This window comes from Psychrobacter sp. PSP, assembly GCF_024085615.1.
Classification (GTDB): Bacteria; Pseudomonadota; Gammaproteobacteria; order Pseudomonadales; family Moraxellaceae; genus Psychrobacter; species Psychrobacter pacificensis.
This window is the reverse complement of record NZ_JABLTF010000021.1, coordinates 230,686-288,356: the sequence shown is the minus strand read 5'-3', so window position 1 is coordinate 288,356 and position 57,671 is coordinate 230,686. Positions and strand designations below refer to the sequence as shown.

The 57,671-nt window shown below is 43.9% G+C and carries 51 protein-coding genes, 1 other RNA gene and 1 pseudogene (1 of these 53 running past the window's edge); 37 read left to right on the top strand and 16 right to left on the bottom strand.

What is annotated here, in order from left to right; all coding sequences use genetic code 11:
• The 11 genes from HL061_RS13000 to HL061_RS12955 form a co-directional block, all read left to right on the top strand.
• A protein-coding gene (locus HL061_RS13000) for a hypothetical protein (protein WP_252962925.1) crosses the window boundary here: on the top strand, window positions 1-100 show its 3' end. 326 nt of this gene lie to the left of the window's left edge; 100 of the gene's 426 nt are visible here — the last part of the coding sequence; the start codon falls outside the window, past its left edge; its stop codon occupies window positions 98-100.
• Complete coding sequence (locus HL061_RS12995; protein WP_252962924.1) at window positions 97-765, top strand: hypothetical protein; 669 nt, start codon at window positions 97-99, stop codon at window positions 763-765. Before HL061_RS13000 ends, HL061_RS12995 begins: the two co-directional genes overlap by 4 nt.
• Window positions 765-986 (top strand): TraR/DksA C4-type zinc finger protein, encoded by a 222-nt coding sequence (locus tag HL061_RS12990; protein ID WP_252962923.1) that lies wholly within the window; start codon window positions 765-767, stop codon window positions 984-986. The genes HL061_RS12995 and HL061_RS12990 overlap by 1 nt, the downstream gene beginning before the upstream one ends.
• Before the next feature lie 15 nt (window positions 987-1,001).
• Window positions 1,002-1,520, top strand: coding sequence for a hypothetical protein (locus HL061_RS12985; protein ID WP_252962922.1), 519 nt, complete (start codon window positions 1,002-1,004; stop codon window positions 1,518-1,520).
• A gap of 9 nt (window positions 1,521-1,529) precedes the next feature.
• Entirely contained in the window at window positions 1,530-1,880 is a 351-nt protein-coding gene (locus HL061_RS12980) for a hypothetical protein (protein ID WP_252962921.1), read from the top strand.
• Window positions 1,873-2,076, top strand: a complete 204-nt coding sequence (locus HL061_RS12975) for a hypothetical protein (protein WP_252962920.1) — start codon at window positions 1,873-1,875, stop codon at window positions 2,074-2,076. The genes HL061_RS12980 and HL061_RS12975 overlap by 8 nt, the downstream gene beginning before the upstream one ends.
• A complete protein-coding gene (locus HL061_RS14045; protein WP_252962919.1) occupies window positions 2,066-2,434 on the top strand; it encodes a hypothetical protein in 369 nt (122 codons plus the stop codon). The genes HL061_RS12975 and HL061_RS14045 overlap by 11 nt, the downstream gene beginning before the upstream one ends.
• Window positions 2,435-2,454: 20 nt before the next feature.
• Window positions 2,455-3,423 carry a tyrosine-type recombinase/integrase gene (locus HL061_RS12965; protein ID WP_252962918.1) on the top strand — a complete coding sequence of 323 codons (969 nt, stop codon included), beginning with the start codon at window positions 2,455-2,457 and terminating at the stop codon, window positions 3,421-3,423.
• A gap of 270 nt (window positions 3,424-3,693) precedes the next feature.
• Window positions 3,694-3,987: an excalibur calcium-binding domain-containing protein gene (locus HL061_RS14040; RefSeq protein WP_355457894.1), complete on the top strand. Its 294-nt coding sequence runs from the start codon at window positions 3,694-3,696 to the stop codon at window positions 3,985-3,987.
• Window positions 3,960-4,352, top strand: coding sequence for a hypothetical protein (locus HL061_RS12960; RefSeq protein ID WP_252962917.1), 393 nt, complete (start codon window positions 3,960-3,962; stop codon window positions 4,350-4,352). The genes HL061_RS14040 and HL061_RS12960 overlap by 28 nt, the downstream gene beginning before the upstream one ends.
• 116 nt (window positions 4,353-4,468) lie before the next feature.
• Complete coding sequence (locus HL061_RS12955) at window positions 4,469-5,359, top strand: hypothetical protein (RefSeq protein ID WP_252962916.1); 891 nt, start codon at window positions 4,469-4,471, stop codon at window positions 5,357-5,359.
• Window positions 5,360-5,551: 192 nt separating this feature from the next.
• On the opposite strand, the gene ssrA is transcribed toward HL061_RS12955, so the two are convergent.
• Window positions 5,552-5,910, bottom strand: a transfer-messenger RNA (tmRNA) gene (gene ssrA / locus HL061_RS12950).
• A gap of 85 nt (window positions 5,911-5,995) precedes the next feature.
• Window positions 5,996-6,667: a dienelactone hydrolase family protein gene (locus HL061_RS12945; RefSeq protein WP_071003544.1), complete on the bottom strand. Its 672-nt coding sequence runs from the start codon at window positions 6,665-6,667 to the stop codon at window positions 5,996-5,998.
• 419 nt (window positions 6,668-7,086) lie between these two features.
• Between HL061_RS12945 and HL061_RS12940 the strand changes: the two genes are divergently transcribed.
• The 4 genes from HL061_RS12940 to HL061_RS12925 all read left to right on the top strand — a co-directional run bounded on the left by HL061_RS12940 (window position 7,087) and on the right by HL061_RS12925 (window position 11,583).
• Complete coding sequence (locus HL061_RS12940; RefSeq protein ID WP_071003543.1) at window positions 7,087-8,457, top strand: glycerophosphodiester phosphodiesterase family protein; 1,371 nt, start codon at window positions 7,087-7,089, stop codon at window positions 8,455-8,457.
• Between the two features lie 226 nt (window positions 8,458-8,683).
• Window positions 8,684-9,463, top strand: coding sequence for a response regulator (locus tag HL061_RS12935; protein WP_071003542.1), 780 nt, complete (start codon window positions 8,684-8,686; stop codon window positions 9,461-9,463).
• 16 nt (window positions 9,464-9,479) lie between these two features.
• Window positions 9,480-11,252: a two-component system sensor histidine kinase CreC gene (gene creC, locus HL061_RS12930; RefSeq protein ID WP_252962915.1), complete on the top strand. Its 1,773-nt coding sequence runs from the start codon at window positions 9,480-9,482 to the stop codon at window positions 11,250-11,252.
• Window positions 11,253-11,382: 130 nt separating this feature from the next.
• A complete protein-coding gene (locus HL061_RS12925) occupies window positions 11,383-11,583 on the top strand; it encodes a hypothetical protein (RefSeq protein ID WP_212563687.1) in 201 nt (66 codons plus the stop codon).
• A gap of 134 nt (window positions 11,584-11,717) precedes the next feature.
• Here the strand turns inward: HL061_RS12925 and aroC are convergent, their stop codons facing one another.
• Window positions 11,718-12,821 (bottom strand): chorismate synthase, encoded by a 1,104-nt coding sequence (aroC, locus tag HL061_RS12920; RefSeq protein ID WP_071003539.1) that lies wholly within the window; start codon window positions 12,819-12,821, stop codon window positions 11,718-11,720.
• Window positions 12,822-12,924: 103 nt separating this feature from the next.
• On the bottom strand, window positions 12,925-14,100 hold the full coding sequence (gene prmB / locus HL061_RS12915; RefSeq protein WP_071003538.1) for a 50S ribosomal protein L3 N(5)-glutamine methyltransferase: 1,176 nt from the start codon (window positions 14,098-14,100) through the stop codon (window positions 12,925-12,927).
• A gap of 341 nt (window positions 14,101-14,441) precedes the next feature.
• Between prmB and HL061_RS12910 the strand changes: the two genes are divergently transcribed.
• Entirely contained in the window at window positions 14,442-15,845 is a 1,404-nt protein-coding gene (locus HL061_RS12910) for a L,D-transpeptidase family protein (RefSeq protein WP_197496702.1), read from the top strand.
• Window positions 15,846-16,004: 159 nt separating this feature from the next.
• On the opposite strand, the gene HL061_RS12905 is transcribed toward HL061_RS12910, so the two are convergent.
• A complete protein-coding gene (locus HL061_RS12905) occupies window positions 16,005-16,217 on the bottom strand; it encodes a hypothetical protein (RefSeq protein ID WP_071003537.1) in 213 nt (70 codons plus the stop codon).
• 364 nt (window positions 16,218-16,581) lie between these two features.
• Between HL061_RS12905 and HL061_RS12900 the strand changes: the two genes are divergently transcribed.
• The 5 genes and pseudogenes from HL061_RS12900 (at window position 16,582) to HL061_RS12880 (ending at window position 23,759) form a co-directional block, all read left to right on the top strand.
• Window positions 16,582-18,219, top strand: coding sequence for a DUF389 domain-containing protein (locus HL061_RS12900; protein WP_252962914.1), 1,638 nt, complete (start codon window positions 16,582-16,584; stop codon window positions 18,217-18,219).
• Window positions 18,220-18,365: 146 nt separating this feature from the next.
• Window positions 18,366-21,038, top strand: coding sequence for an alanine--tRNA ligase (gene alaS, locus HL061_RS12895; RefSeq protein ID WP_071003536.1), 2,673 nt, complete (start codon window positions 18,366-18,368; stop codon window positions 21,036-21,038).
• Between the two features lie 316 nt (window positions 21,039-21,354).
• A complete protein-coding gene (locus HL061_RS12890) occupies window positions 21,355-22,641 on the top strand; it encodes an aspartate kinase (protein ID WP_058024167.1) in 1,287 nt (428 codons plus the stop codon).
• Between the two features lie 411 nt (window positions 22,642-23,052).
• Window positions 23,053-23,220: pseudogene (gene csrA / locus HL061_RS12885) on the top strand (carbon storage regulator CsrA); the annotation flags it as partial.
• A 164-nt stretch (window positions 23,221-23,384) separates the two neighbouring features.
• On the top strand, window positions 23,385-23,759 hold the full coding sequence (locus HL061_RS12880; RefSeq protein WP_071003534.1) for a HopJ type III effector protein: 375 nt from the start codon (window positions 23,385-23,387) through the stop codon (window positions 23,757-23,759).
• Between the two features lie 81 nt (window positions 23,760-23,840).
• Here HL061_RS12880 and HL061_RS12875 read toward each other — a convergent pair whose 3' ends face one another.
• Entirely contained in the window at window positions 23,841-24,152 is a 312-nt protein-coding gene (locus tag HL061_RS12875) for a DUF1315 family protein (protein WP_071003533.1), read from the bottom strand.
• An 83-nt stretch (window positions 24,153-24,235) separates the two neighbouring features.
• Window positions 24,236-25,240 carry an NAD(+) kinase gene (locus tag HL061_RS12870; protein ID WP_071003532.1) on the bottom strand — a complete coding sequence of 335 codons (1,005 nt, stop codon included), beginning with the start codon at window positions 25,238-25,240 and terminating at the stop codon, window positions 24,236-24,238.
• A 272-nt stretch (window positions 25,241-25,512) separates the two neighbouring features.
• Here HL061_RS12870 and HL061_RS12865 point away from each other — a divergent pair, with 272 nt between their 5' ends.
• Window positions 25,513-26,235 (top strand): Bax inhibitor-1/YccA family protein, encoded by a 723-nt coding sequence (locus tag HL061_RS12865; protein WP_071003531.1) that lies wholly within the window; start codon window positions 25,513-25,515, stop codon window positions 26,233-26,235.
• Window positions 26,236-26,335: 100 nt separating this feature from the next.
• Here HL061_RS12865 and HL061_RS12860 read toward each other — a convergent pair whose 3' ends face one another.
• Window positions 26,336-29,134 (bottom strand): heavy metal translocating P-type ATPase, encoded by a 2,799-nt coding sequence (locus HL061_RS12860; RefSeq protein ID WP_071003530.1) that lies wholly within the window; start codon window positions 29,132-29,134, stop codon window positions 26,336-26,338.
• 437 nt (window positions 29,135-29,571) lie between these two features.
• On the opposite strand from HL061_RS12860, the gene mrcB reads away from it, so the two are divergent.
• From mrcB to purH, 6 genes are all read left to right on the top strand, one after another.
• Window positions 29,572-32,076, top strand: coding sequence for a penicillin-binding protein 1B (gene mrcB / locus HL061_RS12855; protein ID WP_252962913.1), 2,505 nt, complete (start codon window positions 29,572-29,574; stop codon window positions 32,074-32,076).
• A 46-nt stretch (window positions 32,077-32,122) separates the two neighbouring features.
• Window positions 32,123-32,935: a tetratricopeptide repeat protein gene (locus HL061_RS12850; protein ID WP_071003527.1), complete on the top strand. Its 813-nt coding sequence runs from the start codon at window positions 32,123-32,125 to the stop codon at window positions 32,933-32,935.
• 68 nt (window positions 32,936-33,003) lie between these two features.
• A complete protein-coding gene (prmA, locus tag HL061_RS12845) occupies window positions 33,004-33,930 on the top strand; it encodes a 50S ribosomal protein L11 methyltransferase (protein ID WP_071003526.1) in 927 nt (308 codons plus the stop codon).
• A 159-nt stretch (window positions 33,931-34,089) separates the two neighbouring features.
• On the top strand, window positions 34,090-35,316 hold the full coding sequence (locus HL061_RS12840) for a DUF3426 domain-containing protein (protein WP_093068918.1): 1,227 nt from the start codon (window positions 34,090-34,092) through the stop codon (window positions 35,314-35,316).
• A 247-nt stretch (window positions 35,317-35,563) separates the two neighbouring features.
• A complete protein-coding gene (gene fis, locus HL061_RS12835) occupies window positions 35,564-35,827 on the top strand; it encodes a DNA-binding transcriptional regulator Fis (protein WP_227674247.1) in 264 nt (87 codons plus the stop codon).
• A gap of 149 nt (window positions 35,828-35,976) precedes the next feature.
• A complete protein-coding gene (gene purH / locus HL061_RS12830; protein WP_093068915.1) occupies window positions 35,977-37,557 on the top strand; it encodes a bifunctional phosphoribosylaminoimidazolecarboxamide formyltransferase/IMP cyclohydrolase in 1,581 nt (526 codons plus the stop codon).
• Between the two features lie 465 nt (window positions 37,558-38,022).
• On the opposite strand, the gene HL061_RS12825 is transcribed toward purH, so the two are convergent.
• Together HL061_RS12825 and HL061_RS12820 are read right to left on the bottom strand one after the other, a co-directional pair.
• On the bottom strand, window positions 38,023-39,897 hold the full coding sequence (locus tag HL061_RS12825; RefSeq protein WP_093068913.1) for a SurA N-terminal domain-containing protein: 1,875 nt from the start codon (window positions 39,895-39,897) through the stop codon (window positions 38,023-38,025).
• Between the two features lie 336 nt (window positions 39,898-40,233).
• A complete protein-coding gene (locus HL061_RS12820; protein ID WP_161808411.1) occupies window positions 40,234-40,554 on the bottom strand; it encodes an HU family DNA-binding protein in 321 nt (106 codons plus the stop codon).
• Between the two features lie 457 nt (window positions 40,555-41,011).
• Between HL061_RS12820 and HL061_RS12815 the strand changes: the two genes are divergently transcribed.
• The 8 genes from HL061_RS12815 (at window position 41,012) to fdx (ending at window position 48,133) form a co-directional block, all read left to right on the top strand.
• On the top strand, window positions 41,012-41,656 hold the full coding sequence (locus tag HL061_RS12815; RefSeq protein ID WP_071003522.1) for a hypothetical protein: 645 nt from the start codon (window positions 41,012-41,014) through the stop codon (window positions 41,654-41,656).
• Between the two features lie 469 nt (window positions 41,657-42,125).
• Complete coding sequence (locus HL061_RS12810; protein ID WP_071003521.1) at window positions 42,126-42,635, top strand: Rrf2 family transcriptional regulator; 510 nt, start codon at window positions 42,126-42,128, stop codon at window positions 42,633-42,635.
• Window positions 42,632-43,858: an IscS subfamily cysteine desulfurase gene (locus HL061_RS12805; protein WP_071003520.1), complete on the top strand. Its 1,227-nt coding sequence runs from the start codon at window positions 42,632-42,634 to the stop codon at window positions 43,856-43,858. Before HL061_RS12810 ends, HL061_RS12805 begins: the two co-directional genes overlap by 4 nt.
• 168 nt (window positions 43,859-44,026) lie before the next feature.
• On the top strand, window positions 44,027-44,437 hold the full coding sequence (gene iscU / locus HL061_RS12800) for a Fe-S cluster assembly scaffold IscU (RefSeq protein WP_058024183.1): 411 nt from the start codon (window positions 44,027-44,029) through the stop codon (window positions 44,435-44,437).
• 223 nt (window positions 44,438-44,660) lie between these two features.
• Window positions 44,661-44,981 (top strand): iron-sulfur cluster assembly protein IscA, encoded by a 321-nt coding sequence (gene iscA / locus HL061_RS12795; protein ID WP_071003519.1) that lies wholly within the window; start codon window positions 44,661-44,663, stop codon window positions 44,979-44,981.
• A gap of 138 nt (window positions 44,982-45,119) precedes the next feature.
• Window positions 45,120-45,701, top strand: coding sequence for a Fe-S protein assembly co-chaperone HscB (hscB, locus tag HL061_RS12790; RefSeq protein WP_252962912.1), 582 nt, complete (start codon window positions 45,120-45,122; stop codon window positions 45,699-45,701).
• A 126-nt stretch (window positions 45,702-45,827) separates the two neighbouring features.
• Window positions 45,828-47,708 carry a Fe-S protein assembly chaperone HscA gene (gene hscA, locus HL061_RS12785; RefSeq protein ID WP_071003517.1) on the top strand — a complete coding sequence of 627 codons (1,881 nt, stop codon included), beginning with the start codon at window positions 45,828-45,830 and terminating at the stop codon, window positions 47,706-47,708.
• An 86-nt stretch (window positions 47,709-47,794) separates the two neighbouring features.
• Window positions 47,795-48,133: an ISC system 2Fe-2S type ferredoxin gene (fdx, locus tag HL061_RS12780; RefSeq protein ID WP_058024187.1), complete on the top strand. Its 339-nt coding sequence runs from the start codon at window positions 47,795-47,797 to the stop codon at window positions 48,131-48,133.
• 102 nt (window positions 48,134-48,235) lie between these two features.
• On the opposite strand, the gene HL061_RS12775 is transcribed toward fdx, so the two are convergent.
• From HL061_RS12775 to HL061_RS12755, 5 genes are all read right to left on the bottom strand, one after another.
• Window positions 48,236-49,522, bottom strand: a complete 1,287-nt coding sequence (locus HL061_RS12775) for an adenylate/guanylate cyclase domain-containing protein (protein WP_252962911.1) — start codon at window positions 49,520-49,522, stop codon at window positions 48,236-48,238.
• Window positions 49,523-49,993: 471 nt separating this feature from the next.
• Window positions 49,994-50,425 carry an HIT family protein gene (locus tag HL061_RS12770; protein ID WP_057759208.1) on the bottom strand — a complete coding sequence of 144 codons (432 nt, stop codon included), beginning with the start codon at window positions 50,423-50,425 and terminating at the stop codon, window positions 49,994-49,996.
• 168 nt (window positions 50,426-50,593) lie between these two features.
• Window positions 50,594-54,304, bottom strand: coding sequence for a transcription-repair coupling factor (gene mfd, locus HL061_RS12765; protein WP_093068907.1), 3,711 nt, complete (start codon window positions 54,302-54,304; stop codon window positions 50,594-50,596).
• A 206-nt stretch (window positions 54,305-54,510) separates the two neighbouring features.
• Window positions 54,511-55,026 (bottom strand): ribonuclease E activity regulator RraA, encoded by a 516-nt coding sequence (rraA, locus tag HL061_RS12760; RefSeq protein ID WP_093068995.1) that lies wholly within the window; start codon window positions 55,024-55,026, stop codon window positions 54,511-54,513.
• Window positions 55,027-55,122: 96 nt separating this feature from the next.
• Complete coding sequence (locus HL061_RS12755; RefSeq protein WP_223333583.1) at window positions 55,123-55,824, bottom strand: NAD-dependent epimerase/dehydratase family protein; 702 nt, start codon at window positions 55,822-55,824, stop codon at window positions 55,123-55,125.
• Window positions 55,825-56,288: 464 nt separating this feature from the next.
• On the opposite strand from HL061_RS12755, the gene rpsT reads away from it, so the two are divergent.
• Entirely contained in the window at window positions 56,289-56,555 is a 267-nt protein-coding gene (gene rpsT / locus HL061_RS12750; protein ID WP_071003512.1) for a 30S ribosomal protein S20, read from the top strand.
• A 142-nt stretch (window positions 56,556-56,697) separates the two neighbouring features.
• On the opposite strand, the gene HL061_RS12745 is transcribed toward rpsT, so the two are convergent.
• Window positions 56,698-57,534 (bottom strand): histidine phosphatase family protein, encoded by an 837-nt coding sequence (locus HL061_RS12745; protein WP_212563706.1) that lies wholly within the window; start codon window positions 57,532-57,534, stop codon window positions 56,698-56,700.
• Window positions 57,535-57,671 lie beyond the last annotated feature (137 nt).

Genomic DNA, 57,671 nt, shown 5'->3' with positions numbered 1-57,671 from the left:
CGGATGGGTATTTCATAGTAATAGGCATAGCAGACACTACATCGTAGTGCCTATTAACAACCAAGGCGAACCACTGACAGCTAAGGAAGTGGGATTATGAACACGCAATTAAAAGAACGTCCGATAATCTTAAATACCCAAGAAGTCAACGCAGTGTTAGCGGGCAATAAGACGCAGCATCGAGTGCCAATAAAATTACGTTACGGTAGTCCAGAGTTTTTAGGTGGTCGATACTGTAATAAGTCCGACCCATCACTTTGGGGTTGGGATAACTTTGAAGATGCTGAAACACGGAAGTTGTCTGATGAGCCCTGCCCTTTCGGTGCTATCGGTGATCGGCTTTGGGTGCGCGAAACACATCATGCACCTGACTTTTTGCACGATTATGAGCAACAAGAGTTAGCGGAAGGTCTTATCACTCGTGATGATTTAGGGATGAGCTATAAAGCTGATGCGCCGCACATGACGCCTGCTGACGGTGGGTGGACCTCTCCAGTCGCAATGCCACGATGGGCCAGTCGCCTACTCTTAGAGATAACTGATGTTTGTATTGAACGCATTCAGGATATTAGTGATATAGACGCAAGGGCAATGGGGTTAAAGCCCGATTATTGCGACCACAAATATCAGACTTGCGAGGATATAGGTTGTATTGGCAAGTGGGCCGAACCCTTAATGAATTATTTTATTCATGAGAAAAACATAAAAAATGTAAGCTCTCATGATTGGATTTGGGTAGTTGAATTTAAAAAGGTAGATGACTGATGGCTGATGATATCGACCTCGCCCAAGACCGTATAGATGCTGAAATGACTGCTCGTCTGCGTGTCCTGCCAACATTTAACATACCGTCACTGCTTGATTGCCAGGATTGCGGTGAAGAAATACCAAGCAAGCGCCGCGCGATTGGTGGCGTAAGGCGTTGCTTTGATTGCCAGAAGCACCATGAAAGCTCGGTAAGATTTTGGAATCATAGTCGTCGCTAGATAATAGGATTGGATATGTTAAGACTAAATAACAGCTCACTATCGAGAACAATTACTCGAAGTGGTGTGAATAGCATTCAAATGTTTGCTGTGTTCGATGACGTAACTAAGACTGGCAAAGTTAAAGCTAAGCATTCACAGCGATTTACTATTCAAGACGACTCGTTAAGTCTAAACGGTAAGCAGCATCAGCTATCAGAGCAATTAGATTTTAATGCCGACCCATTAGATTTAATGCAGTATTTTATAGAGCGCTTTAGCAGCGCTCAGCCTGATATGTTTTTGGTAGCGCCGCAACCCAAAGGCGGTGTTCAAGTGCCTAAGCTAATTAGCGAGGTGCGCTGGGAATATCCTGATATGCAATGGCGTGCAATCGATAAGAGTGGCGCTGTTGCATACTTCGAGCGTAGACCAGTGCTAGACAAAGCAGGCTATTGGATCTCAGCAATCGATGGTGTTATCGCTAGGTATGGCAAATCACTATGTATCGCTGACAACTATCAGTGCAGTGTGCAGAATATTAATGACCAATAAGGACAGGTTATGCCAAAAGTAAACAACAGTGGTGAAGTGACTCAGCAAAAATTAGGTAGTTTGATTTCAGAAGTTAATTTGTTTTTATGGGAATTGCGGGGCGAATTATGCGCTATAAAAGGCAACACTAAAGAATACTCTCCGCCTATTAATTTTCTCGAAGAAGCTCACCAAACAGCTGCCTTACAACCTAAGATACATGGATTGTTGGGCGTTCACTTAATGATAATGATGATAAAAATCGGTGAGAAGAACAAAGTTAATAATAAAAAACTGGACAAGATGGTTTGGGATATTGGCGACTTCTTGGTCAAGCTGATGACGGACATGAAACTGGATAAGGAGAGCGATTGTGAGTAAAAAACAGGAAGTTAATTGCATATTCGCAGTTCATTTTGACGACAAAGACGATCCCAGATACCAACGGATTGCAAGTTTGATGACGAATGCTGATATGTGGCGTAGTGGGAACCTGATTTATGCATCTGCTCTAGATAGCCGCGACGACTTGGTTAAAGAGCTAGATAAACTAAAGGAGAGTGAAGATGCCAAATGAATCTCAAGCCATAATCGACCTACTCCATCAGATGGGCCTAACCCCGCTTGATTGGGTAGATGCCAAGCAGTTTGCTGCGCTGACTGGCATTGCCGAGCAAAAGCTTACTCACCGTAAGCGCGAGTGGCCAGAAAACGTTGTTTGGATGAAACAAAGTGGTAACCTATATTACTCAATAAGAGGATATAACCAATGGATGAGTCAGCAAGCAGAACGGCGTTACCGCAAGGCGTGCGGCTTAGATCGGGGCGCGTCCAGATCTACTTTAGGCGAAACAGTCGAGCCTATCACATCACGCTCCCTCACCCCGTCAATGCGGCGGGTATCAAAGCAGCTGCTAAAATTAGAAGTGATCTAATCACCAAAGCCGAATGGGGTGTGCTCACAGAAGCAGACCTCGCCAGCGCTCGAGGCGAAATTGTTGATGATAATAGCGTCATCGTTAGTGATGGCGTATTATTTCAAGAAGTCGCCCAAAAATACCTAAAGCACTGTGAAGCCAATACCGACTCTAAAAAGGATTATGTCAGCGCATTAAATAAGCATTGGATGCCGCGCATGGCGCTTATGCCGATACATGATATAACATCGGATTTTATACGCGATGTCATTGCAGATAGAGACTTCAAGTCTGATAAGACCTTTAATAATTGCCTGGTACCACTGCGCGGTGTCTTTGACAAAGCTATTGAGCTGCGATTGATCACGCCTGCAGAAAACCCCATGTCGATGATCAAGAATAAAAAGGTGCAGTCTGGGTTGCCGGACCCATTTACGCGCGATGAGATGAACGCGTTACTCTCTTGGCTTGATAATAATTTAAGCGGCAAGGATAGGTTTTATTATTGGTATTTTGAAGTCGCGTTTTGGACAGGATGCCGCCCAAGTGAGCTTTATGCTTTGAGATGGAAAGATATCGACTGGTTTAATGAGTCAGTAATCATTAATAAAAGCCGTGTACGTGGCGTTGAGAAGCAAGTCACCAAGACTCACACTGCGCGTGAAGTCTATTTAAACGATCGTTCTAAGCGTGCGTTTGAAGCAATAGATGCTATGAAGCTCAGTAATGACTATGTGATGATATGTCCAGAAACAAGCCAGCCTTTCTATAATGAAAAGCCAGCACGTATGCGGCTGATTGAAGCAATGAAGGCTACAAGGGTAAGGCATCGACCAGCATATAATGCCAGGCACACCTATGCGACGATGTTACTAATGTCTGATGTTAATCCGGTGTTTGTCGCTAACCAGTTGGGCCACAGCTTGCAGATGCTTATTAAGCGGTATGGGCGTTGGTTGCATGGTGATCAGAACAAGATTGAGATATCGAAGCTCACAACTGATTAATATCCTCTCGCCATCCCACCGTTTTACCAAAAAGCCTTTAATCCTACTGCATGAGTTTTATAGGATCGCATCTCAAATGCGATCCTGATGTTCGTGAAATTTCCTATCATCTGCATTTACACAACTATATTTATTAGCTTATCGTAAACTATAGTTGTTTATTACATTGCTCAATAATTACTAATAAGTTAAAGTTGATTAATATTTTTTTCTTTATTATCACGAAAAACTCATAGTTGTCAGTATAATTAATAGAAAGGTAATTTCCGCATGAAAAAACTAATGCTAGCCTCTGTGCTATCTATCTTCGCACTTTCAACTAACGCTGCAATTAAAACAGTAGATAATCCATTCCAAAGCAATACAGTTTTAAAAGAGTCTGTCGAAGTTGATCACCCACTATTTACCAAAGGTGCTGGCGGTTCGCAGTGTAAAGGCTTACCTAGTACTTGCGGCCAAATGGCTAACTGTGAGCAGGCTAAGCAAGCTCTGAAGTGTGGCAACACTCGATTAGATCGAGATAAGGACGGAGTACCATGCGAATCAATATGCCCAGGTGGTTAATTGGTGCCGTCTTACTTTCGACCGTAACTGCCTGTACCCCTTCCCAAGATAGAAGTTACGCTAGTAAGTTCGTTTCTGGTAATGCTGTGGTGCATGAGGTGTTTTGGAGTATTGATCACAAGATGCCTTACCCTTTCACCACGTCAGGCGAGATATTGTGTGTCTATTATCCTGATTTTGGTATTGAGGTGTATTTTGAACCTGCAGGCTATAGTAAAGACTCATCTATCGGTACACCGCTCAATAAGGCCGCTGCTAAGGCTTTGAAGCGCGATGGTATGAAGCCGAATGTGCCTTATAGTATTAAGAAAGGTGCTGATTTGAATGAGGCTGTGGAGGTTGGGTTGAAAGCGTGTGATGAGTAGAGTTCAAGCTTAAGAATCACAGCTAAGCCTTTGTAGTTTAAGAATTTTACAGTGTAATTATGTCAAATATCATATAATAATATAACTTATGGAAGGTGCTTGTGAGCGAGTATGAAATGCCAAAAACTAATTTTACAGTCAAATATGATGGAGAGTCGCTAGCAAACCATGAAATGGATGTTGCTTTACTTGCTCCTGCATTAATGGGTATTCAGAAAGTAATTGATGCCCTCGTTATAGAGAGTACAAGCGGAGAATATAAAGCATCTTTGAAGATGAAGGGTAATGCAAAAGCAGGTTCAATTGAAATTGAACTTATCACACAAGCCATATCAAGCCTCCAAGCCACAAAAGATTTAGTTTTTGGGTTTTTTGGAACAAGTGACCTAACAGCTAGTTCAAATATCATTGCTCACATAGGTGCTCTGCTTTATTTAATTAAAAAATTTGGTAGAAAAAAGCCTAATAAAGTAGAAGATATTGGTGATGGGTATAGTCGCTTATATTTCGACAGCGAAATAACTATTATTAATAATCATGTATATAAGGTCTATAACAACTTTGAAGTTAGGGAGGCTATCTACAAAGCAATAAAGCCTTTGGAAGAAGAAGGGATTAACAGCTTTAGTATCAGCGAAGATACTGAAAAGGTGTTTGAAGTTGATAAGGAGTATGCTAGTCGTTTTATCCCACCCAGTGCCACAGAGCTCATGTTAACAAATGAAGAAGAAAGCTTTTTACAAATTGTGAAAATTAGCTTCAATATGAACAACAAATGGCAGTTCACCAAAGGCGACGAGACGATTAACGCAAACATTGTCGATGAAGGGTTTATTAAGAAAGTGCAAAACAGAGAAGCTTCTTTTTACGATGGCGATATTCTACATGTGATATTACAGAAAGAGCAGTATCAAGAAAAAGGGAAACTAAAAACCAACTATAAAATACTCAAGGTTCTTAATCACGAAAAAGCAGCACAACAGCAGCCTTTCGACTTTGATAGCTAAGCACTGATCTTATATCTAAAAACCCACCTCACAGTGGGTTTTTTATTACTTAGTCAATAATCTTTTGACTTAATAGTAAACTTGGAATCACCGTTCAATTAAAGATAGTGCATCGTCTTGCCAGCCAATGATGTCAAAATGATGTCATAAAAAAAGCCAGCCACCTAAGTGACTGACTTTATTTAAAATATTTGGTGGAGATGGCGGGAGTTGAACCCGCGTCCGCCAGCATTACGCTCATGAATCTACATGTTTAGTTTCTGTCTTTAAATTTAATCCGCACCGATCCGACAGTCAGGATGGATTGGACGATTCTCTACTTTTGAACCCAAGCGATTGAGACAATCCCTTGTGGCGAACCTATATGCGGACGCTTCAACTGGGCTAACCAACTATAGGTAATCGGCAGCGCAGTAAGCAGGGTTTAAGCTGCTAGAGCGTAAGTTTCGTCGTTTGCGACTATAACAATATATGTTTGATTAACGAGAGGACATACACTCTCGACATGCATCATTGAGTTTCATCACCAGCGTCGAAGCCAGAACATCCCCAATAAGACTGACTATTATATAGGATTTATTGATGGTTTTTCAACCTATACATAACCCTTATTACATTACGTTACAGCGAATCATCTTAAGCCAAGACGGTGTTTAGCCATTTGCCGATATTTTGAATCTGCGGCATACAGACTTGATGTGCCATCGAGTAAGTATGGTATTCAACGTTGTAGCCTTTGCTCGTCAATAACTGCTGCGCATGCTCGCCTAGGATGACAGGCACGACTGGATCATGCGTACCATGCTCAATCAGAATCGGCATGTCTTTATTGGCAGCACTATACTCAATATTGTCATTGGTCGCTAAGTAGGTGGAGAGCGTCATCAAGCCAGCTAAGCGCTCTGGGTAGCCAAGTGCCACGTGATACGCCACCGCCCCGCCCTGCGAAAATCCGGCAATAACGATGTGCTCTGGTGATACGCCGCGCTCAATCTCACGGCTAATCAAATCTTGTATCTGCTGAGCAGACTCTTCAATCTGAGCCACATCTACTTTGCGCTCCAGACTCATCTCTATGATGTCGTACCATGCTGGCATCACCATGCCGCCATTTACGGTTACTGGGCGTTTTGGTGCATGTGGAAAGATAAAACGTACTGCCATATCATCAGCCAAGCCAAGCTGCGGCACAACTGGCTCAAAATCATGACCGCTAGCACCTAAGCCGTGTAGCCAAATCACCGCGCGATCTATCTTTTTTTGAGAGGGATTGTGCTCAACGACGACGGCGTCTAAATAGTTACTCATAGTTATCCTTAATAATGTAGTGAGATATGCCCTAAGCATTTCTATGTTTTTTGTCAAAATAATGTATGTGTCATTATATGGTCAATATCATCTGTTAGTTTGAGAATATGTCAATAGTGAGGTACTAAATGGACAATAGCGAAAATGAGAACAGTATAAGAAGACACGTATGATTTTATGACCGATAAGCCCAGTACTATCAAGCTTATATACTGTCAACTGTCTACTCTTTAGTACATTTTCCTACAATTGTATCTGCATTAATGTTAAGTTCTTACAAAACTAAGCTCATACAAGAATGCAAGGCCTTTAGTTTCTTTTAGCAAACAGCAAGTAGCAACCAATAGTCAAACGCTAATCTTTTAATTCCTATCCCTACGTCCGATGGGATTTTTTATAATTTTGCAGGAACATTTTACATGACAATTTCTAATAAATCAGCGCTTGAGCTGAGTAAGCACACGCTGGCTAAAGTCAATAAGATTCATCTCGCCTTACCTTTAACGCTTGTCACCTCATTACTAATAGTAGGCTGCACTACTGATAGCCGCTCAACACTCACATCAAAAGCCTCTTCATCAATAGCGCAACTGCAATCACAGCCGCAACCGTCCTCACCTGTCGCATATACCTATGGCGTGCGTCCGTTTTATCTGATAAATGATATGGATGAGGGACCACTAAAACAAGAGCTACAGGCGTGCAGGGGGCAACTACCAAGTAAGACGGACTTCTCTATTGCGCATCGAGGTGCGCCATTACAGCTACCTGAACATACTTATGATAGTTACGTGGCGTCAGCACAAATGGGTGCTGGCATCTTAGAATGTGATGTTGCATTTACCAATGACGGTGAGCTTGTCTGTCGTCATGCCCAAAACGATTTGCACACCACGACTAATATTTTGACCACGCCGCTGGCCAAGCAATGTACCGTACCGCCTGTATTGGATGCTCAGGGTAAACTTACCAATGCCGATAGTATCGAATGTCGCACCTCAGATATCAGTGCCGCTCAATTTAAAACCTTGACGGGTAAGATGGATGCTGCCAATAAAAAAGCAACCAGTATTAGCGAGTATATGAATGCAACCGCACCGTGGCGAACGGACTTGTATTCACAAAATGGTCAGGTATTGACGTTAAAAGAGCATATCGCATTGGCACGCCAGCTAGGCATGAAGCACACGCCTGAGCTAAAAGCACCAGCCGTGACCATGCCGTTTAATGGCTATCGTTTAGACGATTATCGCCAACAGCTGATAGATACTTATAAGGCAGCGGGCGTGCCTGCAAGTGATGTATTTGCCCAGTCATTCAATATAGAAGATCTGGATTACTGGATCAAAAACGAGCCAGCTTATGGGGCTAATGCCGTCTATCTGATTGATGACAGCAATGAGACCGCTGACGATAAAACTTTTAATAAAAACGACGCAAGCACTTGGAGACATTCATTGGCTGATATCAAAGCACGCGGCATCAATACCATTGCACCGGCGCTTTGGTTATTAGTCACTACTGACGGTAAAGGCAATATGCAACCATCAGAATACGCAAAACAAGCCAAAGCCAATGGTCTAAAAATCATTACGTGGTCGATAGAGCGTTCAGGACCATTAACCGACGGTGGCGATTGGTACTATAGCGGTCTTGGAGATGCTATCAACAATGATGGTGATATGATGAATTATATTGACGTACTAGCGCAGGATGTCGGTGTCCAAGGCATTTTTTCAGACTGGCCCGCTACGGTAAGCTATTACGCCAATTGCAAAGGTCTTAAATAGATTTAGTCTATTAATAGATAATCACGCTTAGTTTGTATTACCGAGGCTAGCTTATCCATTGAGCTGGCCTTTTTGTTAAATGCATTAAAATGATTACACCGAAAACCATCTACTGAGCACCCTACTTTTCCATTAACTTTTCACACCATTCGGTTCCTAGTAGCAGGAGCATCCTGCTGTTTTGTGCTACGATAATTTACTAAGATTATAAGATGATGTAGAGACTATGACCCATATTTTACTGGTAGAAGATGATCCTGCGATCGCGATGTCGCTTAAGGTTACCTGCAAGCGCGAAGGCTGGCAGATGACTTGGCTGGATAATGCCAGTAGTGTGTTACCCATGCTGCATAGTCATGAAGCACAAGATCTATCGGCGATCATTATGGATGTCGGTCTGCCAGATGGCGATGGTCTGAGTCTGTGCCAACAAATACGTCATACACCTGATATCGACGCCTTAAAAGACTTGCCTATTGTATTTTTGACTGCACGTAGCGATGAGGTCGATCGTATTTTAGGGTTGGAGATGGGTGGCGATGATTACTGTGCCAAACCCTTTAGTCCACGTGAATTGGTCGCACGCCTAAAAGCCATTTGGCGACGTGAACAGCTGATTCAACAGTCAGGCTCTCATACCGTAAGCTCAAATGACAGCACTGACAGCACCTCCTCGAATAATCTATCAGGACAAGCATTAACGTTTGAAAACCAATCCGGCGTTTGGCACTATCAGCCGCTTAATTATTCATTAACGTGGCAAGAGCAAAAGCTGGAACTTAGTAACACCGAGCGCAAAGTTTTACTCACCTTATTACAAGCACCGAATCAAGTCTTTAGCCGTGAGCAGCTGCTTAACGCAGTTAGTGATTATCCTGATCATCGCCTAGCACGCACGATAGACAGCCATATCAAGTCGATTCGTAAGCAACTTGCGACTATTGATACGAGTATTGAAGTCATTCATACACATCGTGGACTGGGTTACGCATTATGTCCAGCTTAATAATAGCTGCTAATTTATGAATCATAATGCCAATAATGCTGAGAGCGATACTCATAACGACCAAAACAATTGGTATGCCAAATTGCATCCCATTGGTACTGTGCAGCAAACTCCTAAGCGTAAACGACTGCTCAATTTAAGTATATTTTTTAGGATTTGGCTGGCGGTCGCTTTGGTACTCATCATTTGTGGCATTGTTGTTTTTACTCAATTATTTGGCTACGTTAAGCCAACCGCCCAGCAGGTCATCGAAGACACGCTATTAGACACCAGTAAATTACTAGCCGCTAGCCTGCAAGTGCCATTGGCTACGGGCGAGCTATACGATGAAGCGTATCAAGCACAGCTCGATACTGCATTTGTGGGCATACCGGCGACTAACGAGCACTTAGGCGCTGTCAATCAAACCAAAAGCTATAGTAGCTTTCGGGTATATGTAACAGACAGCAGCGGCAGGGTCATTTATGATTCGCTACCCCAACCTGATAATAATGAGGGACAAAACTATGGGCGCTGGAATGATGTCTATCTCACATTAAGAGGTCAGTACGGTGCAAGAAGTACGCTGCGGGATAACCAGCAGCGTGATGGCTCGGTCATGTATGTCGCACAGCCAATAAAGAATATGTCTGGCGAGATTATCGGCGTGGTCAGCGTCGGCAAACCTGTCGCCAGCGTGCTACCTTATTTGGACGACACACGTAACCGCATGCTGATCACAGTGCTATTTATCAGCACGGCTGCCCTCATTTTAGCAGGTCTCATCGCATGGTGGCTCAAGCAAAGTATTACCTTAGTGACTCAATATACCAGTTCGCTGGCAGAAGACACCAAAAAGCCCTATTTTTATCTGGGTCATGAGCTAAACAGCCTGACAGATACCATTGAGACTATGAAGCATCGACTAGAGAATCGTGCTTATGTCACTGATTATGTGCATACACTCACTCACGAGTTAAAAAGCCCTTTAACCGCCATTCGCGCCAGTAGTGAGCTGTTAGAAGATGATGGACTAGATGGTCATACGCTTGATAAAGAGGATCGGCAGATGCTCATTGAGACGGTTGGTGAGCAAAGCGTAAAAATGCAGCAGCTCATCGACCGACTACTGTTGCTTGCGAAAGTTGAACAGCCTACTTTTAAGCTCAGTCGTCAGCTAACGCCGCTACTGCCATTATTACAGAGTCTAATAAAAGACAATACCGCTAAGCAGCAACAGCAGAATCTACAACCTATCGATATATACATCGATGATCAGCACATGACAAACACTACAAACTTACCAGCAGAATTATTGGCCTCTACCAGTGTGTTTGCTGACCAATTTTGGTTGGTACAAGTCTTACAAAATGTGCTGGATAATGCCATTCATTTTGCTGATAACACTGTTGATATCTCGTTGCACAGCACAGCGCGAACGGTAATCATCGATATATTTAATGATGGAAAGCTATTGCCTGATTATGCTATTGAAAAAGCTTTTGAGCGTTATTTTAGCCTATCTCATCAAAGCCATTCTGTTCAGCAAGTGAAAAATCAGAATACAACCTATACGCTAGATACAGGTTCAGCACATCACAAAGCTGACTCAAAACAGTCCGATAGTATTCTCAAAAAAGGTACCGGTCTTGGACTCACTTTAGTGAAGCAAGTCATTGAGCATCATGGCGGTCAGGTAACTATTGATAATATCCATGCTAATGATAATAAAATTGGCACTGATAAAAATCATACTGGTAAAAATCAGCGTTCTGGTGTGATGGTTAGTATTACCCTGCCCCTGGCTTAAGAATAAGCATTGATAACAGTTCATCAATTTTCCATCATGACTGCACAGGATTTCTACTTCTTTATTTTACGATAGCACTAAGATCTATTGAACCATCAAATTTGTAAAGCAGATTAGAAGGAGAACATTTATGTCACGTCAATTAACTGATGATCCTATGATCAAGCACCTAATCGGCCTCAGTCGTCATCACTGCGCGCAGATACTATCCAGCCAAGGTGTCGGTAGTATTGAGTTTGGACATTGGCTAGCGATTCCTAGTCAGCAATTATTACTGGTCTTTCGGCATCAGCAATGTGTAGCTATTGATGAATATCGATTGGCAGCCTGATATCTTGCTCGCTCAGCACGTTGATTGTTTTTAGGTAACCCCTGTATTTTATTGGGACATAAAAAAGCCCTTTATCATTTCTAGTATCAAACTACTGGAAACAACAAAGGGCTGATTGCTTTAGAGCAAAAATACTAAGTAATCGATTGTACTGGCGGCTTCACATCCGCGTTCTGACCACGGTGACGCAGATAGTGATCGAGCACTACAATCGCTAGCATCGCTTCGGCAATAGGCGTGGCACGCACACCGACGCAAGGATCATGACGGCCTTTGGTGAGCATATCGACTGCTTCACCTTGGGTATTGATACTTTTACCAGCGGTGGTAATACTAGACGTTGGCTTAAGCGCGATACTGACACGGATATCTTGCCCTGATGAGATACCGCCTAAGACACCGCCCGCATGATTGGCTGCAAACCCATCTGGGGTCAGCTCATCACGAGCGCTATGTCCAAATTGACCTGCCACTGCCATACCATCGCCAATCTCAACCCCTTTGACCGCATTGATACTCATCATCGCATGAGCGATATCGGCATCTAAACGATCAAATACTGGCTCGCCCAGACCTACGGGTACACCGCTCGCAATGATATCAAGGCGTGCACCGCAACTGGTGCCTTCGCGGCGCAAGTTGTCAATCAAGGTCTCAAAACGGCCAATCGCTTCTTTGTCTGCGCAGAAGAACGGATTGCTATTGACAAATTCCCAGTCAATTTGACTCGGATCTAGAACGTTACTATGCTCATTGCCGATTTGGGTCACATGACCACGAATTTGTACGCCCAGCTGTTCTTGTAAGTACTTCTTAGCGATAGCACCAGCAGCCACTCGCATAGCCGTCTCACGCGCTGACGAGCGACCACCGCCACGATAATCACGAAAGCCGTATTTCATACTGTAAGTATAATCGGCATGTCCAGGACGGAAGGTATCTCTGATATCGCTATAGTCTTTTGATTTTTGATTGGTATTGCGAATCAATAGACCGATGGATGTCCCTGTGGTTTTGCCTTCAAATACGCCAGAGATAATCTCAACTTCATCAGACTCACGGCGCTGGGTTGAATACTTAGACGTACCCGGTTTGCGACGATCCAGATCTACTTGTAAATCGTCTGCAGATAATGCTAAACCTGGTGGTACGCCATCAACGATGGCCATCAGTCCTGCGCCATGTGACTCACCGCAAGTGGTGACCGTAAAAACCTGCCCAATACTATTGCCTGCCATAATTGTCCTTAAACAAGTAAACGCGACTGATGGTTGTTCGACCAACCTTTTATGATTATCGCTGATCAGTTTTTATATGCTCGATTTTGTGACCCACACTCAACTATTGCATGCTATCTAATAGTTGCACATAAGCGGCAAACAGTTGACGATTGGCTACCAATTCATCATAAGTAATCGCAAAAACCCCATGTCCGCCATGTGCAAACTTCAACCAATCAAACTGAATCTCAGGATAGGCTTGCTTTAATGCCCATTCGCTGTCGCCCACTTCGCAGACCAGCAAACCATCTGGGCTAAGGTAATCTGGCGCTTCAAATAAAATACGATGTACCAAATCCAAGCCGTCTTGACCCGCGGCTAATGCATGCTCAGGCTCATATAAAAACTCAGGTGGCAAATCTGCCATGATAGCCGCATCGACATACGGTGGATTGGTGACGATAAGCTCATACTGGTTCTCAGCAGGTATCTTGGCAAACAAATCAGACTCGATTACGTTCACTTGATGGCCAAGGTCATGATGATCGACATTGACCATTGCCACGTCCAGCGCGCCTTTATCGATATCGATAGCATCAACCAACGCATCAACGAAACGGGTAGCAAGCGCGATTGCGATACAACCAGAGCCAGTACACAAGTCTAAGATACGCTCAGGCTGCGACAACTGCTTCACATCCAAGCCATGATCATAAAATACTGCTGACTTTTCATTCGGGCTAACACCCAGTGGTTTGGCGAGTTCAGTAACTTCAAAATAAGGATGGAACTGCTGACGAATCAACTCTGCGATTGGCGAGCGCGGGATAAGCACGCGCTCATCCACATAAAAAGGCAAATCACAGAAATACGACAAGTTAATCAGATAGCTCAGCGGCTTACGTTCAGCGATGCGCTCTTCTAATAGTCCTAGCACTGCCTGCTTCTCTGACGTGGTCAAACGACAGTCTAAAATCTGCTCATTGGCTGACCAATCTAAAGACAACGAATGCAACACAATGGCTGAGGCTTCTGCAAACTCATCGGTCGTGCCTTGCGCGACAACCACATCATAGTTACGCAATTGTGTGACGGAAAAACGAATAAAGTCGCGAATACTCACTAGCTGCTCGCGTGCTTCTTCTAACTCGGCATGTAAGTTAGCAAGTTCGCCATCCTCACCAAGAAGTCCAGTTTCTAGATCATACTCCATCTCACCTTCTAAGCCCTTAGACTCATCATCACTGAAGTATTGGTTTTGAAACTCTTCTGCACTCATTGTTTGGTCTTCTGACATATCGCACCTTATGGATTAACTATTAGCAGGTTAAATGGCTTGTTGCTAACAATCGATCTATTAATAAAAAAATTAATCATACATTATAGACGTAAACGCCAAATAGCGCCAATCACTGTCATTTTTACTAAAACAAAAAATAGTGAAAATAATGAGGAGTTTGCGTAAGCAGCCTGCCTGTCGCCGTACACATTTTGGCTAAAATATTACTCAACTGTAGCGAATACGTCAGCAGTTGACGTTTAACCCACTCTAAATGCAAAAAGATAGACCAAAAGTTTGCGAAGCAACCAAATTATGCGCATAATAGCCGCATTAGTAGCAACCACAAGTGATTCAATATGATGAAAATAAAGCCTATTATTACTGCTATATCTATCGCTGCCATGAGTGCCAGCGTTGGCGCACTTGCCGCCACTGCCGATAATACTCGCACATTGCCAGTACGAACAGCAAACGCCATGCCAGGCCTTGCTCAAAAGGTGAGCCTCAATGTGCAAGAAAATCGTAGTCGCTCAGATGGTGCTGCTACTGTACAGTTAAATACAGAGAACGCAAAACCCGTTGATAGCATGAACCAGCTGATCAACACTAAGCAAGATGCTCAAAATAGCACGCCAGCACCCGCTGCTGACAATATGAGCGCTGCTGAGTTGACGCGTAAAGATGAGCAGTCAGATAGCACTGATGATATCAGCGAAGGCCAAGCGGTCGCTGCACCCAGCGATGTCTCCTCTATCGACTCATCTGATCCACTCGCCTTTGAGTTACCGGAGAGTGAAAAGCGTCAAGACTTCAGTGATGATCCAACCATCAAAAATATCGAAGATAAAGATGGTAAGAGATATACCACATTAAACTTGTCAAATTACGCACAACAAGTCAATAACGCTGTCTGGTCGCCTAACATGAAAGTCAACTCAGCCATGACGATCAAAATGCAAGCGTTGCTCGATTGGAACCATGCCTCTCCTGGTCCTATCGATGGTGGCTGGGGTATGAACAGCAAAAAAGCCCTTACTAACTTCCAAGCGATGAAAGGCTTGCCAACCACAGGTAGAATGGATCAAAAAACGTGGGATGCCTTGGTTAAGAACATTCCTGCAACCAAACCTGTGCTTGTCACTTATACGTTGACTGATGATGATATTAATACCAACTTTGCCACCACGCCTGCTAGTGCAGAAGCCAAGTCAAAAATGAAAGGGCTGTATTATCAGGATATCAAAGAGATGCTTGGTGAGCGCTTCCATATGGATGTGCGCTATTTGGATAAACTCAATAAGAACAAAGAATACAAAGCTGGTGAGACCATCACTGTACTAAATACCCGTGGTGCGTTAAACAAGCGAATCAACCGCGTGGTCGCTAACAAAGCTGATAAAACGTTATATGCTTATGATGGTAACCAACTGGTAGCGACTTACCCAACGACCGTTGGTAGTGATGACACGCCGTCACCACATGGTACTTATAAGATTGTCAATAAAGTCAAAATGCCGTGGTATAAAGCCACAGTCGGTGAAGGCGCTCAGAAAAAAATCCATATGTTGCCACCAGGACCAAACAATCCAGTCGGTGTGGTATGGATGGGCTTATCTAAACCGTCATATGGCCTACATGGCTCACCAAAACCTGAAGGTATCAGTCGCCAAGCCTCACATGGCTGTATCCGCTTGACCAATTGGGATGTGCTTGAGGTTTATGCCAATATCGAAAATGGCGCAACCGTTGAGCTTAAATAACGCTCTAACCTAGATCGCTATCAGCATTTATTACCAAGTCAGCACTTACTACCAAAAAAGACCTCACTATTGAGGTCTTTTTTACGTTTGGCGACGCTTTAGCGTTTTTACTACTAAAACCAACATCATCTGAGCATCAAGCCAAAATCTGATCATCCGTCATGCTTTATGACCATCTTCGTTACCAGTGATGCTACCGATTTTTTTGGCAAAGAACATGGTGATGGGAATAGACGCCGCTGCACCCACTGCGACCGCTATTTGCATATGCGCGATCTCATCGAAACCCATAATGAGCGTACCGATGATGACAATCCCTGTGGTGACAGTGCCTGCTATGATGTAAATGACAGCAAATAATGGCCAGTTCATGACTTAATCCTTACTTTATGTGTGGGTATAGTTACTTTATACGCCATATCCCTACTAAAGGTAAGTATTTAATATAGACGCCAGCCTCATACATTTTGGCTGACTTATTCTAAAACCCATGTTAACATAAGGGTATTTCTCACTCATATTTCGCTATCTTCATTAATACTCATTTCCTATAAATTTTTACTCCGATTCCACTTTACATTCAGCCCCTCGATCATACCCTTACTACGATACCTCTTTCTATTTTGCCCAATGTCATGTCTAGCACTTTGCTTTTGCACAAAAAAAAGACAGCTTATCCCTTATTTTTCATTACAATAATGGTTTTATTTCATCTGACTAATAAAGCCCAATTGCTATGACCGCTTCTGATAATACGTCACAACAAAAAAAACCAGATACCGCTTCTCAGATTTCATCTGATATGACAAAAGAGACATCTGAGAGAAAGATCGATGATGCCCATGAACCAGAACAGACCACTGAACAGGAGTATGCAACCGAAAACAGTGAAGAGGAGTCGCTTTCTGAAACAAAAATCGTCATGACCTCACCAGAGCCTGATGTCGTCATTGCCACGCTAGACGCGCCTGATGATGACTCAGATCAATCTGAATTATCCAGCCCAAACGCAGACACAGCCGCTCACGCATCAGAGACAGCGTCTGAGGCTTTTCATCAAACACAAGAAGATCCAGATACTTCCGAAGCGCCCAACACTCATGTTAGCCAACCTGTCGAATCCATTTCGATCGATCATAGTATCCATGAAAATGATCCTGCCGTTGCTGACGTCGATGATCATCTAACCACAGAGTCTACAACGACAAACACTAGTGGTGAAAATGTGGAGAGTGATGACGACAAGCAACAGTCAGAAGAAGAAAAGATCAAAGATGAAAAAGAAGCCAAGCTAGAATCCTACAAGCAATTCGTGGCCGAGCAGTTTAGCGATCAAAAGATAGACTATCCTGAAGTCCGTGTCACGATCGAGGCCAACGCCCTACCAAGTAAAATGTACTTTGTAATGAACACGCTATCAGCCATTATTGCCAGTTATGGCTTGGTGACCAATTCAGCCGCAGTGGTTATTGGCGCGATGTTGGTCGCCATGATGCTCGGTCCGATTACAGGTGTCGCCCTAGCGATTATTGACTACCGTATGCCACTGTTGCGTAAGTCGTTGCTCACCGTGTTAGCGGGGGTATTTTTGGTGATATTGGTCGGCTTTGTGGTGGGTCTATTGCATCAAGGTCAACCGCTGACCAATGAGATTTTGTCTCGTACCCAGCCCACGTCTATGGACTTGATGATTGCACTGGCTGGCGGTACGGCTGGTGCATATGCGATGGTGTCTCCGCACCTGTCCGTCGCCGTTGTTGGGGTTGCTGTAGCCACCGCCTTGGTGCCACCACTCGCGGCCAGTGGCATTTTATTTGCCAATGGCGAGATACAGATGGGGCTAGGTGCTGCCTTATTGGCCCTGACCAACATCATTGCCATTCAGTTTACTAATGCCATGGTACTGTGGTTTTTAGGCTTCAGGCGCTTGGTCGATGATGATTATGAATCGGGCACCTATTTGATATTTTTCCGTCGAAATGCCGTCACCCTATTGTTACTGGTCGGCTTGGGCATTTATCTTACTCTAAACCTCAATAGCAATGCCAAGCAGCAGACCTTTGAAAACAATGTCAAAGAAGCAATTAATGAACATTTTATCGATCAAGGTAACGTACTGACCAACATACAATTTGATAAGAATAATGCGTTTCAAATCATTCGTGCCGTGGTACGCGGTGAGACCAGTCCAAATTCACAAGATGTGCAGCAGATAGAGGATGTGATTACCAAAGACATGGCAGAAAACTTCCCCAAATACTTGCCTATTAAATTGCAATTGCGCTACTTGCCAGTGCAGGTCATTGAGTCTGATCCATTAATCAAAGACAAGCTTGATGAGACTGATGCGGTAATTTTGACCAATTCACCATGATGCACCCTATATGAGCGGCAAATCATGAATGGACTATAACGAGCAGTTGTAACTCTTGTACCAAGAGCTTAGGCGTTTGTGCTAAAATCGCTTGCAAAATTATTTTATGTCATTTACTCAATTCTATCCGTCAGTAAGGAGCCGCTGTGAGCCAGCCATTTCGCTCAGCCGATATTCGCCAAGCCTTTATCGATTTTTTTATAAGCAAGCAGCACACCCAAGTTTCATCGTCTAGCTTGATTCCGCATAATGATCCGACATTGTTATTCACCAATGCCGGCATGAATCAGTTTAAAGAAACCTTTTTGGGCATGGAGCCGCGCGACTACACACGTGCTGTGACCTCGCAGAAATGTGTCCGTGCTGGCGGTAAGCACAATGACTTGGACAATGTTGGCTACACTGCCCGCCATCATACGTTTTTTGAGATGCTTGGTAACTTCTCGTTTGGCGATTACTTCAAGCAAGCAGGTATCGAGTATATCTGGGAGTTTTTGACCTCAGATCAGTGGCTCGCGATTGATAAAGATCGTCTGTATGTCACCATTTATGAGACTGATGACGAAGCCTTTGATATTTGGCACAAAACCATTGGTCTGCCAAGTGAGCGCATCATTCGTATCGGTGATAACAAAGGGGCACCGTACGCCTCAGACAATTTTTGGACCATGGGCGACACCGGTCCTTGTGGCCCTTGCACCGAAGTGTTTTATGACCATGGCGCTGAGATAGAAGGCGGCTTGCCCGGTACGCCAGAAGAAGATGGCGATCGCTACATCGAGATTTGGAACTGCGTCTTTATGCAGTTCAATCGCCAAAAAGACGGCACGCTATTGCCGCTACCTGCGCCCAGTGTCGATACTGGCATGGGGCTTGAGCGTATTAGTGCTATCATGCAAGGCGTCCATGGTAACTATGAGATCGATCTGTTTACCCATTTGATGGATGCGGCAGCTGAGATCTTAGAGATTGACAATGAACAGCAGTCTTCACTAAAAGTCATTGCTGACCATATCCGTGCTGTGGCCTTTTTGATTGCTGATGGCGTCACACCGAGCAACGAAGGTCGTGGCTATGTATTGCGCCGTATCATTCGCCGTGCGGTACGTCATGGCAACAAGCTTGGCGCTGATAGTGAGTTTTTCTATAAAATGGTCGCACCGCTCGTGGCTGAAATGGGCAGTGCTTATCCAGAGCTAGTAGAAAAACAAAACGTGATCGAAAATGCGATTCAAAAAGAAGAAGCGCAGTTTGCCAAAACATTGGCACAAGGTCTGCGTTTGCTTGCCAGCGAGCTTGAAGGTCTAAAAGATGGCGATACGCTATCTGGCGAAGCGGCCTTTAAACTCTACGACACCTATGGCTTCCCGATCGATTTGACCGCGGATATCACGCGTGAGCGCGGTATTGCTATTGATGAAGCGGAGTTCGATGAGCACATGCAAGCACAGCGCGAACGTGCTCGTGATGCAGGTAAGTTCGATGTCGATTACAGCAGCGTCATCCAAGTCGAGACGCCAACCGTCTTTGTTGGTTATGAGCAACTTGAAGAAGAAGGCGTGACCATCGACGCGCTTTATCAAGATGGCAACCCAGCAGATAGCTTAACGGAAGGCACAGAAGGCGTTGTGGTACTTGATCGTACGCCATTTTACGCCGAAGGCGGTGGTCAAGTGGGTGAGCTTGGTGAAATCCGTACCGAATCAGGTGTCTTTGAAGTACAAGATACCAAAAAATCTGGTCAAGCCATCATTCATTATGGTGTGGTGACCATGGGTGATATCAAACCCAAGCAAACGGCGGATGCCCACGTGCTTTCAAGCATTCGTGCAGCCAGTGCCAAAAACCACTCTGCTACTCATCTATTACATGCAGCACTAAGAGAAGTCTTGGGTGATGAAGTCACGCAGAAAGGCTCATTAGTCTCAAGCGACGTCTTACGTTTTGACTTTGCTTATGATAAGCCTGTCAGTGCTGCTGAAATCATGCGAGTAGAGCGTCTCGTCAATGAGCAAATCCAAGCCAACACTCCTGCTCGTATTGAACACATGTCGATTGATGAAGCCATGAATCAAGGCGCGATGGCATTATTTGGCGAAAAGTACGGCACTGACGTTCGCGTACTAACCATGGGTACAGATCGTATCGTCGATGGTCAGCGCAAGCCATTTTCTATCGAGCTTTGCGGCGGTTTACATGTACAGCGCACTGGTGATATCGGTATGCTAAAAATCACCAGCGAGTCAGGTATCGCTGCGGGGATTCGCCGTATTGAAGCCGTCACGGGCATGAACGCGGTCAAAAACATTCAGCAAAGCGAGCAGCAACTAAGCGAGTTGGCAAGCCAGCTAAAGGTCAAACGTCCTGAAGTTGCCCAGCGTGTGCGTACCATGGCAGATAAGCAACGCGAGCTTGAAAAACAACTAGAGCGCTTAGAGCAAAAAATCGCCAGCGCTCAAGCTGCCAACTTACTCGATAATGTGCAGACTATTGCAGATACGCCCGTACTTCTCAGCACCTTAAGCGGTATCGATGGTAAATCCATCCGTACGCTGATGGATGATATCAAATCAAAACTGCCTGATAGTGTGATTGTATTGATTGGTGATAAAGATGACCAATTAGCACTAGCCGCGAGTGTCGCAAAATCTGTTACTGCTACAATCAAAGCGGGTGATATCATTCGTCATTTAGCCAGTGAGCTTGGTGGTAAAGGTGGCGGCAAGCCTGACTACGCACAGGGCGGCGCGCCGAAGTCCGACAACAGTACTGCGGTCATCAATGCCCTACCTGCTTGGATTGAAACCCAGCTTAGCTAATCATAAAAAGCCCAGTAACTCAGCGCCTTACTCTGGTTTACTGGGTATAAGATACGTGATTGGTTATAGCAACTATAACCAATCGCCATACATCTAAGCGGTACTGATACTTAAAGTTATGCAGTAGATATGGTATAAAGGTCAACGTTTGACAATATTGCTCATTCATGACAGTTGATGCAGTACCAATAAACGAATGACACATATAGGGCATAACTCTTACAATCTGGCTTTATCTATACACGCATGGACACGTGTCGCATTGAGACTGATCCATGAGAATAAAAGGTCATTAATGAATAATAGGTAGATTTTTATGGCGTTAATAGTACAGAAATACGGCGGCACCTCGATGGGCAGTATCGACCGCATCAAAAACGTCGCCAAACGCGTCAAACGCTGGCATGACAATGGTCATCAAGTCGTGGTCGTGGTCTCAGCCATGAGCGGCGAAACCAACCGTTTGATTGATCTAGCACGCCAAATCAGTAACAACCCTGACCCACGTGAATACGACCAGATGGTCTCAACCGGTGAGCAGGTTTCTATCTCGCTACTCGCGATGGCGATAAAAGAGCTTGGTATTGGTGCGCGTTCAATGACTGGTCGTCAAGTCGCGATCAAAACCGATAACGCCCATAATAAAGCCCGTATCGAAAGCATCGATGATAAAAACATACGCGAGCAGCTAGATGCCGGCAATATCGTCATTGTGGCAGGCTTTCAAGGTATTGATGAAGAAGGCAATGCAACCACATTGGGTCGCGGCGGTTCTGATACGACAGGCGTTGCGATTGCAGCGGCTTTGGGTGCTGATGAATGTCAAATTTATACTGATGTCGATGGCGTTTATACCACTGACCCTCGCGTAACCTCAAAAGCCAAAAAGCTTGAAAAAATCACCTTTGAAGAAATGCTTGAGATGGCAAGTCTTGGCTCCAAAATCCTACAGATTCGCTCAGTAGAATTCGCTGGCAAATACGGCGTACCACTGCGCGTCCTATCTAGCTTTGATGAAAACACTGACGGTAGCTTTGACCAAGAGTTTCAAAACAACGTGGGCACCCTAATTACGATAGACGAAGGAGACAATATGGAACAGGCAATCATCTCAGGTATCGCATTCAACCGAGACGAAGCAAAAATCTTAGTACGCGGTGTACCCGATCATCCTGGTATCGCCTCTGCTATCTTAAGCCCAATTGGTCGTGCCAATATCGAAATCGATATGATTGTCCAAAACCTCTCGGATAATGGTACCACTGACTTTACATTCACGGTCAATCGTACTGACTTGGACAAGACGCTAAAAGTGCTTAATGAAGAAGTCAAAGACGAGATTGGTGCCAAAGAAATATCAGGCAACAGCGAAGTGGTCAAAGTCTCACTAGTTGGTGTTGGTATGCGCTCACACGCAGGAGTTGCCAGCCTCATGTTCCAAACATTGGCTGAGAACAATATCAATATCCAAATGATATCGACCAGCGAGATCAAAGTATCTGTTTTGATTCAAGACCAACACTTAGAAAAAGCGGTCAAATCACTGCACACTGCCTTTGGTCTTGACCGTGAAGACGGCGAGAGCAAAATCGCTGGGCTATAATGCCAAAAAACTGTTAAAATACAGCTTTAGCATTGATGGTTATCTATTAACCGCTATTGAAAACTTCGCATCGTATGTAAATAAATAGCGTTTCGTTTAAACAAATAGCCTCCAAATAAAAACAGTACTTAAATAAAATAGGATCTTTTTAGATCCTATTTTATTTTTTAGCATAGTTGAAATGAGCATTTACCTAATAGTTTTGTGAAAAACCGTGACAGTATCTGTTATGCCACCTATAATGGGCTTTCATTTGGGCTAAATGAATCTACCTATCATTGCCGTGGTTTGCACAATGTCGAGTATGGTAATTATTGATATATTACTTACTGAGTGCTGCGGTGATGTTCTGCAATTGAGAAGTAATCTGATGAGTAATAATCTGTTGATGCGACATAAGGAGTGTGACGCATGTTAATTTTGACACGCCGTGTGGGCGAAACGCTAATGATCGGCGATGAAGTCAGTGTGACGGTATTGGGCGTCAAGGGCAATCAAGTACGTATCGGTGTGAATGCACCTAAAGATATTGCCGTACATCGCGAAGAGATTTATCAACGTATCCAGCATGAGCGCTCTGTACAGTCGCACATGCAACATCTTGAGCAAGGCAATTTTTCGCCGTCGTTCGATGACGAAGACTACTTCAATCGCTAATTTATAATACTTAATGCTCAACGACTAATGAGCATACATAAGCATTATATTTTTTATTTTTTAAACTGCTCTGAGGTCATTTATTTATGAGTATCCGCCAATCAGATGTATCGGCTCTACTTAATGGTTTGAATAAAAAAGCCATTGGATTCAATGATGTTATCAGCTTTATCGATGATTTTTATCGCTATTCGCCTGCCCCGTTTGTCAACGGTATGGTCCATAATGCAGCGGGCGAAAACGAAGGCAGTGCAAAGATTTTTGGATTCGCTAAGCATCACGGTTTGAATCAACTGGACACGCTAAAACTATTCGGCGAACATTATGCCAAAGTGCAAGCAACGCCTAACGGTACTGACCATGCTAATATTCGCAACTTTTTGCATTGGGGCTGGCAAGGATTTTTAATGCAAAAAAATCCATTAACCATTCGTCCTAGTGTCGACACAACTGCAATTTAAATATGTGTCGTGATTGAATAATTAATAAAGTAAAAAAAGCCACGCTCATGAGCGTGGCTTTTTTATTGACTGTTTATAGTCCTATTTATTACGAAACTTCACAGGTTGTACCGCCCCTTTCGGGTTCGGCATATTAGGATAGTGATGCTCATGCTCGACATCACACTCAGCGCCCACGATAGAACCGTCCTCTTTTACTGGTTTGTGGATATAACCCGTACGCTCGGCAAGTGGTAGGTGCTCGTGCTCCCATATCATCACCGCTTGCATGCAAGTTTCTCGCTGCTCAGCGGTAATTTTACGACCATCAGGCCACTTACCTAACTCAATCGCCATGCGGAATTTATCAACCACTTCCGGTGTTAGACTGGCTAATATTGTTTGTTTATCCATCTTGCCTACTCTCCACTACTATTTTTTCATCATATTTTTTGATGGCTATTGGACGATTTGAAAACATGCTCTAATAGATACGCTCATTCATCATCTATAATATCATCATCGACATCCAGACTGAATTCTTCGGCATGTACGTTCCAGTGCAGCTTGGTACGACAGGCTTCATAAAAGTCAAATCCAGGCGGATGCAGTAAAGTGAGCTTATCAGGATGCTTACGAATATATAAGCGCTGTTCTTGCTCAAGCGGTACGCTTGGTTTGCCATCTGCGCTGACCATCGGCTGCGTACGATTGTCTTCATGAATACGAATACAGACCTCACTATTACCACTGACAACAATCGGGCGACTAGATAACGTATGCGGATGCATGGGCACCAGACAGATGGCATCCATACTTGGATGAATGATGGGGCCACCACCAGATAGAGCATAAGCGGTTGAACCAGTCGGTGTCGCTGCTATCAGGCCATCACTATGCTGCCTATAAACATCATGTCCATCAATCTTCATCTGAAAATCGATCATATGTACCGATTTACCAGCATGCAGTACGATGTCGTTCAGCGCCATGTCTTCATGAATGATTTTACGCCCTTCTCGTATCTCCATCGTCAATAAAAACCGATGATCCAGCTGATAATCGCCCATCAATACTTGGCGTAATTTAAAAGCCGCTTCGTTGGGCTTTACATCTGCCAAAAACCCCAAACGACCACGGTTAACCCCTAATACTGGGACACGGTAGCGTGCCAATGCTTCAGCAGCATGCAATATCGACCCATCACCACCAACAACGATGACCAAATCGCAAATCTCACCAATCAAGCCACGCTTAACGATTTTGACTCTTTCTACTTCTGTGAGGTTAAGCGTTGGTAAGTTGGCTGTTTGTACATCCATGATCAACGTCAAGTTCATCTCATTGATGGTTTGCGCAATCTGTACCAGACTTCGCGTGACGCTGCGTTTACCAGCACGGCCCATCAAGCCAATACGCCTAAAAGCAGGATTTTTGATAGCGTGGAACAGCTCTGACTCGTGTAAGTGTGGCAATCTTGCTGACTGCGCTGAGTTTTCCATAAAACGACTCGGTATAACGGTGAAGTACAGGGTAATAATAGCGATAAATGCGCGCTTAGACTAGCATGTTTATGAATTATCGTTGTTAACTGTCGTAACTGGCCCCATATAAAATATATCAGATGCCTTACTCATGCTTGCTTGTCTGCTTGGGTTTTGAGACTACTAGGTTGAGCTGTAACGGCTGTCACGCAAACACAGTTGACAATAACGGCGGTTTTGCTAAAGTAGCAGCATCTCTATTTTTATATTTTATTATTAAGGACTTATGTATGGCCAATCCTATTGTCAGTCGCGCAGAACTTGCGATCGGCGGTAATCCAATGACGGTCAAAGGCGTTATTCAAAAGACCAGCCTGTTACTTGGGTTATCAGCTATTACTGGTGTGGGCTTTTTCTTTTATGCGCTTATGGCAGGTTTATCGCAAGGTTTTATTACCATGGCAGCCTTTGGTAGCATGATTGCTGCGTTTGTTCTTGCTCTTTTTATTACCTTTAAACCACAAAAAGCAAAGACGTTGGCGGTGCCTTATGCCTTGCTAGAAGGTATCTTTTTGGGCGGTATCTCATTATTTTTCATGAGAATGTATCCAACCGTCCCAGTCACGGCAATGTGTGCGACCTTCGTCACAGCAGCAGTCATGCTAGGACTGTATCGCTCAGGTTTGGTAAAAGTTACTGAAAAGTTCCGTTCTATCGTGACCTCAGCCGTTATCGCTATCATGCTAGTTTATGTAGCACAGTGGGTACTGTCTCTAGTATTTGGCTCAACCTTGCCATTCTTGTTTGAAGGTGGTGCTATCGCTATCGGCTTTAGCTTGTTTGTGATTGTTATTGCCTCTTTTACGCTATTATTAGATTTTGACAATATCGATCGCGGTGTTGCTATGGGTATCTCAGAAGACTACGAATGGTTGTTCAGCATTGGTATTCTTGCCACGCTAGTTTGGATGTATATCGAATTTATGCGTCTGCTCAGCTATCTACAAGACTAATCAAATAATTCGATAGTAAATCTGTATAAAAAAAATCGCCTTAGCTATTGATAGTTGCAGGCGGTTTTTTTATGGGCAAACTTTGAGAGCTATAGTTCAACTAAGCCCGCTTTAGGCGTAGCGCGTTTAACACCACAAACAATGAGCTAAGTGACATGCCGATAGCAGCAAGCCATGGTGGTACATACCCTAAAGCCGCTGGTATCAGCACGATACTATTATAAGCCAAGGCCCAGCGGAAGTTTTGCTTAATAATACGTTCGGTTTTATCAGAGATACGTTTGGCCGCAGTGATGGCCTCAATTTTCCCATTTAAGATAATACTGTCGCTAGATACTTGTGCCAAATCTGCAGCACCGGCAATTGAGGTGGATACATCTGCCGCTGCCAATACTGGCGCATCATTGATGCCATCACCCACCATCAGTACGACAGCGCCTTTAGATTGCAACTGCTGGATATGGTTGACCTTGTCAGTCGGTGATAAGCCATTATAAGCGGTCTGCATGCCTAAACTCTCAGCCATCACGAGCGCTTGCGGGCTTGGATCACCCGTCAACATCACAGACTCAATCCCTAGACCTTTGAGCGTATCGAGCATCGATTGGGTACTATCACGTACCTTGTCATTAAAATAAAAGCACGCCAGCGCTTGCCATTCCTTTGTATCAGGTTTCTGGCTCGACAAGACAACGGCGGAGCTGGCACGCTGCGCCGCCAAGTCAATGTTCAAATCATTGTTCGTATTGACCTCATTGGCACTGCCACTGGTTTTATCTAACGCAAAACTCACATGACCAATGCGATATACCATGTCATCAATCATAGCTTCTACCCCGCCTGCGGGATAATGCTGCATGGCCCTCGTCGGTGGCAGATGTAACTGATAGGCAGCGGTAAGTAGCGCGTGTGCAATCGGATGACGACTCCCTACTTCTAGGGCAGCTGCGATTGCCAATAGTTTATCTTTTTGTGCTGTTGATGCTGTGTTATCAGAATCAGTCTGGTTTACTGGCTCGATTACCTCAATATTTAATAAATTTGGCTTCCCATAAGTAAGCGTACCTGTTTTATCAAAAGCAACATGTGTAATTTCAGCCAATGTTTGCAGCGTATGCCCGCGCGTCGTCAAAAAACCATAGCTGGCTAAACGATTGGTTGAAACAGTCAAGGCAATTGGCGTCGCCAATGACAAGGCGCAAGGACAAGTGGCAACCAATACTGCCACCGTTGCCCAAATAGCTTGGCTTGGATCGACAATGTACCAGCCAACAAACACTAAAACTGATAGCACTAAGATACGCGCCACAAACCAACGTGCCAGTTTATCTGCTTGCTGTGCAAGTTTAGGCTTTTCGCTCATGGCGCGGTTCATCAGTCTATCAATCAGCCCTATTTGACTGTCTTTTGGTAATGCCGTCACTAACATCTCAAACGGCTGGCTATCGTTTTGCGCACCGCCAACAATATAATCGCCTTGGGACTTAATGATTAAATCACCTTCGCCTGTCAGTAGGCTTTGCGAGACTGTTGCAGTAGGACTTAACAAAATACCGTCACTGATAATCTCAGAACCCGCTTCAACCAAAATAATGTCACCCACTTGCAAGCTATGAGCCGTCACCATCTGCTTTGATGCTATATTTTCCTCTACCTGTGATAACGCATTTTGTTGATTACGTGACTGCTGCCAATCTTGAGCAATACCCGATGTGAGCTGATGAACATTGGCATCAACACCCTTCATAAAGTTAGGCATCATTTCTGTCGTCGCATCTGATGCCTTTTTTGCCTCATTTTCGATGGCGTCACCTTGTTGAGAGTCACTTTCTTTCAGCAGTTGTAAAATACGCTCTGCTGCTGATTTGTCTTCAGCCACTTTTTGTACCAATACTGGCTCTACTACGACCAGATCATTGGCCATGGTCGCAGCTTTTAGACGGGCATTATGTTCGATATAGCGTCCTGCCAGCAAAAAGAAAATAAACATACTGACGGAGTCATAGTATGTCTCCCCTTGCCCAGTAATGGTGGCATATAAACTGGCAAAGAAGGTGATAATCAAAGCAAGGCTAACAGGCACATCCATATTGACCTGGCGCGCACGAATCGCTGACCATGCGGAGGTAAAGAAAGGAATACCGGCATAAAAGAAAACAGGCGTACTAACAAATAAAGACACCCAACGCAAAAAGTCACGCTGAAATATCAACATGTCGCTATATTCACCAAAATAAAGCGCAACGGCATACATCATTGCCTGCATTGAACCGAGTGCCGCGATACCAAGACGCAATAGCATTTGGTTGTTATGACGCGCCAGCATGGCTTCATGGGTATCTTGCCGATAAGGCTTGGCATCATAGCCAATCTCATTGATGACCGCTAAAATGCGGCTAATCGGTAACTTGTCTTCATTCCAAATGACCCGCATACGCTGGTTGGTCAAATTCACCTGACACTTACTAATGCCTTCTAGCTCATCGAGACGCGACTCAATCAACCATGTACAGGCCGCACAGCGCAAATTATTAACAGACAGCTCCGCCACCGACAGCCCATCTTGCGCATATACGAACTGCGACTTTATCTCGTCATGATCATATATCTCAAGACGCGTCAGCTGGGTCGGTAAGCTTGCTGTACGGTTAATCTCCGAACGGTCAAGATAATATTGCTCAAGACCAGCCTCTACGATGCTCTGAGCTGCTAACTGACAGCCCATACAACACATCTCACGCGACTTGCCTAGAATCTCAGTATGAAACGGCGGCTTGGGCACTGGATCACCGCAATGGAAGCAGTGATCAGCAAGGGGTAGCACCAAGCCATCAGTGATGGAGTTGTCTTTATAAGGATGATTGGTAGCAGATGATACTGATGATGGGATACTAGACATAGTCGCGCTTACTTCCTTTGACAGGCTTGCTCAAAATGCATTCATTTAAGGCAAACTTGCTCTGATTGACTGTACTGTACGTCGTGCAACAGAGCCACTTTTCATCACATGAATATCACTATTGTTAGTAGCACAATATTGATAACAAATGGCTAATAGCAAATAACTAGCAACGGCGGATTCATACAAAATACATCATGGTACTTATCATAGATTGTTATCTTACATGGCGTTTATTAGCCCAATTGAAAGATGCTGATACTTGATTACAAGTATCAGTATTTTAGTAGAGATTATACTACAAGCAATCACCCTAGGCAGTACCAATGCTTATGGTCTAATACCAATGAATGCCCTCGCTAACGATGATAGATTGAAAAATTTGTCAATTTGCGTCATTATGAGGCAGTTTTTTATCCAAAAATGGTGCGACATCCGTGCAAAAATCCAATTTTAAGTTACCAAATACCAAGCTATCACCATCATCTAAGCCTGCTATAAATGCCTTACCTTCACATCAGCGCGGCTTGGTATTTAGTAGTCTTCTCTTAATTACCATCATCGCTGGCATGGTGCTATTTGCACTGTATTTGGTCAAGCTTGATCGCACCATTACCCATAAGTTTGAAGGCAAGCGCTGGGACATTCCAGCTAAAGTGTACTCACAGCCACTTGAGCTATATCAGGGTGCCAATATCGATAGAGATACGATGAAAACGTGGCTAGAGTTGCTTAATTATCAAAGCAACAAGTCTTATGATCGTACTGGCACTTATCATAGATCGGGTAATACTTATTTTATCCATACGCGCGGCTTTACCTATAGCTCAAGCGATATAGATGCTGAGCAAGTCATCAAAATGACCCTTGCTGGCAATAAAGTTGACTCTATTCAAAGCACCTTACCTGCCAAAAGTGGCATCATTCGTCTAGAGCCAGTGAGTATCGGTGGTATCTATCCAGACAGTAACGAAGATCGAATGGTTGTCTCTTTAGATGACGTGCCTCAGCCACTGATTGATGCATTGATTGCCACCGAGGATCGCGCGTTTTATGAGCATAAAGGCGTCTCGATACGCGGTATCGCCCGTGCCGTAATCAATAACTTTACTGGTGGTGCTAGGCAAGGTGGCTCGACCATCACCCAGCAGCTGATCAAAAACTTTTACCTCAACTCTGATCGCACCCTCAAACGCAAAGCCAATGAGGCGTTGATGGCGATACTGCTTGAGCTGCATTATAGTAAAGATGAAATTTTACAGACTTATTTGAACGAAATTTATCTGGGTCAAAACGGCAATCGCTCTATCAATGGTTTTGGTTTGGCCTCACAGTTCTATTTTGATAAACCACTTAACGAGCTGCGTATAGATCAGCAAGCCATGCTAGTTGGTATGGCAAAAGGCCCAAGTATTTACAACCCACGTCGTAATCCAAATGATTCAAAAGCTCGTCGTGACGTGGTGCTTGGTAACATGCTCGCAATGGGCACGCTCAGTCAAGAGGACTATGACAAAGCCTTAAAACAGCCGCTCGGTATCGTGGACAAGCCTGCTGAGGGCAAGAGCCAGTTCCCTGACTTTTTGGACATCGTCAAACGTGAGCTCAATGATGTCTATTACTCTGATGATCTCAAAAATGAAGGTCTAATCATCATTAGTACCCTAGACCCCATTGCTCAGTTGGCAGCAGATAAGGCGGTTGATAGAAAACTGGGCGAGCTGCGCCGTAGCGGTAGCAAGACTAAAGACTTACAAGGCGCGCTCGTCAGTGCCAATCCTGAGACTGGCGAATTGGTCTCTGTCGTTGGTAGTGGCAGTGAGTTCACGGGCTTTAACCGCGCCGTCGATGCCAAGCGTCAAGTCGGCTCTTTATTGAAGCCAATCATTTATATGACCGCGCTTGAGAGTGGTCGTTATAACTTAGCAAGCTCGGTGGATGACTCACCTATCACAGTCAATCTGAATGATGGTACCGATTGGAGTCCTAAGAATTATGACAACCGTGATCATGGCTATGTACCACTGACCACAGGACTTTCGCAATCTTATAACCAAGCGGCGGTACGCTTAGGTATGGAATTTGGGGTTGATACTTTTGCCAAACAGCTAAAACGCATGGGGGTTAAAGAAGAAATACCAGCATACCCATCGGCGCTATTAGGGTCTGTCAATCTGAGCCCGATGGACATGTTAGGTATTTACCAAGTCTTTGCGACTGGCGGTTTCCGCACACCTATTCATAGTATTCGCACGGTTATTGATGATCGCGGTCGTATTTTGCAGCGTACCGGACTCAATACTCAGCGCAGTATTCCACCTGAGACCAACTTTTTGACCAACTATGCGCTACAACAAGTGGTGTCAAACGGTAGCGCCAGACGGGCTCAATCACTTGGCAGCAATCTGAATCTCGCCGGCAAAACGGGCACGACAAACGACTACCGTGATGCTTGGTTTGCAGGCTACAGTGGCAACTACGTCAGTGTTGTTTGGGTTGGTCGTGATGACAACAAGCCCATTGGCTTGAGCGGTGGTACTGGTGCTCTACCGGTTTGGGTCGATTATATGAAACGCCTCAAACTCACTCCAGTGGCGCTACCAGAGCCAGAAGGTATCGAATGGTTGTGGCTCGAGAACAACTCAGGCAAGCTGTCTAACGAACGTTGTGCCAATGCTCGCTACTTACCTGTCATGTCAGCACATTTACCAGAGGAAGCCAGTAGCTGCGCGCTTAGCTTGTATCAACAAGACCGTGGTCGCGAGCAATCTCAATTCCAAAATCAGCAGAGCGCGATCAATGAGCAACGTCGTCGCGAAGGTTTAGATATCCCAAACGGTGAAGCGGTTGATGCTGGTGATTCAGAGGACAGTAATGGACAAAATAATGAAGGTCAAGACCGCGCTGACACATGGTATGACCGTGCTATTGAATGGTTTTAACATTATTTTTAAAATGTAGCGTCTGATATTTAAAAAAGGTCTCAATATGGTCTCATTTCTACAGCAGTCTGCCTCTGTGACACAAACAATGTCTTGGTGGCAGAAAAAATTTGCGTCAGTGAATACTCTAGTTGTAGGTGGCATTGTTTGTAGCATGCTAAGCCTCAGCGCATGCCAGACTGCGCCAGATAGCTCAGCTGCGATGAAAACAACACCTATTCAAACAACCCCATCATCACAGCCGCCAGTGACATCGACCACCACTGTGACTCAGGCACCCATCGTTGAAGCAGATGATGAGAACGAATACCCTATTGAGCCTTATACTCCACCCGAAAAGCTCGAGTCGCCGAACCCATTGACCCAAGAAACGCCTGTATTTGAGCCGCCTACTCCAGTGGTGACAGAGCCTAATCTGGGTATTGCCATACCATCGCGCAATGACTATATCATCTCTGAGCCCTCAGCACCGTCACACAATGATCTACTAGAGCAGGCAAGAAAAAACTCACAGCAACGCTCTCAACAATCAGCAAGTAATAACAGTAACTTGCCTGCATTTCGTAACTTGATGCAGGTAGGCGTTAATCAACTGAAATCAGGACAATTAACGAATGCTGAAAACAGCTTTACCCGTGCACAGCGCTTGGCCCCCAAGTCGTCTGCCGTATATTTTTATCTGGCGCAAGTGGCATTGAAAAAGAACCAACCTCGTAAGGCAGAAGCGATGGCACGTCGTGGCCTTAGTGTTTCTAAAAATGCCAGTCGCAGACGAGCGCTGTGGCAAATCATTTTACAATCAGGGCAAGCTCAAGGTAACTCACGCGTCGTTAGTGAAGCAAGACGAGCTTTACGCTAATAACCGCTCACTACAGTTATCATTTATCCAAAACATACATTTATTTTTTTTAGCTTAGGGTTATCGTTATGGCATGGCAACAACTGCATTTACAATGTGAAAAATCAAACGTCGATTTGGCTGAAGCGCTTTTATTAGAAGCTGGCGCACTAGCTATTGCCTTAGATGATGCAGGTGATCAGCCTTTGTTTGAACCACTTCCCGGTGAGTCACCGCTATGGGATGAAGTCATACTGACAGGGCTATTTGATGCCACCACTGATGATGGTAGCCGTCAAGCAGTTGAGCAGCTGAGTCATGAAATTGCCGCACAAGTACAGGCTACTCGTATCTGGCTAACGGCTGTTGATGACAAGGATTGGGAGCGCGAATGGATGAGTAACTACCATCCTATCGAATGCGCTAATGACTTGTGGATTGTGCCAGACTGGCTCACACCGCCCAACCCAGAGGCGACCAATATCATTATGGATCCAGGCTTAGCTTTCGGTACTGGCTATCATGCCACGACTCGTCTTTGTCTTGACTGGTTAACAGAGCAAGACCTGACAGATAAAGTGGTCATCGACTATGGCTGCGGCTCAGGCATCTTGGGTATCGCCGCTCTATTATTAGGTGCACGCCAAGTGTATGCAGTCGATATCGATCCACAAGCTGTACTCGCAACCAATCAAAATGCAGTGCGTAATCATGTCGGTGACCGTCTGCAAGCGTTCTTGCCCGAAGAGTTCACAGATTACTGCTCACAACATGATGTTTTGCCTGTAGAAGTGATTGTCGCCAATATTTTGGCCAAACCCTTAATTGGCTTAGCACCTTACTTTTCGACATTGATTGCATCGAAAGGTCGCATCGTATTGGCAGGTTTAATCGAGTCACAGACTGAACAAGTCATGGAAGCTTATCAACCCTATTTTGCACTCGATCCAAAGCATGCCTTTACCGCGCAAGAGGACCAGCATTGGCAGCGTTTATCTGGTACATTTACTAGCTAGCAACATTTAATTACATCTGTTACGATAGAGGGCAGTCAAACGTCACAGGTTTGGCGCCACTCTGTCGTTGCTCATGATTTATAGAATTTCAAAAAGCATGGTAGCTGTTGGTGAGTGGCTAAGCGGTATAGATAACCATACTTTTTTGGATTCGACCCTATGACCACCCCAATGAAAACCCAGTGCCCTCATTGCCAAGCTTGCTTTAAAGTGCAACAGAATCAACTAAATAAAGCCAATGCTACTATTAACTGTACTCAGTGCCAAAAAAGTTTTTCGGTCAATCAACACCTTATTGTAACCCCTGATACCTCCAACAGCTTCTCCTCTCAACATAATACTGCTACAGCACATCACGAGACTCAATCCAAGCTGAGTAATAGACCTGAAAGCTCCACCAATAGTCGTAATCAAGCATCTAATATATCAAATACTGCAAAGTCCTCACTCCATAAAAAACGTTCAGCTGATATATTGATTCATGATGACTTAATCTATGATGATATGGATATCGATGAGCCAGAAGACAGCATTGTAGAATACGACTCACTAGACAGCATGGATGCTTGGTTGACGCAAGTGAGCGATACCAATGCTGCGACGACAACTGACAACGCGACAAACACACTTTCTAAAACCAATACCGATCGTATTGCAACAGAACATTCCTCAATGACTCAAGAAGTACTGAGCTCAACTGCTGCCAATGATATTCATGCGAGTATCAACGACACAGCTGATGACTCATGGCTAGAAACACTTCTTGAGGAACAAAATAAACGCGAAGCCAAATCAGTAGATAGCACAGATTTATCACAACTACTGATAGATATGGGTGTACCTCTTAGGGAAGAAGAAAATTCTGTTACAGAACGTGCAAACAAGGCGCAAGCACAGTTTGCGCCAACAGCCACAACCCATTCAATTGCATCTATCCTCTGGATACTGGGATGCTTAGTATTAGCACTATTACTTGCCGCGCAGTATGTTATGTTTAACCTAGAGACGTTAGTCAAAAACCCTGCCAATGCGCAGCGCCTCCAAACGGTATGCTCTATTGCGGCATGTAGCTTACCAAGCGCTGATCTGACAGCTTTGACTATTACCAATCCAAGTCATCGATCAAGTCAAATTAAAACCACAGGTACATTTAGCGATATCAGCGCGATATTGAACAACCAAAGCACAAAAGCACAGCTCTATCCAAATATAAAAGTCAGCGTTTATGGGACAGACAATCTCATTGGAGAGTTTATAGCAGCGCCTAACGACTATTTATTGGGTAAGCCAAGCCAGCTAGCTGCTAGTAATAACAGACAACTACTATTTACCATACCCGTTGACAATGCACAAATTCGCGAAATTACGATGACACCACTTTATTGAATGTTATTTTTAGTAATAGAATGAGCCTGACATATCGCTGACTTTAAGATAGCCGTCAATCTGTCAGCGCTAGACGATATTAATTTGATATACTATTATTCTGACATCTTATGGTTTGACTCTTTTTTCATTTCAAGGATATTATCTTATGGCACCTCATGCACAGCATCATGCCCATCATTTTGCTAAGAGCTCTGAGCATCCTGCCGACTATAATAAAGAAGATCATCACCTTGTCGCTCACGATATTGAGTTCCCGTTAGAAAGTGCTGCGAGTAGCGCACAGCAGCCTTTGCGTGTACATGTTGAGCGCGTCGTTCGCCAGTATTTCGCTATGCTAGGTGATGAGATGCCTACCGACTTGTACGAGCTTATCTTAAAGCAAGTCGAAGAGCCTCTATTGTCAGTGGTTCTAGAGAAAACTCGCGGCAATCAAACCAAGTGTGCACAAATCTTAGGCCTCAATCGTGGCACTTTACGCAAAAAACTCAAAACTTACGACTTAATGTAGCACTGCTATATGTGCTCACCCATTATTGCTAATCATCATGCATGGCAATTCAATGTGCATGGCTTTATCTATCGCGATATAGTCTACCGTTGTTGCCATCATCACCTTGCCAGACGTTTACGTCAGGCTTTTTTTATGGAAGATTTTTTATGAGTACAACCCCACTTGCCCTACTCTCGGTCTCTGATAAATCCAATATCGTTGAGTTTGCTCAAGGCCTTATTAAAGCAGGTTTTGGCTTACTCTCTACTGGCGGTACCTATCGATTACTTACAGAAAATAATGTCGCTGTGACGGAAGTGTCTGACTATACGGGCTTTCCTGAGATGATGGATGGCCGTGTTAAGACCCTGCATCCTAAAATTCATGGTGGTATCTTGGGACGTCGTGGTACAGACGATGCTGTCATGAATGAGCACGCAATCGAACGTATTGACTTGGTTGTTGTGAATTTATATCCATTTGCTGAAACGATTGCACGTGCTGACGTGACGATGAACGATGCTATCGAAAATATCGATATTGGTGGCCCTACCATGGTACGATCAGCAGCAAAAAATCATGCCCATGTAGGCATCGTGACCGATCCTGCTGATTATGATCGCGTACTGACTGCTTTAAATGGTGGCACTGAATTGACAACGGCTCTACGTTATGATTTAGCGGTTAAAGCCTTTGAGCATACTGCGCAGTACGATGGTATGATTGCCAACTTCTTAGGCAGCCGTGTCAATGAGACGCAGGAACCAGAAAACTTCCCACGCACATTTAATGTACAACTAGAAAAAGCGCAAGATCTGCGCTATGGCGAAAACCCACATCAAAACGCTGCTTTCTACACTGAAAATCATCCTTTAAAAAGCCAGCAAGCTTCTATTGCAACGGCTAAGCAACTGCAAGGTAAGGCGCTATCATACAATAATATCGCTGATACTGACGCAGCCCTTGAGTGTGTTAAAGCCTTTAGTGCACCAGCTTGCGTTATCGTTAAGCACGCCAATCCTTGCGGTGTCGCGGTAGATAATGACCAAGTAGCTGCTTATCGCACTGCTTTTAGCACCGATCCTGAGTCATCTTTTGGCGGCATTATCGCCTTCAACCGTCCACTGACGCTTGCTGCTGCAAAAGCCATTATCGATAATCAATTTGTAGAAGTCATCATTGCACCCAGCATTGAAGACGGTGTACTTGAAGCGACTGCTACTAAGAAAAACGTACGCGTATTAGTATGTGGTGAACTACCAGCACCAGATCAGCGTGATAGTCAGCTTGATTACAAACGCGTCAATGGCGGCCTACTCGTACAAGAGCAAGACCTTGGTTTGATTACGGCAAACGATCTAAAAATCGTCACTGACGTACAACCAACTGAAGCGCAAGTGGCAGATCTGTTGTTCAGCTGGAACGTGGCAAAATATGTCAAATCGAATGCCATTGTTTATGCGAAAGGTCAACGTACTATCGGTGTTGGTGCAGGTCAAATGAGCCGCGTTAACTCAGCACGTATCGCTGCTATCAAAGCCGAGCATGCTGGACTGGCCACTGAAGGTGCCGTTATGGCCTCAGATGCCTTCTTCCCATTCCGTGATGGCATCGATAATGCTGCTGAAGTAGGTATCTCAGCCATCATTCAGCCAGGTGGCTCTATGCGTGATGATGAGACCATTGCAGCCGCTAATGAGCACGGTATTGCGATGGTATTCACTGGCATGCGTCATTTCCGCCACTAAACAATCATCTATTAGTTTAAGACTGGAATTAGGGCGTGTTGAACATTCGACCATGGCACTGACAGCGACTATTTTTTAGGCGATTCGATGTTAAAAATAATAAGTTTAGTCATTCTAAGCGCTTATTTTTAACGATGAAGCGGCAAAAAAGAGTCCTGTCCCCTGCTTTTATCGTTGGGGCTGATGCTAAAATTGCCCCATACTGCGTTACAAATCTCGCTAAGGCATCTGCATTATCGTCGCTTTGTGCCTTGTCTGGAACCATTTTAGCGATCAGCAGTGCCTATTTGCGAATGTTCAACACGCCCTAGTCGCAGCAATTGTATTTGTTACTGCTCCTAATTTCCAGTCTCTTATAATATTCGTGGTCACTACAGTTAAAGTATTACCAAATAAAAAAAGCCACTGCATCGCTACAGTGGCTTTTTTGCGTTTAATAATTAAGAGTAACCATACAGCGAACGCTTAGCGCCCTTGTGCATTTGCCATGTTGGCTTCGTTAATCTCAACTTGATAGACCATACGTAGATAATCTAAGTAGTCTTGCAGCTGATCTTGACCTAAATTGTCACGAATGATGCTGGCCGTTTGCGCTCTTTGCATATCAGATAGTGGTGACTGCTGCTCAGTCTTGATGCGATCACCAACCAATAGCGTTGCACCTGCTTCAGTCTCACTAGCGAGCGCGACTACGCCATCATTGGCAGCTTGCTTGCTAAAGGCCAATCCACGCTCTTTATCAGTTAGCAACGTTGTTTGACGATTAATCTCACCCAAAGATTGCAAACTTACTGACTGCTTAGCAATATCAGCTGGCGTTTTGATACCAGCAGCGACAGCTTTCGCTTCTTTTAGCGCCAAGGCTGTGGCTTTTTGCTGACGCAATATCTGAGTGATTCTTGGCGTTGCTCTAGATAAGCTCAGTGTGGTCGTAGGACGATAGTTGCTTGGTTGTACCCATACCGTACCGTTACCAACTTCTATACCTGCCGTCACGGCCTGATCTTGAATCGTAAATTCGTCAAAGGCCTGTTTGATCACTGCTGGTTGCGATAATACTGATTTGTTATTTTCTTTACGATAATCTTTGATACGTTTTAGCGTGACATTCTCTTGCTGCGCAATATCTTCGATACTAAAGCCATCTGCTGCCAAATCATTAATCGAGGTTACTTTATCCGCGTAGACTTCTTGACGCTTGTACTCTTTTGCCTTAGCAGTCAGCTCTGCACGCATACTCTCGAGACTTGGAATCTTTTTGCCATTATCTTCGGTGACTGTGAATATCTGATAGCCAAAGCTGGTCTTGATAGGGGCTGTCACATCTCCAACGCTCAAGCCTTCTAGTGCTTTTTCAACAGCATCGGCGTCACCACCAAATACTGACGGATTAAAGCGACCAATGTCACCGCCTGCTTCTCCTGAAGGATCATCCGATTCTGCTTTGGCCACAGCAGCAAAAGACTCGCCTTTAGCCAAGCGAGCTTTAACTTTATCTGCTCTTGCCTTAGCATCATCACCTGTTAACAGTATTTGACTCACTCTACGCTCATCATCAGCAGCCAGACTTTGCTTATACGCTTCGTACTGCTGCTGCAACTCTTCTGTTGTCACATCATCGACTTTGATGGTCTGCGGGCTAAGCTGAATATAAGCCAAGTTGACCATTGCCGCGCTTTTTAGCGTGTCTTTATTGGCATCATAATATGCTTGAATATCATTTTTGCTTAGTTTGACCTGATCAGCATAGTCCTGCCAATCAAAACGATGTACCCAGACGTTACGTGATTCTAGTTGCAAGTCGATCAATTGGCTAACTGCCTGCATTGGATAGACGGCTGTACCAACGATGCTCGCATTCAACTGATCCAAGCTTAACTGATTGCGAAACTCTGCAAACAACTGATTTTTGGTCATGCCACGCTGACGCAAAAAGTTTGCAAACTGATCGTTAGAAAAGTTTCCATCGGCATCTTTGAATATTTCTTCTTCACGCAGCAAACGATTGATCGTGTCATCAGAGACTGTCATACCAAGCTTACCTGCTTGCTGCTCTAGTAATGTACGATCAATCAGACCTTTTAGTACCTGCTCGTGCAGTACGTCTTCATTCAATAAACTGGCATCATCAACTTGCTCTAGTATTTCGCTACGACGGTTATTGACGGCATTCTGATACTCGGACAACCCTACGCTTGCCTCACCCACCTGAGCGATTTGGTTGGGATCAACCCCGCCGCCAAAATAGCTTTCGACACCCAATAGAGCCAGTGGCGATAGGCATAAAATCAATAAAATGCGACCTGGCCAGCTTTTTAAGAAATCGCGCAATTTATCCATAGTTATCTCTGCTTTATTAACCTATATTGATGAAAAACCATTGTAATACTGTTAGGAGCTGTCGAGTGCGACCTGCTAATATCAATGCTATTTAAGCCGGCAATGGTAAGAGGAAGAACGTGTACATTTTATTAGGGAAAACAAGGTTCAGTGACAATACCTTATTTAAACAACGCATCTATCGCGCGCCCTATGATACGTGATTTTTCGTATATACTCAAAATATTCACGTTGTATGAGATAAACTATAGCGACAAAAAAAGCACCTAATATTTAGGTGCTTTTTCGGTGCTTAGCTTATGACATCAGCCAAAGCGACCATCTACCATAGAGCGGTTAGTTCAAACGCTCTTTTAGGTTTTTACCAGCTTTGAAGCTTGGTACTTTGCTTGCAGGGATGCTTAGCTCTTCACCAGTCTTAGGGTTACGGCCAGTACGTGCTTTGCGGTCTTTTACGCTAAAAGTACCGAAACCAACCAAAGAGATGCTATCGCCAGCTTCTAAAGCTTCGCCAACACTTTCCATAACAGCATTCAAAGCATCACCAGCTTGAGTCTTATTTAGACCACTTTTGTCTGCGATGCTATCAATTAATTCTGACTTATTCATAAAATTTCCTTCAAGTTTAAGGGGGTAATAAACGCTCACGCCAAGCATTGTAACGCTCTCGTGGTACTTACGCAATAAAAACTACCTGACTGGCGTATTAACAGGTTTCGCTTTGTTATCGTCTTTATATCAAGGCAGCATAAGGAGTGCAAGCGATTTTACATCTTTTTGTGCCATCAACTACTTATTTGACACCCAATGTTACGCAAAACATCTGCAACCTATATACAGGCAAACTGTCCTCATTCAAACAATGAATCAGCTTATTTGTTTACTCTTTAAAACAGTTGTGAGTTGGTGTCTGTGCATTACCAGTCATAAATTTTAATGTCTTTATCAACTGCTAGATTGTACTGTAATAATTTTACCACTGACAGAAACTAGCGTTACTTTTTATTATAAAGGCGTTACTATAAACAAAATACCACTGCAAATTTCGGGTAAAAATAAACTTAAGTTTATTACATAACTTTGATTTGCTAAATAAAAAAAATGGATTATTTACATGAAGCGTTCTACGTTGTCTCACTCTCTTCTTAATATTATTCTGGTGTTCATCGAGTCGGCGCTGACACTATTGTTACGTTTGGATCCTGAACTACGTAAAGCCGCTTATCCACTTGCCAAGCAAGGTACGGTCGTAGCGTTGCGCTTATATTTGCCTCATGTTGAGGTTTTTGCCACCTTTAGTACCAAAGGTGTACTCTTGGATGCCGAGTTGCCTGTTGGTCGTAGCGAACCTGATGTCGTTATCAATGCTTATAGCATTCAAGTGATTAATGCCATCACCACTCACGATAGAGAGACGACCGAAAAATTACAGATGCGCGGTGAATCTGTTCAAGTACAGCTGGTCAAACAATTTATCATGCAGCTTGGTCTTGGTAGCCTGATTCAGGGTCTGATCAGAAAAATCAAAGGTGGTAAAGGTAAAACCAAGCCATCTGATGCTGAAATGGCGGAAAAGAAAGACCATTATAAAGAGCGTATCAAAGAACAGCAGGCCCAAATCAACACATTAACCATCAAGAACCGCGAACTTGAAACCACAGTTAAAGAGCTACAGAGTAAGCAAAAGACCTTTATGATTGTGACCGTAGTGGCATTGGTCGTCGCGGTAGTCTCGATCATAGCCCTCTTAATGAATTAATTGGTGCTAGATTTGGTTTTATTTAACGGTGCTACCAGTCATAGATAAGTGTGTGACATTTACCATAGGTGTTGCACGCTTAGTGACTATTCATATGGATCACAGTATATGAGTCACACCATATAACTATAATTTGTATTCAGCGCCCCTACATCTGTCGTTTATATATCACATCCCACCTGTTTTCCCATTTATCCCCCCTTTTTAACCACCATTGTTTTTATCAATCATAGCGATAAGCTCGATTAACCATTTAATCACACTTTAATCTTGACCAAATTACTCAGGATTAAGTATAATTGACTTAATCGTTGCACACATCGGGTTAACCATCTGTTGTTTAATAACGATAAGACACAACTTGAACGGATATGATTGACAGCTTTTATATTGATCTATTATTGACTGTATCTATCCCTTTCCAAGATCGTTATTAAATAAAAATGACCTAAAAGTTTGGAGATAACACATGCGTTTAACTACTCGAGGCAGATATGCCGTTACTGCTTTACTAGACTTGGCATTACAGACCAGTCAACAAGAGAGCGCAGTATCTCTATCTGATATCGCTAAACGGCAGTCAATTTCTATCTCCTACCTTGAACAGTTATTCTCCAAGCTACGCAAACGTGGCCTTGTGACCAGTATTCGCGGTGCAGCTGGTGGTTATAACCTAGCCAAGCCATTGAACGAGATAGATGTGATGAGCATCATATCTGCTGTCGATGAATCCGTTAATGCGATGCAGTGTGAAGGACGCGGCGACTGTCAAGGTGGTACAATGTGCCTGACCCATGACCTGTGGTGTGCACTATCAAATCATATTGAACAGTACTTGAAAAATATAACATTAGCGCAATTATTAGATATGGAAAATGTGCAGTCAGTATCAGAACGTCAGCACACCTCTACAAAAGATATTTCCATAAAAGACATCAATACTATTACTCTATCGAACAGCGAGGCAAACCCAGCATGAGCCAACATAACAACCTTATATACTTAGATTATGCCGCCACCACACCAGTTGCAAAATCAGTAGCGGCTAAGATGAGCGAATATCTGACAGTAGATGGCATCTTTGGTAATCCAGCCTCGCGCTCTCACGGCTATGGCTGGCAAGCAGAAGAAGCCGTAGAAACTGCTCGCGGACAAGTGGCTGAAGTCATCAACGCTGATCCACGCGAAATCGTCTTTACTTCTGGTGCAACTGAATCTGACAACCTAGCCATTAAAGGCGCAGCTCACTTTTATCAGTCTCGTGGTAAACACATCATCACCAGCAAAATTGAGCACAAAGCCGTGCTAGATACGTGCCGTGAGCTTGAGCAAGAAGGTTTTGAAATTACGTATCTTGAGCCGCAACCAAGCACAGGGCTTATCTTGCCAGAGCAAGTGAAAGAAGCGCTACGTGAGGATACAATTTTGGTATCACTGATGATGGTAAATAATGAGCTTGGTACGATTACTGATGTTACAGCGATTGGTGAAATCACTCGTGAAGCCGGTGTGGTTTTCCATGTTGATGGCGCACAGTCTGTTGGTAAAGTAAAAATCAATCTTGAAGAGATGAAGATCGATTTGATGAGCTTTTCAGGCCATAAAGCCTATGGTCCTAAAGGTATCGGTGCCTTATTTGTTCGCCGTAAGCCACGTATTCGCCTAAAAGCTGAGCAACACGGCGGTGGTCATGAGCGCGGTATGCGTTCAGGTACATTACCTACGCATCAGATCGTTGGTCTTGGCGCAGCATTTGCTCTAGCCAATGAGAGCTTTGAAGCAGATCATGCCCATGTTGCAAAATTGCGTCAAAAACTCTGGGATGGTCTACAAGATATCGAAGAGATCTACCTAAACGGCGATCTTGAGAACAGCGTACCAAACATTGTGAACATCAGCTTTAACTTTGTTGAAGGCGAGTCATTGATGATGTCGCTAAAAGACTTAGCGGTATCATCAGGGTCAGCCTGTACATCAGCGACGCTTGAGCCATCATATGTACTACGTGCTATCGGTCGCCCAGACGAATTGGCGCATAGCTCAATCCGCTTCAGCTTTGGTCGTTATACGACTGAAGAAGACATCGACACTGTTATCAAGCAACTGCATGAAGCTGTTGATAAACTACGTGCCCTATCGCCACTTTGGGATATGTACCAAGAAGGTGTTGATTTGAATTCAGTCGAATGGGCTGAGCACTAAAATCAAGCACAGACAGTAATACAGCTTCAAATATATTTATTAAACGATTGATCAGACAATTAAAAATCCAGTTTTTATTAACTAAATGTTTGACCCCAATTATCGATGAGTAGTTAGATATTTAAAGTTAATACACGACTACTCATCATCTAACTAGGAGAAAACCTCATGGCCTATAGTGACCAAGTTATTGATCATTACGAAAACCCACGCAACGTTGGTAATCTTGACAAAAACGCCAAAAACGTTGGTACCGGTATGGTCGGTGCCCCAGCCTGTGGCGATGTAATGCGTCTACAAATCCAAGTCGATGATAACGGTATTATCGAAGATGCACGCTTTAAAACTTATGGCTGCGGTTCAGCAATTGCCTCAAGCTCGCTCGTTACTGAGTGGCTAAAAGGCAAAAGCTTGGATCAAGCTGGCGAAATCAAAAATAACGATATCGCTAAAGAACTAGCGTTACCACCAGTAAAAGTGCATTGCTCTGTACTTGCAGAAGATGCCATTAAAGCCGCTATTAGCGACTATAAAGGTAAGCATGGCGTAGCAGCAGCGGCAGAAGAAGCCACTATCTAAGCCAAACCTACTAGCGTCTGCGCTGTGTTTTGTTAGCAATGCTAAAGTAGTAATACATTAAATGGTTACTAACGCTAAAAAGGTGACAATGACACTTATGTAATTGTCACCTTTTATTTTCTAAAAACTATTAGCATATTATTTTGGCAAACTCGTAATTTCGCTTGCCAGTTTACATAGTTTATTTATTGATATTTACGATTAAGAGTCAATGGGAGTTGGCATGATTGAAATGACAGAACGCGCCGCTCAGCATGTTCAAGACTTTTTGGACAATCGCGGCAAAGGTGAAGGTATTCGAGTTGGTATCCGTACAGCGGGTTGCTCAGGCCTTGCTTATGTTTTAGAGTTTGTAGATATACCTGATGAAAATGACACGCGCTATGAAAGCCGCGGCGTTAGCATTTTTATTGATCCTAAAAGTTTGGTCTATTTAGATGGCCTGTTGATGGATTATGAAAAAGAAGGTCTAAACGAAGGTTTCAAGTTCACTAACCCTAACCAAAAAGGTGAATGTGGCTGCGGTGAGTCTTTTACTGTTTAATGGTTCAATCAACTGATTATTCAGTGATTGATGCACCCGTTGTGATTAATCAATACAAAAGATATAAATGCACTAATATATTTGGTAGAAGCACCAGATTAAGACTTTAAAAACAAATAAAAAAGCAAGGCGTAAGATATGACAGATACGATTCCAGAAACACAATTTGATAACTTCTTTGCCCTATTTGAGCAACCTGTACAATTTGAAGTCAATCAAGACAGTCTCGATCAGCATCTACGTCTGCTACAAAAACGCTATCATCCTGATAATGTTGCAAAGAATCTAGCAGATACTAAGCAAGCCAAGCAGCAATCAGAGCAGTATTCTGCCATTATAAATCAAGCGTATCAGACACTAAGTGCACCTGATAGCCGTGCTGGTTACCTACTAGGTATGGCTGATCAAGCGCAAAATCTAGAACACTCCATCGCAGACTTGGATTTTTTAGAAGATGCGATGGAAATGCGTATGGATTTAGATGACGCTATTGTAGGCAAAGACCTTTTAGCCTTGCAGCAGCTACATCCTCAGATTACATCGCGCTTGGCAAGCCAGTCTCAGCGTTTTGAGACTGCTTACCAAGAGCAAGATTGGCCAACGGCGATTGATGCGACACAGAAATTGAAGTTTTTGGTCAAATTGAATGCTGATGTTACAACGGGTCTTGATGACGTCGCCACTGCTGCACATTCAGATGACGATGACCTATACGTCTAGATAGCTGTGCATGCTTAACTGCCAAATCCCTCTATATTGAGAATAAAGAGATAGCGGTTAAGCAGTCTACTGAACATGCCATATTTGCCTCATTACACTTATTCATTTTATCTCTGAGTTATTCTTATGTCTTTAATGCAAATTGCCGAACCCAATCAAAGCGCTCAACCTCATCAACATCGTTTTGGCCTAGGTATTGACCTTGGTACGACACGCTCACTGGTCGCTGTAGTACGTTCAGGCAAGGCGCAAGTCTTAGAAGCAGGCGCAGCATCAGATACCTTGCTGCCTTCTGTGGTTTATTATCCAGCGACAGGTAATCCATCGGTCGGCTATGATGCCCTAGCGCATTTAGCAGACGATCCCAAAAATACGATCGTCTCGGCTAAGCGTTTTATGGGTCGTAGCCAAGCAGATATCAAATTCTCGCATCCTTATGAGTTGTCTGGTAGTACAGATGATATGCCAGCATTTGTCACGGCTCAAGGTGAAGTGTCACCTGTCGAAGTATCAGCGCGTATATTAGCCGCGCTTGAGCAACGTGCAGCGAGCGCACTGCCTGCAGACAGCATTGAGGGTGCCGTCATTACTGTGCCAGCTTATTTTGATGAGGCACAGCGCCAAGCCACTAAAGATGCTGCGCAAGCGGCTGGTATCAACGTACTTCGTCTATTGAATGAACCAACGGCGGCGGCGGTCGCTTATGGTCTTGACCAATCATCAGAAGACAACAATAAAGAAAATTACTATCTTATTTATGATTTGGGCGGCGGTACTTTTGATGTATCTATTCTGAAGTTGAATGATGGTGTCTTTGAAGTATTGGCAACTGGCGGTAATAGCGCACTGGGCGGCGATGATATTGATCGTCTGATTACCAACTGGATTATTAAACAGTTAAATATAGATCCAAAAGACGTAAGCCTGCATAACAAATCAGTACTCGCACAAGAAGCTAAAGCTTACAAGCAAGCGCTGACTGATGCTGAGCAATTGGATATCAATGTCACTGTCAACGGACAAACCTATCAAGGTGTATTGCGCCGTGAAGACATCCTTAATATCGTAGAGCCTGTTAGTCGTCGCACGTTAAGCGTATGTGAACAAGTCCTGCGTGATGCCAAGCTGACTGCCACAGATTTAGACGAAGTGATCTTAGTAGGCGGCTCAACGCGTATGCCTGCCATACAACAAGTCGTGACTGAATTTTTTGCCAAGCAGCCTCTTTGCCGTCTGAATCCAGATGAGGTTGTTGCCTTAGGCGCTGCTCAAACTGCTCACCAACTGGTGAATGGTGATAGTAACAACAATTTGTTGTTATTGGACGTAACGCCATTATCATTAGGTCTTGAGACCATGGGTGGTTTGGTTGAAGTACTCATCCCACGCAACACGCCTATCCCTGTCAAAAAACGTCAAGTGTTTACCACCTATCAAGATGGTCAAACAGGCATGGTGATACACGTCGTGCAAGGTGAGCGCGAAACAGTAGAAAACTGTCGCTCGCTTGGCCGCTTTGAGCTGTACGGTATTCCGCCAATGAAAGCTGGGTTTGCTCGTATCGAGGTCACCTTTAGCATCGATGCCAATGGTCAGCTGACTGTTAGTGCACAAGAAACCACGACCAAAACAGAAAGCAAGATCGAGATCGTGCCTTCTTATGGTTTGTCTGATGAGCAAAAAGAGCAGTTGCTTGTTGCCGGATTTAAACATGCAGAGGAAGATAAAAACGCACGCTCTTTAATCGAAACAAAAGTAGAAGCCGAGCGTGAAGTGTTGGCTCTAGAATCTGCACTCAATGAGTTTGCAGCACTGCTTTCTTCTGATGAGCAGCACACTTTAGCGGAGCATATACAAGCCCTGCGTTCTGCTCTTAGCACTAATGACTTGGCACTTATCGAAGCACAGCAAGCACAGCTTAAGCCGCATAGTGATGCCTTTGCTGCTCGCATTATGAACCAAAGCGTTCAAACCAGCATGGCAGGTACCAGCGCACAAGATTGGTAAAATCCATACTCAAAATGATAGCTTAGTTATGATACTAAGCTACTTTCTCTTATTTTTTAGATTGATTAGCATTGGACAAATAATTTATGCCAAAAGTTACCGTACTACCCCATCACGAAATCTGCCCAGAGGGCGCAGAAGTTGAGCTACAAGCTGGTCAGAATTTGTGCAAAGCGTTATTAGAAAAAGGCATCAAAATCGAGCATGCCTGTGAGATGTCAAAAGCTTGTACTACTTGTCACGTTGTCGTACGCAAAGGGTTCAATAGTCTAGATGAGATGGATGATGTAGAAGCTGATCTACTTGATCGTGCTTGGGGCTTAGAGCCTGACTCACGTCTGTCTTGTCAGGTCATGCTTGATGATGAAGATCTAACCATCGAGGTTCCAAAATACACATTGAATCATGCAAAAGAAAATCATTAATATGATCAGTACAAACTACTTATAAGTTACAAAAAAGCCAGCTATTAAAATATAATAGCTGGCTTTTTTTATACTCAATATTTCACGATATGACTTCCCAAATCATGACTTTTTGTTAGCACTATGACGTTTGCTTTCTTCAGCGATGCTCTGTGCCAATTTTTCTTCTTCTTGTTCGATACGCTCAAGCGCAAAGTTTAGACGACTCCTGATATCTTGATAGTCATTGTCTTTCATGTCTTTAAAATTTAGATGCAAGTTAAACCCTGGCAAGGTGTGATCTACCCATTTAGACAAATGACCTTTATTAGCATCAGGGTCAAGTACTTGCCATGCATTTACCTTGTCATCAAAGCCTTTTAGCTGAAGCGCTCCAACATGTTGACACTCATAGTTATGGCAAACATAATCATAAGTGCTTTCACTGACCAATATCTCATCTTTGCCAGCATTCGATTCGAGTCTTGACGCCAGATTAGCCTCTTTACCAATCAGTGTGTAACTAAGACGATTGTTGCTACCAAAATTGCCCACGTGGCAATAACCAGTTGTGATACCAATACGTATATATAACCCCTCAAACCCCATCAGCCGCCATTTTTGACGCAATGTACGCATCTCGCGGCGCATATCTATCGCCATTGCCACACAATCCAGAGCATCTTGACGTGAGCCACGGCTATTAGGCTCACCGAAGAAGCACACCATGCCATCACCAATAAATTTATCAAGTACGGCACCATGTCTGTCAGCAATTAACGTCATGCAATGCATATAAGTGTTCAAAATATCAGCCACGTTGTCAGCACTCAGACTATCAGACAGATCGGTAAAGCCCACAATATCTGAAAACATAATAGTCAGCTTGACACGTTTATTCGACACACTAACAGGGCTATCAGATCTAACAATTGGCTCCCAGATTTGCGGCGGTACAAAGCGAGTCAACTTATTGATGACCGACACCATGGTACTCAAACGTCCTCCGGCTTTAGAGGCACTTTCTTTATAACCAATATACTCTTGATACGTACTGCGAAACTGATACAAAATAACCATTATGCTTGCTAGCAATACGGTGGGAGGCACCCAACCTTCATTACAGTTCAATCCTTCGTTGTCTAGTATTGTACTGACATAATAAAATACAATAGATGTCACCAATGCTACAGTAAATAATCTTAGACCGTTATCGACACCACTGACGATCATACGTACGCCGATTAAGGCTACCAAACTGAGCGATATCACCGTACAAAACTGTATTGACCCAATAACGACCGCAAATAAAATAACGACCATATTAGACGTCCAAAGACTGGTTTGGCGTCGATAGTTATAAATCAGAATCATCAGGCTAGGTAGTAGAACGACAACCAATAATGCCATTGAGGTAGGACGAAAATTGTAATGCGGGGCGAGTAATATGACAGTAAGAATTAAAACAAAAACTTCTGGATAGTCGAATTGATAGATTCCACTACCTTTTGACAATAGTTTTGGCTTTAACATCCCTATAAAAGGCATATTGAATTTCACTTAAATGAGATAAGCTATCAGAGAGATAAAGATATATAAGAACAACACACGCAAATTACCTATCTTAATGATAAATAATTACAAAAATATATTATACTTTCTAAATTAAATGAAACCTAGGTCAGTGGTAGCTAAAAAAATACCATCTATCATTTATCAAGATAACAAATCTTCTGGATAAACAACTGATAATGTTTGATTATTACAAAAAAAGCCAGATATGACGAATATCTGGCTTTTTTCTGTCGCAATAGTTTATGAGAGAGGCTTCATAAATAATGCTTTATAGATGAGGTAAAGCAATCCAAAGTTAAAAACGGATTACATCTGCCAATCAAAAGGCATTTGATGATGACCACGTAGCGCCATCATTAACGTCTGCTGCATTTGTGCCAAGACTTCTTTGGTATAAGGAACCGCAGGAACTCCCCATACTGGATTTGGCCATTGCATATCATTTTGATAACGAACAATATGATGAAAATGAAGCTGCGGGACTTGATTACCAAGCGCGGCCACATTCATTTTATCTGCTTGAAAGGTTTTGGCTAGCTGACTCGATAACCAGCTTGACTCACGCAAGAACTGCGTTTGGTCTGCCTCAGACAACTCGTAAAGCTCTTTGATACCCGATACGCGCGGTACTAATATCAGCCAAGGGAATTGACAGTCATTGATCAAACGACAAGTAGATAATGGAAAATCACCCACTAAGAAACTATCAGCAGCAAGTTTATGATGAAGTTGGAACATAATGACGGTTCTCTTGTTGTTTAATGCAAATAAAAGTACGTAAAAAATATCGAAGAAGAAGCAATCCGGTTATTTTATCAGTTATCCCTGCGATAAAATAGCACCATACACTATTGCATTTGTGTTGATTGTCTTAGAAACCCCGATGATGGCTCTCACTGATCGACTCTAGGCCGCTTCTGTCACCATATGCTCACTAAAATAACGTAGAAGATCTTGGATAACAGAGACTCGCTGTTGCGGTGTCGCCAACTTCTCGCTATGTTGATAACGAATACCAGATGCTCCATTCATGCGGTAGTGCTGTCCATCTGACTGGATCAGTTTGATAATAGCCAAAGCATCAACAGGGGTATCAGGTGCAAACTCCAGCGTCATACTATTACTATTGGCATCAATTTTGTTAATCTTCAGCGGTTCTGCTTGCAAGCGCAGTCCATGAATGGCAAATAGCTGCTTGGTCTGGTCTGGCAATGCACCGAAACGGTCTATCATTTCGGTACGAATATCCGTCAACGCTTCTTTATCATCTGTATTGCTTATACGTTTGTAAAACAATAGGCGCTGATGTACGTCATGTAGATAGTCTTCTGGAATAAGAGCAGAGCTATGCAAGTTAATCTCACTGGTCAGCGATAGTGGCGTATTCAAGTCAGGCTCTTTACCAGCCTTGATCGCCTTAGTTGCACGCTCCAGCATATCCATATATAAGCTAAAGCCAATCGCCTGCATATTACCGCTTTGCTGCTTACCCAGTATCTCACCTGCCCCGCGAATCTCTAGATCTTCACTCGCCAGCATAAAACCTGCGCCGAGTGTATTGGCGCGTTCAATTGCATGTAGACGACGCTTGGCATCGCCTTTGAGACCTTTGAGAGAAGGCACCAATAGGTAACAATATGCCTGATGATGACTGCGACCTACGCGGCCTCGTAGCTGATGCAGTTGCGCCAGACCAAACTTATCCGCACGCTCAATGATAATAGTATTGGCATTTGGTACGTCGATACCTGTCTCAATAATAGTAGAGCACACCAACACGTTGAATTTTTTATGATAAAACTGCTGCATGATTTGCTCAAGCTGGCGTTCTTGCATCTGCCCATGGGCGACCCCTACTCGCGCTTCAGGTACCAGATCACGAATAGTTTCTGCCATACGCTCAATACTAGCCACATCATTGTGGAGCAGATAAACCTGCCCACCACGTAACAGCTCGCGCAAGATAGCTTCTTTCATCAAGGCATCTGTCTTTTGCATGACAAAGGTTTTAATAGCCAACCGGCGTGCAGGCGGTGTGGCAATGATTGACATATCACGCATGCCTGAGAGCGCCATATTAAGCGTTCTAGGGATGGGCGTCGCGGTCATAGACATACTGTCTACATCTGTCTGAATCGCCTTGATACGCTCTTTATGACGCACCCCAAAACGGTGCTCCTCATCGACAATCATTAGCCCAAGATTGGCAAACTTCACGTCAGGCTGCAATAGTTTATGAGTACCGATCACAATATCGACTTTGCCATCAGCCAAGTCCGTCAAGACCATGTCTTGATGTTTTTTGCCGCCAAAGCGTGACAGGCTCTCAATACGCACTGGCCAATCAGCAAATCGATCGCGGAAATTGTCTTCGTGCTGTCCTGCGAGCAATGTGGTGGGCACTAATACAGCAACTTGATAGCCAGCACTGACGGCAATAAAGGCCGCTCGCATCGCTACTTCTGTTTTACCAAAGCCAACATCACCGCAGATGAGGCGATCCATTGGCTGGTTTTGTCTCATGTCTTCCATAACCGCATGAATGGCATTGGCTTGGTCAGCGGTCTCTTCAAACGCAAACTGACTGGCAAACAGCTCGTATTGCGACGGATCTATTTTAAAATGAATACCAACTTTGGCCTCACGACGCGCTTGCATATTGAGCAGCTCTGCGGCGACATCGTGAATTTGCTCCAAGGCCTTTTGCTTGGCTCTATCCCATTTGCCACTGCCGATCTTATGTAATGGCGCTAACGCTGGATCGCCGCCACTATAGCGACTGATCATTTGTAGATTGGCGACTGGCACATAGATACTGGCATCATCGTCATATTTTAAATGAATGAACTCTTGCTCACCATCGCCCACATCTAGCGTGATTAGGCCGTTATAACGACCAATACCATGCTCGATATGAACGACTGGGCTGCCATCTGTTATCTCAGTGACGCTCTTAACCAAGAACTCCTCTGATACACCGCTTTGGCGACGACGACGCGTCTGTAAGACTTGACGACCAAACAGCTGCGTTTCACTAATCAACACCAAACGTTCAGGCACGTATACGCCGCGCTCAATCGGTGCCACAGTCAGACCGACATGTGGTAGTCGAGCATTATTCATAGCGCTCGTCTTATCTGCTGCTAAAAATGCTTCAAAGCTATCATATGCTTTGATATCGATTTTTCCCTTAAACAGCTCAATAAGAATCTCACGGCGACCAGCAGTCTCTGCCACAACTAATACTGGCGTTGCTGTTTGTTGTTGAACGTGTAAAAAGTCGAGCAATTCAGTTAATGGCTCAGATTTCTGATGATTGACTGCCAGCTCTGGCGGTTCTTCGGCGCTTAATGTCACCAAGCCTTGCTGCTTAGTAGGCGTTAATGGCAGTTGCGGCTGAGATGGGTCGTTACCTTCTAGCGCTGCTACGTCATTTGTCGTAGCCAGCTCATCGCGTGCGCTTAATATCACTCGTGGATATTGATTGAGCTGCTCGTTAAGAGCGTTGGATAATAAGTATAAGAGCGCAGGTTCGACGATAGGCTTGTCAATATCATGGCGACGCTCTTCATAGCGGCGCTGGATTTGTGACCAATAGTCCGCCTGCTTTTCGTGGATCAGCTCATCCGTGATAAACAACGCATCGCTTGGCAAATAAGAAAACAATGTACTTTCTTCTTGCCAATCTTTTAAGTCAAAAAATAGTGGCTGATAATACTCCAGTCCGCTACTCGCGATACCTGCCATTACATCTTTATGCAACTCAGACTTGCGGCTACTGGCATTAGGGAACATCGCCGCAAAATTCGTGCGAAATGTCTCTCGCCCTTCATCCAGCGGAAACTCCTTTGCTGGTAATATTTGGAACTGTTCGATAGGTTTAGAGATATCTGGCAATTTGTGCAGCAGCGACAGTGACTCTTTGCCCATGCTGGTATCATTGCCTGTCAACATCGCTTTGAGGTCATCAGCGGTCAACGTGCGCTGGGTTTGCGGATGAAAAAAACGAATTGTCTCAATTTCATCGTCAAATAAGTCTAAACGCAGCGGAAAAGGCTGACCCATAGCAAAGATATCGATAATGCTGCCACGTACAGCGAACTCACCAGGCTCAAAGACATTATCAACCGCTCTATAACCCGCCTTTGCCAAAAGCCCACGTTGCGTATTGATATCAAAACGATCACCAACGCTCAAATCAAAATGCTGTCCGATCAACCAACTGGGCGGTGCGACGCGTTGCATCAATGTCTGTATTGAGATGAGTAGCACGCCTGATCTCGGCATATCCGTCAATAGGTTGATGCGTTCACTAACGATGTCTTGGTGCGGAGACAGCTCATCATATGTCAGTGTCTCCCAGTCAGGGAATACGTAAGCATCGACGCCGCAAAATGCCAGCTCAGTTTCTATCTGATTGAGCTGATTTTGGTCGCGTGCCACCACGACCTTTAGGCGCTTGGCAACATTCCACATAGGCGTTTGAAACAAGCTTGCCAGCCATAAGCTACTGACCGCACCATGGACAGGCGCAAGCCAACGCCGCTCGGCATTTTGTATAGGGAACAACTGCTGGTTAATGGGATCAAACGCGTCAGTCAAAGCAGTGATAGGCATAAAGAATAGGATCACAGTTAAGGAGTCAGAAAGCTATTATACGAATATTTGAGCAATTACCAAAACTTATGCCGTAACGGTTTGTCACGTAAAAGCTCACTCATTCATGATCGAGAATTGATAACGGTTATTAAGCTTTAACTATCATTACATAAAAAACCCCAACTGATAGGCTGAGGTTCTCATTCACACTGGTTAAACCAAGTTCAAATTAACGGTTTATCACTAGCGATAATGCCATTGTTGTCAGCATAGACAAACATTCCCGAGTTCAATGTCAAATCACCAAAGCGGATTTCGATATCCGTTTGACCTTCATCACGGCGAGTTGATTTGCGCGGGATGCAACCAAGTGCCATCACACCAAGATCCATCGCTGCCATGTCATCAACATCTCGGACACAGCCATATACGATAACACCCGCCCAGCCATTGTCGATGGCCGACTGTGCAATCATATCGCCGAGCAAAGCACAGCGCATAGAGCCGCCACCATCGACGACCAACACCTTACCATCGCCAGCTTTGTCTTTGCCATCACTATTCAATAGTGATTTGACGCGGCTATTGTCTTCAAAGCACTTCACCGTCACGATTTCACCGCAGAATTTATCTTTTGCACCAAAACGACGAAATGCCTTACCTTCAATATTTGGTAGACATACTTGCGACTCAGGATTGGCGTCCAGTAAATCACATGTGACAAAGTTCTTTTTATTCATCTCCATCGTTTTTACTCCTTATTATGAGTGATTAAGCTGCTTGATCTTGTAATACATGGTCATACTTGGCTGTAGTCTTGACTCAAAAATAATACTTTATTTTTTCACGCGAGTCATTGCAAGCATCTTCTTATTTTCAATGATCTCTGTATGTTCAATCTGGGGTTCTGTACGGTATTTACGACGATGATAAATGTCATGAGCACTCATCGCCATTGCACTAGCGACGCGCTTAGCCGAGATAGGATGTAATGAGAGTGACTCTGAGACTAAAGGCGAGATAAGCTTAAAAGCTTTTTGACCAATGCTCTCGAGTGGACGCCCTTTATGCTTGCCTAGTAATAACGACGGTCGAAATATCACCAGTTGTCCAAACCCTAATGCCGTAATAGATTGCTCCGTCTCTGCCTTGACTCGATTGTACAAAAAGCGGCTGTCAATATCGGCATTCATGGATGAAAGTAGAAAAAAGTTTTCTACCCCTTTATCACGGCATAGCTTAGCAAAGTTAACATTGTAATCATGGTCTATCTTTCGAAAAGCCTCATCACTGCCCGCTTGCTTTTTGGTGGTGCCAAGACAACTAAAGGCATCTGTCGTTCGATCCGCACCAACGCTCGCAAACACTTCAGAGAGATTATCAAAGTCATTGAGCTGATAAAAACGCATGCTGGCATTGATATAACGTGGCGGGCGCCGAGCGATCACAATCAATGTATCATAGAGCTCACTCAGCTGTTTTACCAAATGCTGCCCTACCAATCCTGTTGCGCCAATCACAATTGCTTTTCGCTGCATACCCTATCCACTTATATAACGTTAGAGGTTCTATATTGATGAAAAGTAACCTATATCAAAGCCTACCATTAGGATATCATACCTAAATTCATGAATAACTGACGCTATTATGTATGATATATTGTAAGAGATTTTAACCGCTGTCTATGTCTTTTGGTATTTGACAGGGCATTAGATGCCCTATTGAGTCCACTTCTATAAGTTTACGTTACTTCTTTGGGTATTGATAATCAAATATATTGTCCTTAGTGCAATAATTTGCTAAAATAACCGGCTTTACACGTCAACGCTGTTTAATTATTCCAAACAGTTCTGGCGCTTGCGATGATCTATTTGTATTAGATACTTTAATATTAGACATCGACATCATGTTTGACGAGACGGCTGCTCGTCACCGATGATTGTTAAACCCATTATTGCAATCAACATTCATATTTTTATCTGTCTTTATCAAGGAGATACGCGTGGCTAATACTGCACAAGCTCGTAAACGCGCCCGTCAAAACACCAAACGTCGTCAGAACTCTGCGTCACAACGCTCTATGGTTCGTACTTACTTAAAACGTGTTGATGCGGCTATCGAAGCTAAAGATTATGACGCGGCTACCGAAGCTTACAACAGAGCGGTACCAGTTATTGATCGTATGGCTGACAAAGGTATTATTCATAAGAATAAAGCTGCTCGTCGTAAGAGCCGCCTAAACAAAACAATCAAAGGCCTACAAGCTTAAGATTTGTCTTGTCTAGACCGCATGACGCTTTTATAGCGTCATGACTAAAACCTTGCTACTGGTTCTCATACTGGGGCAAGGTTTTTTTATGCCTACTCGATATATATCTAGTGGATCGTCATTACCATTTTTTGATGAAATCTTATGTCCATTGCACCCCTGGTGGTAATAGCAGTTTACTTGGGTGATACCCTGCTGCACGATACCCATTCAACAATGAACTAATCGGACGTGTATATACTTGACCACGCCAGATAAAATGCGCATTTGCCTGATCAAAAGGTTTATCATCAAACCACAAGAACACCCCTTCCATCATTTTTGGCCAATCATTCCAATCGATCTCTTCCACATCGAACATCACGGCTAAGAATGCAGACAACAAAGTATCATGACTGACAGCCAGCATCAGATGCCCATGCTGTGGCTGGTTTTGATAAAAGAGCGAGAGAATATCAAGGCCACCTTGATAAGCATTTTTGGTGCCTTCAAGATTGCCTTGCAAAAAGCGATTGATAAAATTGAGTACACCAATCTCTTTAAATATTGGGTTCGCTATTTCAGGTTCAGTAACGAGGCTACCAGGCTCAACCAGCAGTGACTGATGCGTAATATCACGCTTTAGACCTGCTCCTTCCTGCATGAGCTGCGCCGTATCGATACAGCGTTTAATGGGGCTTGAGATGCTATCAACATCGAGTGAGTATGGGAGGTGACCTGCTAACCAACGACCCCAAGACTTAGCTAGTACGCGGCCTTTAGGCGTCAGCGGCAACTGATAGCTGGCAAAACCATTGCCGTCAGAACGCTCACGCAAAGAGTGTCTGGTAAATAAAATCAGCCGCTCATTTTCAGGTAATAGTCTGACCGAAGAAATCATACTATCTGGCAGATGTGAAGGCGCAGGCGCACTTGGTGTGTGACTCGCAAGCTTGTCAGCAGAGACTTTTGATAAGGTGCTATTAAGATATTTACTCATAGTAGCAAGCGTAGCAGATTTTTTGATAGGAATGAACAACTGACAAGTCTAGTTGCACTATATCTTGTAAATATCTTGTCATACAAGGAGTGAGCTTGTTTTTAAGAGAACTAAGCGAAGATAAGTAACATGGCTTA

What these genes read in the sequence shown, in the direction of transcription:
- HL061_RS14040 (WP_355457894.1), top strand. Translation starts at nt 3,694, where the DNA reads ATGAAAAAACTAATGCTAGCCTCTGTGCTATCTATCTTCGCACTTTCA.
- purH (WP_093068915.1), top strand. Translation starts at nt 35,977, where the DNA reads ATGAGTACAACCCCACTTGCCCTACTCTCGGTCTCTGATAAATCCAAT.
- HL061_RS12980 (WP_252962921.1), top strand. Translation starts at nt 1,530, where the DNA reads ATGCCAAAAGTAAACAACAGTGGTGAAGTGACTCAGCAAAAATTAGGT.
- HL061_RS12755 (WP_223333583.1), bottom strand. Translation starts at nt 55,824, where the DNA reads ATGCAGCGAAAAGCAATTGTGATTGGCGCAACAGGATTGGTAGGGCAG.
- HL061_RS12745 (WP_212563706.1), bottom strand. Translation starts at nt 57,534, where the DNA reads ATGAGTAAATATCTTAATAGCACCTTATCAAAAGTCTCTGCTGACAAG.
- HL061_RS12775 (WP_252962911.1), bottom strand. Translation starts at nt 49,522, where the DNA reads ATGGCATTATTGGTTGTCGTTCTACTACCTAGCCTGATGATTCTGATT.
- HL061_RS12865 (WP_071003531.1), top strand. Translation starts at nt 25,513, where the DNA reads ATGGCCAATCCTATTGTCAGTCGCGCAGAACTTGCGATCGGCGGTAAT.
- HL061_RS12900 (WP_252962914.1), top strand. Translation starts at nt 16,582, where the DNA reads ATGACCGCTTCTGATAATACGTCACAACAAAAAAAACCAGATACCGCT.
- mfd (WP_093068907.1), bottom strand. Translation starts at nt 54,304, where the DNA reads ATGCCTATCACTGCTTTGACTGACGCGTTTGATCCCATTAACCAGCAG.
- HL061_RS12955 (WP_252962916.1), top strand. Translation starts at nt 4,469, where the DNA reads ATGCCAAAAACTAATTTTACAGTCAAATATGATGGAGAGTCGCTAGCA.
- HL061_RS12820 (WP_161808411.1), bottom strand. Translation starts at nt 40,554, where the DNA reads ATGCTTGGCGTGAGCGTTTATTACCCCCTTAAACTTGAAGGAAATTTT.
- HL061_RS12870 (WP_071003532.1), bottom strand. Translation starts at nt 25,240, where the DNA reads ATGGAAAACTCAGCGCAGTCAGCAAGATTGCCACACTTACACGAGTCA.
- fdx (WP_058024187.1), top strand. Translation starts at nt 47,795, where the DNA reads ATGCCAAAAGTTACCGTACTACCCCATCACGAAATCTGCCCAGAGGGC.
- creC (WP_252962915.1), top strand. Translation starts at nt 9,480, where the DNA reads ATGAATCATAATGCCAATAATGCTGAGAGCGATACTCATAACGACCAA.
- iscA (WP_071003519.1), top strand. Translation starts at nt 44,661, where the DNA reads ATGATTGAAATGACAGAACGCGCCGCTCAGCATGTTCAAGACTTTTTG.
- iscU (WP_058024183.1), top strand. Translation starts at nt 44,027, where the DNA reads ATGGCCTATAGTGACCAAGTTATTGATCATTACGAAAACCCACGCAAC.
- HL061_RS12770 (WP_057759208.1), bottom strand. Translation starts at nt 50,425, where the DNA reads ATGTTCCAACTTCATCATAAACTTGCTGCTGATAGTTTCTTAGTGGGT.
- HL061_RS12960 (WP_252962917.1), top strand. Translation starts at nt 3,960, where the DNA reads ATGCGAATCAATATGCCCAGGTGGTTAATTGGTGCCGTCTTACTTTCG.
- HL061_RS12850 (WP_071003527.1), top strand. Translation starts at nt 32,123, where the DNA reads ATGGTCTCATTTCTACAGCAGTCTGCCTCTGTGACACAAACAATGTCT.
- HL061_RS12990 (WP_252962923.1), top strand. Translation starts at nt 765, where the DNA reads ATGGCTGATGATATCGACCTCGCCCAAGACCGTATAGATGCTGAAATG.
- aroC (WP_071003539.1), bottom strand. Translation starts at nt 12,821, where the DNA reads ATGGCAGGCAATAGTATTGGGCAGGTTTTTACGGTCACCACTTGCGGT.
- HL061_RS12805 (WP_071003520.1), top strand. Translation starts at nt 42,632, where the DNA reads ATGAGCCAACATAACAACCTTATATACTTAGATTATGCCGCCACCACA.
- HL061_RS12910 (WP_197496702.1), top strand. Translation starts at nt 14,442, where the DNA reads ATGATGAAAATAAAGCCTATTATTACTGCTATATCTATCGCTGCCATG.
- HL061_RS12945 (WP_071003544.1), bottom strand. Translation starts at nt 6,667, where the DNA reads ATGAGTAACTATTTAGACGCCGTCGTCGTTGAGCACAATCCCTCTCAA.
- HL061_RS12995 (WP_252962924.1), top strand. Translation starts at nt 97, where the DNA reads ATGAACACGCAATTAAAAGAACGTCCGATAATCTTAAATACCCAAGAA.
- hscB (WP_252962912.1), top strand. Translation starts at nt 45,120, where the DNA reads ATGACAGATACGATTCCAGAAACACAATTTGATAACTTCTTTGCCCTA.
- HL061_RS12935 (WP_071003542.1), top strand. Translation starts at nt 8,684, where the DNA reads ATGACCCATATTTTACTGGTAGAAGATGATCCTGCGATCGCGATGTCG.
- HL061_RS12905 (WP_071003537.1), bottom strand. Translation starts at nt 16,217, where the DNA reads ATGAACTGGCCATTATTTGCTGTCATTTACATCATAGCAGGCACTGTC.
- HL061_RS12925 (WP_212563687.1), top strand. Translation starts at nt 11,383, where the DNA reads ATGTCACGTCAATTAACTGATGATCCTATGATCAAGCACCTAATCGGC.
- HL061_RS12860 (WP_071003530.1), bottom strand. Translation starts at nt 29,134, where the DNA reads ATGTCTAGTATCCCATCATCAGTATCATCTGCTACCAATCATCCTTAT.
- HL061_RS12985 (WP_252962922.1), top strand. Translation starts at nt 1,002, where the DNA reads ATGTTAAGACTAAATAACAGCTCACTATCGAGAACAATTACTCGAAGT.
- HL061_RS14045 (WP_252962919.1), top strand. Translation starts at nt 2,066, where the DNA reads ATGCCAAATGAATCTCAAGCCATAATCGACCTACTCCATCAGATGGGC.
- HL061_RS12840 (WP_093068918.1), top strand. Translation starts at nt 34,090, where the DNA reads ATGACCACCCCAATGAAAACCCAGTGCCCTCATTGCCAAGCTTGCTTT.
- HL061_RS12890 (WP_058024167.1), top strand. Translation starts at nt 21,355, where the DNA reads ATGGCGTTAATAGTACAGAAATACGGCGGCACCTCGATGGGCAGTATC.
- HL061_RS12875 (WP_071003533.1), bottom strand. Translation starts at nt 24,152, where the DNA reads ATGGATAAACAAACAATATTAGCCAGTCTAACACCGGAAGTGGTTGAT.
- hscA (WP_071003517.1), top strand. Translation starts at nt 45,828, where the DNA reads ATGTCTTTAATGCAAATTGCCGAACCCAATCAAAGCGCTCAACCTCAT.
- prmA (WP_071003526.1), top strand. Translation starts at nt 33,004, where the DNA reads ATGGCATGGCAACAACTGCATTTACAATGTGAAAAATCAAACGTCGAT.
- HL061_RS12940 (WP_071003543.1), top strand. Translation starts at nt 7,087, where the DNA reads ATGACAATTTCTAATAAATCAGCGCTTGAGCTGAGTAAGCACACGCTG.
- rraA (WP_093068995.1), bottom strand. Translation starts at nt 55,026, where the DNA reads ATGAATAAAAAGAACTTTGTCACATGTGATTTACTGGACGCCAATCCT.
- HL061_RS12815 (WP_071003522.1), top strand. Translation starts at nt 41,012, where the DNA reads ATGAAGCGTTCTACGTTGTCTCACTCTCTTCTTAATATTATTCTGGTG.
- HL061_RS12810 (WP_071003521.1), top strand. Translation starts at nt 42,126, where the DNA reads ATGCGTTTAACTACTCGAGGCAGATATGCCGTTACTGCTTTACTAGAC.
- HL061_RS12825 (WP_093068913.1), bottom strand. Translation starts at nt 39,897, where the DNA reads ATGGATAAATTGCGCGATTTCTTAAAAAGCTGGCCAGGTCGCATTTTA.
- prmB (WP_071003538.1), bottom strand. Translation starts at nt 14,100, where the DNA reads ATGTCAGAAGACCAAACAATGAGTGCAGAAGAGTTTCAAAACCAATAC.
- HL061_RS12880 (WP_071003534.1), top strand. Translation starts at nt 23,385, where the DNA reads ATGAGTATCCGCCAATCAGATGTATCGGCTCTACTTAATGGTTTGAAT.